Origin of the sequence: Methyloceanibacter sp. (assembly GCF_035650995.1) — a bacterium.
In the GTDB taxonomy this organism is placed as follows: domain Bacteria; phylum Pseudomonadota; class Alphaproteobacteria; order Rhizobiales; family Methyloligellaceae; genus Methyloceanibacter.
Genome location: NZ_DASRGO010000091.1, coordinates 1 through 56,026 on the forward strand (window position 1 = coordinate 1; position 56,026 = coordinate 56,026).

At 65.6% G+C, this 56,026-nt stretch carries 49 protein-coding genes, 1 tRNA gene and 1 pseudogene; 30 read left to right on the top strand and 21 right to left on the bottom strand.

Annotated elements, in window-relative coordinates; genetic code table 11:
* Positions 1–507 precede the first annotated feature (507 nt).
* Both VFB18_RS07100 and VFB18_RS07105 read right to left on the bottom strand, forming a co-directional pair.
* A tRNA-Arg gene (locus tag VFB18_RS07100) sits at positions 508–584 on the bottom strand.
* Positions 585–728: 144 nt separating this feature from the next.
* A complete protein-coding gene (locus VFB18_RS07105) occupies positions 729–1,010 on the bottom strand; it encodes a hypothetical protein (RefSeq protein WP_324972784.1) in 282 nt (93 codons plus the stop codon).
* A 320-nt stretch (positions 1,011–1,330) separates the two neighbouring features.
* Between VFB18_RS07105 and VFB18_RS07110 the strand changes: the two genes are divergently transcribed.
* The 4 genes from VFB18_RS07110 (at position 1,331) to VFB18_RS07125 (ending at position 6,119) form a co-directional block, all read left to right on the top strand.
* The gene (locus tag VFB18_RS07110; protein WP_324972787.1) at positions 1,331–1,819 is read left to right on the top strand and encodes a cupin domain-containing protein; all 489 of its coding nucleotides are present in this window, start codon (positions 1,331–1,333) and stop codon (positions 1,817–1,819) included.
* 105 nt (positions 1,820–1,924) lie between these two features.
* Positions 1,925–3,517, top strand: coding sequence for a M48 family metalloprotease (locus tag VFB18_RS07115; RefSeq protein ID WP_324972795.1), 1,593 nt, complete (start codon positions 1,925–1,927; stop codon positions 3,515–3,517).
* Positions 3,518–3,530: 13 nt separating this feature from the next.
* Complete coding sequence (locus VFB18_RS07120) at positions 3,531–4,358, top strand: thermonuclease family protein (protein ID WP_324972798.1); 828 nt, start codon at positions 3,531–3,533, stop codon at positions 4,356–4,358.
* A gap of 48 nt (positions 4,359–4,406) precedes the next feature.
* Positions 4,407–6,119 carry a tetratricopeptide repeat protein gene (locus tag VFB18_RS07125; protein ID WP_324972802.1) on the top strand — a complete coding sequence of 571 codons (1,713 nt, stop codon included), beginning with the start codon at positions 4,407–4,409 and terminating at the stop codon, positions 6,117–6,119.
* Between the two features lie 47 nt (positions 6,120–6,166).
* Here VFB18_RS07125 and VFB18_RS07130 read toward each other — a convergent pair.
* Positions 6,167–6,727, bottom strand: a pseudogene (locus tag VFB18_RS07130) (CarD family transcriptional regulator); the annotation flags it as partial.
* Between the two features lie 374 nt (positions 6,728–7,101).
* Positions 7,102–7,440 (bottom strand): ferredoxin FdxA, encoded by a 339-nt coding sequence (fdxA, locus tag VFB18_RS07135; protein ID WP_324972805.1) that lies wholly within the window; start codon positions 7,438–7,440, stop codon positions 7,102–7,104.
* Between the two features lie 288 nt (positions 7,441–7,728).
* Here fdxA and VFB18_RS07140 point away from each other — a divergent pair, with 288 nt between their 5' ends.
* Positions 7,729–10,170: a bifunctional diguanylate cyclase/phosphodiesterase gene (locus tag VFB18_RS07140; protein ID WP_324972808.1), complete on the top strand. Its 2,442-nt coding sequence runs from the start codon at positions 7,729–7,731 to the stop codon at positions 10,168–10,170.
* Between the two features lie 17 nt (positions 10,171–10,187).
* Here VFB18_RS07140 and VFB18_RS07145 read toward each other — a convergent pair whose 3' ends face one another.
* The 3 genes from VFB18_RS07145 to VFB18_RS07155 all read right to left on the bottom strand — a co-directional run bounded on the left by VFB18_RS07145 (position 10,188) and on the right by VFB18_RS07155 (position 14,581).
* Positions 10,188–10,565 (bottom strand): RNA-binding S4 domain-containing protein, encoded by a 378-nt coding sequence (locus VFB18_RS07145; RefSeq protein ID WP_324972812.1) that lies wholly within the window; start codon positions 10,563–10,565, stop codon positions 10,188–10,190.
* A complete protein-coding gene (locus VFB18_RS07150) occupies positions 10,562–13,366 on the bottom strand; it encodes a DEAD/DEAH box helicase (RefSeq protein ID WP_324972815.1) in 2,805 nt (934 codons plus the stop codon). Before VFB18_RS07150 ends, VFB18_RS07145 begins: the two co-directional genes overlap by 4 nt.
* A 342-nt stretch (positions 13,367–13,708) precedes the next feature.
* Positions 13,709–14,581 (bottom strand): DUF3108 domain-containing protein, encoded by an 873-nt coding sequence (locus VFB18_RS07155; protein WP_324972817.1) that lies wholly within the window; start codon positions 14,579–14,581, stop codon positions 13,709–13,711.
* 227 nt (positions 14,582–14,808) lie between these two features.
* On the opposite strand from VFB18_RS07155, the gene rpmB reads away from it, so the two are divergent.
* Positions 14,809–15,111, top strand: a complete 303-nt coding sequence (rpmB, locus tag VFB18_RS07160; RefSeq protein ID WP_324972820.1) for a 50S ribosomal protein L28 — start codon at positions 14,809–14,811, stop codon at positions 15,109–15,111.
* Here rpmB and VFB18_RS07165 read toward each other — a convergent pair.
* The 4 genes from VFB18_RS07165 to VFB18_RS07180 all read right to left on the bottom strand — a co-directional run bounded on the left by VFB18_RS07165 (position 15,059) and on the right by VFB18_RS07180 (position 20,025).
* The gene (locus tag VFB18_RS07165) at positions 15,059–16,393 is read right to left on the bottom strand and encodes an esterase-like activity of phytase family protein (RefSeq protein ID WP_324972823.1); all 1,335 of its coding nucleotides are present in this window, start codon (positions 16,391–16,393) and stop codon (positions 15,059–15,061) included. The two genes, rpmB and VFB18_RS07165, sit on opposite strands and share 53 nt — an antisense overlap.
* A 27-nt stretch (positions 16,394–16,420) precedes the next feature.
* Entirely contained in the window at positions 16,421–18,319 is a 1,899-nt protein-coding gene (gene cobT, locus VFB18_RS07170) for a cobaltochelatase subunit CobT (protein WP_324972826.1), read from the bottom strand.
* Position 18,320: 1 nt separating this feature from the next.
* Positions 18,321–19,310 carry a cobaltochelatase subunit CobS gene (cobS, locus tag VFB18_RS07175; protein WP_324972829.1) on the bottom strand — a complete coding sequence of 330 codons (990 nt, stop codon included), beginning with the start codon at positions 19,308–19,310 and terminating at the stop codon, positions 18,321–18,323.
* 91 nt (positions 19,311–19,401) lie between these two features.
* On the bottom strand, positions 19,402–20,025 hold the full coding sequence (locus VFB18_RS07180; RefSeq protein ID WP_324972832.1) for a DnaJ domain-containing protein: 624 nt from the start codon (positions 20,023–20,025) through the stop codon (positions 19,402–19,404).
* A 130-nt stretch (positions 20,026–20,155) separates the two neighbouring features.
* On the opposite strand from VFB18_RS07180, the gene VFB18_RS07185 reads away from it, so the two are divergent.
* Positions 20,156–20,449, top strand: a complete 294-nt coding sequence (locus tag VFB18_RS07185) for a BolA family protein (RefSeq protein ID WP_324972835.1) — start codon at positions 20,156–20,158, stop codon at positions 20,447–20,449.
* Here VFB18_RS07185 and VFB18_RS07190 read toward each other — a convergent pair.
* From VFB18_RS07190 to VFB18_RS07200, 3 genes are read right to left on the bottom strand one after another with little or no spacing between them, the layout of a single operon-like run.
* A complete protein-coding gene (locus tag VFB18_RS07190) occupies positions 20,446–21,753 on the bottom strand; it encodes an HlyC/CorC family transporter (RefSeq protein ID WP_324972839.1) in 1,308 nt (435 codons plus the stop codon). The two genes, VFB18_RS07185 and VFB18_RS07190, sit on opposite strands and share 4 nt — an antisense overlap.
* The gene (gene aroB / locus VFB18_RS07195) at positions 21,750–22,901 is read right to left on the bottom strand and encodes a 3-dehydroquinate synthase (protein ID WP_324972842.1); all 1,152 of its coding nucleotides are present in this window, start codon (positions 22,899–22,901) and stop codon (positions 21,750–21,752) included. The genes VFB18_RS07190 and aroB overlap by 4 nt, the downstream gene beginning before the upstream one ends.
* Before the next feature lie 2 nt (positions 22,902–22,903).
* Positions 22,904–23,533 carry a shikimate kinase gene (locus VFB18_RS07200; protein ID WP_324972843.1) on the bottom strand — a complete coding sequence of 210 codons (630 nt, stop codon included), beginning with the start codon at positions 23,531–23,533 and terminating at the stop codon, positions 22,904–22,906.
* A 204-nt stretch (positions 23,534–23,737) separates the two neighbouring features.
* Here VFB18_RS07200 and VFB18_RS07205 point away from each other — a divergent pair, with 204 nt between their 5' ends.
* From VFB18_RS07205 to VFB18_RS07225, 5 genes are all read left to right on the top strand, one after another.
* Positions 23,738–24,013, top strand: coding sequence for a hypothetical protein (locus VFB18_RS07205; RefSeq protein ID WP_324972846.1), 276 nt, complete (start codon positions 23,738–23,740; stop codon positions 24,011–24,013).
* Positions 24,014–24,054: 41 nt separating this feature from the next.
* Positions 24,055–25,029, top strand: coding sequence for a site-specific tyrosine recombinase XerD (xerD, locus tag VFB18_RS07210; protein ID WP_324972849.1), 975 nt, complete (start codon positions 24,055–24,057; stop codon positions 25,027–25,029).
* A 140-nt stretch (positions 25,030–25,169) separates the two neighbouring features.
* Positions 25,170–26,123 (top strand): acetyl-CoA carboxylase carboxyltransferase subunit alpha, encoded by a 954-nt coding sequence (locus tag VFB18_RS07215; protein WP_324972852.1) that lies wholly within the window; start codon positions 25,170–25,172, stop codon positions 26,121–26,123.
* A 177-nt stretch (positions 26,124–26,300) separates the two neighbouring features.
* Positions 26,301–27,287: a hypothetical protein gene (locus tag VFB18_RS07220; RefSeq protein ID WP_324972855.1), complete on the top strand. Its 987-nt coding sequence runs from the start codon at positions 26,301–26,303 to the stop codon at positions 27,285–27,287.
* Positions 27,288–27,380: 93 nt separating this feature from the next.
* Positions 27,381–28,217 (top strand): murein L,D-transpeptidase family protein, encoded by an 837-nt coding sequence (locus VFB18_RS07225; protein ID WP_324972858.1) that lies wholly within the window; start codon positions 27,381–27,383, stop codon positions 28,215–28,217.
* A 3-nt stretch (positions 28,218–28,220) separates the two neighbouring features.
* Here VFB18_RS07225 and VFB18_RS07230 read toward each other — a convergent pair whose 3' ends face one another.
* Positions 28,221–29,990 (bottom strand): SLC13 family permease, encoded by a 1,770-nt coding sequence (locus tag VFB18_RS07230; protein WP_324972862.1) that lies wholly within the window; start codon positions 29,988–29,990, stop codon positions 28,221–28,223.
* 356 nt (positions 29,991–30,346) lie between these two features.
* On the opposite strand from VFB18_RS07230, the gene VFB18_RS07235 reads away from it, so the two are divergent.
* Positions 30,347–30,634 carry a hypothetical protein gene (locus tag VFB18_RS07235; RefSeq protein ID WP_324972866.1) on the top strand — a complete coding sequence of 96 codons (288 nt, stop codon included), beginning with the start codon at positions 30,347–30,349 and terminating at the stop codon, positions 30,632–30,634.
* 64 nt (positions 30,635–30,698) lie between these two features.
* Here the strand turns inward: VFB18_RS07235 and secA are convergent, their stop codons facing one another.
* A complete protein-coding gene (secA, locus tag VFB18_RS07240; protein ID WP_324972868.1) occupies positions 30,699–33,482 on the bottom strand; it encodes a preprotein translocase subunit SecA in 2,784 nt (927 codons plus the stop codon).
* 271 nt (positions 33,483–33,753) lie between these two features.
* Between secA and VFB18_RS07245 the strand changes: the two genes are divergently transcribed.
* Both VFB18_RS07245 and VFB18_RS07250 read left to right on the top strand, forming a co-directional pair.
* A complete protein-coding gene (locus VFB18_RS07245; protein WP_324972871.1) occupies positions 33,754–34,623 on the top strand; it encodes a DUF4344 domain-containing metallopeptidase in 870 nt (289 codons plus the stop codon).
* A 68-nt stretch (positions 34,624–34,691) separates the two neighbouring features.
* Positions 34,692–35,537 carry a DUF4344 domain-containing metallopeptidase gene (locus VFB18_RS07250; protein WP_324972874.1) on the top strand — a complete coding sequence of 282 codons (846 nt, stop codon included), beginning with the start codon at positions 34,692–34,694 and terminating at the stop codon, positions 35,535–35,537.
* 22 nt (positions 35,538–35,559) lie between these two features.
* On the opposite strand, the gene VFB18_RS07255 is transcribed toward VFB18_RS07250, so the two are convergent.
* Both VFB18_RS07255 and VFB18_RS07260 read right to left on the bottom strand, forming a co-directional pair.
* Positions 35,560–36,090, bottom strand: coding sequence for an arsenate reductase ArsC (locus VFB18_RS07255; protein WP_324972878.1), 531 nt, complete (start codon positions 36,088–36,090; stop codon positions 35,560–35,562).
* A gap of 12 nt (positions 36,091–36,102) precedes the next feature.
* Positions 36,103–36,468 (bottom strand): metalloregulator ArsR/SmtB family transcription factor, encoded by a 366-nt coding sequence (locus tag VFB18_RS07260; protein WP_324972880.1) that lies wholly within the window; start codon positions 36,466–36,468, stop codon positions 36,103–36,105.
* 189 nt (positions 36,469–36,657) lie between these two features.
* On the opposite strand from VFB18_RS07260, the gene VFB18_RS07265 reads away from it, so the two are divergent.
* The 4 genes from VFB18_RS07265 (at position 36,658) to VFB18_RS07280 (ending at position 39,486) form a co-directional block, all read left to right on the top strand.
* Positions 36,658–37,542: a peptidylprolyl isomerase gene (locus tag VFB18_RS07265; protein WP_324972882.1), complete on the top strand. Its 885-nt coding sequence runs from the start codon at positions 36,658–36,660 to the stop codon at positions 37,540–37,542.
* Positions 37,543–37,571: 29 nt separating this feature from the next.
* Positions 37,572–38,810 carry a bifunctional glutamate N-acetyltransferase/amino-acid acetyltransferase ArgJ gene (argJ, locus tag VFB18_RS07270; protein WP_324972886.1) on the top strand — a complete coding sequence of 413 codons (1,239 nt, stop codon included), beginning with the start codon at positions 37,572–37,574 and terminating at the stop codon, positions 38,808–38,810.
* Between the two features lie 65 nt (positions 38,811–38,875).
* Positions 38,876–39,268, top strand: coding sequence for an 8-oxo-dGTP diphosphatase MutT (gene mutT / locus VFB18_RS07275; protein WP_324972933.1), 393 nt, complete (start codon positions 38,876–38,878; stop codon positions 39,266–39,268).
* Positions 39,259–39,486: a hypothetical protein gene (locus VFB18_RS07280; protein ID WP_324972890.1), complete on the top strand. Its 228-nt coding sequence runs from the start codon at positions 39,259–39,261 to the stop codon at positions 39,484–39,486. Before mutT ends, VFB18_RS07280 begins: the two co-directional genes overlap by 10 nt.
* Here VFB18_RS07280 and VFB18_RS07285 read toward each other — a convergent pair.
* Entirely contained in the window at positions 39,483–40,415 is a 933-nt protein-coding gene (locus tag VFB18_RS07285; RefSeq protein ID WP_324972893.1) for a class I SAM-dependent methyltransferase, read from the bottom strand. The genes VFB18_RS07280 and VFB18_RS07285 overlap by 4 nt on opposite strands.
* Positions 40,416–40,658: 243 nt before the next feature.
* On the opposite strand from VFB18_RS07285, the gene VFB18_RS07290 reads away from it, so the two are divergent.
* The 5 genes from VFB18_RS07290 to VFB18_RS07310 all read left to right on the top strand — a co-directional run bounded on the left by VFB18_RS07290 (position 40,659) and on the right by VFB18_RS07310 (position 44,331).
* The gene (locus VFB18_RS07290; protein WP_324972896.1) at positions 40,659–41,453 is read left to right on the top strand and encodes a ComF family protein; all 795 of its coding nucleotides are present in this window, start codon (positions 40,659–40,661) and stop codon (positions 41,451–41,453) included.
* Between the two features lie 54 nt (positions 41,454–41,507).
* The gene (grxC, locus tag VFB18_RS07295; protein ID WP_324972899.1) at positions 41,508–41,828 is read left to right on the top strand and encodes a glutaredoxin 3; all 321 of its coding nucleotides are present in this window, start codon (positions 41,508–41,510) and stop codon (positions 41,826–41,828) included.
* On the top strand, positions 41,825–42,694 hold the full coding sequence (locus VFB18_RS07300) for a carbon-nitrogen hydrolase family protein (protein ID WP_324972902.1): 870 nt from the start codon (positions 41,825–41,827) through the stop codon (positions 42,692–42,694). The genes grxC and VFB18_RS07300 overlap by 4 nt, the downstream gene beginning before the upstream one ends.
* Complete coding sequence (locus tag VFB18_RS07305) at positions 42,691–43,107, top strand: DUF1178 family protein (RefSeq protein WP_324972905.1); 417 nt, start codon at positions 42,691–42,693, stop codon at positions 43,105–43,107. Before VFB18_RS07300 ends, VFB18_RS07305 begins: the two co-directional genes overlap by 4 nt.
* Positions 43,108–43,455: 348 nt before the next feature.
* Positions 43,456–44,331: a L,D-transpeptidase gene (locus VFB18_RS07310; protein ID WP_324972907.1), complete on the top strand. Its 876-nt coding sequence runs from the start codon at positions 43,456–43,458 to the stop codon at positions 44,329–44,331.
* A gap of 23 nt (positions 44,332–44,354) precedes the next feature.
* Here VFB18_RS07310 and ubiG read toward each other — a convergent pair whose 3' ends face one another.
* Positions 44,355–45,104, bottom strand: coding sequence for a bifunctional 2-polyprenyl-6-hydroxyphenol methylase/3-demethylubiquinol 3-O-methyltransferase UbiG (gene ubiG, locus VFB18_RS07315; RefSeq protein WP_324972910.1), 750 nt, complete (start codon positions 45,102–45,104; stop codon positions 44,355–44,357).
* Positions 45,105–45,247: 143 nt separating this feature from the next.
* Between ubiG and VFB18_RS07320 the strand changes: the two genes are divergently transcribed.
* The 6 genes from VFB18_RS07320 to VFB18_RS15780 all read left to right on the top strand — a co-directional run bounded on the left by VFB18_RS07320 (position 45,248) and on the right by VFB18_RS15780 (position 53,404).
* Positions 45,248–46,552 (top strand): aspartate kinase, encoded by a 1,305-nt coding sequence (locus VFB18_RS07320; protein WP_324972913.1) that lies wholly within the window; start codon positions 45,248–45,250, stop codon positions 46,550–46,552.
* Positions 46,553–46,626: 74 nt separating this feature from the next.
* On the top strand, positions 46,627–48,891 hold the full coding sequence (gene ptsP, locus VFB18_RS07325) for a phosphoenolpyruvate--protein phosphotransferase (RefSeq protein ID WP_324972916.1): 2,265 nt from the start codon (positions 46,627–46,629) through the stop codon (positions 48,889–48,891).
* A gap of 203 nt (positions 48,892–49,094) precedes the next feature.
* Positions 49,095–50,243: a hypothetical protein gene (locus VFB18_RS07330; protein WP_324972919.1), complete on the top strand. Its 1,149-nt coding sequence runs from the start codon at positions 49,095–49,097 to the stop codon at positions 50,241–50,243.
* 56 nt (positions 50,244–50,299) lie between these two features.
* Positions 50,300–51,394: a peptide chain release factor 1 gene (gene prfA / locus VFB18_RS07335; protein WP_324972922.1), complete on the top strand. Its 1,095-nt coding sequence runs from the start codon at positions 50,300–50,302 to the stop codon at positions 51,392–51,394.
* Positions 51,395–51,491: 97 nt separating this feature from the next.
* On the top strand, positions 51,492–52,403 hold the full coding sequence (prmC, locus tag VFB18_RS07340; protein ID WP_414675663.1) for a peptide chain release factor N(5)-glutamine methyltransferase: 912 nt from the start codon (positions 51,492–51,494) through the stop codon (positions 52,401–52,403).
* A 425-nt stretch (positions 52,404–52,828) separates the two neighbouring features.
* Positions 52,829–53,404, top strand: coding sequence for a DUF4167 domain-containing protein (locus VFB18_RS15780; protein ID WP_414675664.1), 576 nt, complete (start codon positions 52,829–52,831; stop codon positions 53,402–53,404).
* Between the two features lie 70 nt (positions 53,405–53,474).
* Here VFB18_RS15780 and VFB18_RS07350 read toward each other — a convergent pair whose 3' ends face one another.
* Positions 53,475–55,835, bottom strand: coding sequence for a tetratricopeptide repeat protein (locus VFB18_RS07350; RefSeq protein ID WP_324972928.1), 2,361 nt, complete (start codon positions 55,833–55,835; stop codon positions 53,475–53,477).
* Positions 55,836–56,026: the final 191 nt, after the last annotated feature.

The window sequence follows — 56,026 nt, forward strand, 5'->3', positions numbered from 1 at the left end:
ACGGCAGCGTGACTGTTGTTGAGAGGAACCAGAACAAGGCCGCCACGAGCGCCGACGCGGCGATGAAGAAGTTCAGCATGAGATATGCGCCTTGTTTGGAGAAGGGCCGCCCAGTTTCCCGAGCGGCCCACCTGTAAGTTCACCCGAGAAGGGAAAGACTAGCGGCCTTTTGGTTTCGGCTCACGTCGGTCGATCCCGTATCCGGGTTTCGGGACTCGGTCCACCGTGGTGGTCTTGGGCCTGCTCTCGGCTTCTTTCACCGGGATGAAGCGCCCACTTCCAGAGTCCCTTCCACGGTCAACGGTTTTTCGGTCACTCATAATGTTTTGCTCCTTGTTGCGCGCCCAGAGGGCGCAGGGAGCCAAATACTGATGCGATTCCGTTGGAACGTAGCGTGAACTTTTCTTAATGATGTTCGAGCGACCAATAACCAGCCAAACATTGGCTAGGACATTGGCTAGCTGCTCCTAGCCAGTTGCTCCAATAACCCGCAAGCCTTGAGGAGATTGGTGACCCCGACAGGATTCGAACCTGTGACCCTCAGATTAGGAATCTGATGCTCTATCCTACTGAGCTACGGGGTCTTCGCCCGCACCATAGGGGTGCGCGCTTTCCGCCCCATTACTAAAGCGCCACGCGCGCGCGATGCAAGCCAAGCGCTTGGCGACCCTGAAGGCTTTAGCCGGGGTCCGCCCCTCGTCCGTCCTCGGGCGAGGCCTAATGGCCGCTCAGCAGCCGTAGCCGAGCGTCACGATGCACCAGACGCCCTTGCCGGTCTTCTTGGCGACGGTGGCGGTGCCTTGCGCCACGCCGACCGTGGCCTCGCCCGCGCCTTTCGCCACGGTGGCGGTGCCTTGCACCACGCCCTTTCCGGCCTGAGCCGTGCCCTGGACGGCGCCCTGGCCCACCTCTTTCGTGCCCTGCACCACGCCCTGGACCGGGCCTTCGGCGAATGTAGGCAAGGTCGCGGCAGCGAGGAAAAGCGCCGCCAAACCCAATGTCCGCATCATCGTCTTCCCTCCGCCTTCCTTGAGGCTTTGCGCCGTCCGTCGGGAACGAATCGGCCAACTCCCCCGGAAAAAAGCCCAATAATTGGGCTCAAGTAAGACGGGCCGACCGCGGCCGATCCGGGCTTCCGCGATGGCGTGGGGATGGCCGGGCGTTACACCGGCAGCTATCTCGACCGATCAGACGGCTGGCGCGCCGCGGCGATCCTGGCTGATATCGGGTCGAGCTTCACTCGGCGTCCGCATCCCCAACAATGATTATGTCCTCGCCACAGGCTGCGGCAACCCCGCCGAAGGACGAAGGTCAGCGAAAGGAGACTCCCATGCGACCCACCGTTTTCCTCACTCTCGCCGCTTGTTGCGTCCTGTTGGGACAGGCATTTGCCGAGCCGGTCATCATCGGCGAGCGCGACGGCAAAGATGTGGTGACCGTGCGCGGCGCCGATATTTCGGAATCGAAGCAGAAACTGCCAGTCTTCCCTGGCATCTCCGGCAAGACGGCCGGCGCGAAAGGCCTCTCGCTGCTGAAGGTGATCATTCCGCCTGGCGGCTCGGCCAAGCCTCATGTGCACAAGGGGTTCGAATCGGCCATCTATCTCATTCAAGGCCGGGTCGAGACGCGCTACGGCGAGGGGCTCAAGAAGAGCGTGATCAACGAGGCCGGCGACTTCATCTTCATTCCGCCTGACGTGCCGCATCAGCCCGTCAATCTCAGCAGCACCGAGCCCGCCATCGCCATCGTGGCGCGCAACGATCCCGAGGAGCAGGAGCACGTGATCCTTGTGCCGGGCGAAACGCCGCCGAACGAGTGACGCGCCATCTGGGCGCACGGCTGGCGTCGCGAGACGCATTTCGCGGGTTTTCCGGCGACGCCCATAGGGTAAGCTCGGCTCCCGCCTGCCGCATGGGGGTTATCAGTGGCCCGCCTCGTTTTCGCTTCCCTCGTCACCTTCGGCATTCTCATCGGCATGGTGGCCGGCTGCGTTCTCGCCGCCATGGTCTTTCTCGGCGAGGTCGATTTCGGCCTGGCCATCGTGCTCACGGTGATCATCAACCTTGCGATCTGGCTCATCAGCCCGTGGCTCTCCGACCTCACGCTCCGCTGGTTCAACAGCCTCGAGTTTCTCGGCGACGCAGCGGTGAGAGAGCGCTATCCCGGCGTGCATCAACTCATCCATCAAGTCGCCGACGAGTATCGCTTCAAGGCGCCGCGGATCGGCTTCATCCCCGACCGCAACCCGACGGCTTTCACCTACGGTCTGCTGCGCTCCAACGCGCGCATCGTGGTGACCCAGGGCATCTTCGAGTTTCTCAGCGAGGAGGAGCAGCGCGCCGTGGTCGGGCACGAGCTCGGCCATATCGTCAACCGCGACTTCATCCTCATGACCATGGCCGGGATGCTGGTGCAGATCCTTTACCAGATCTACGCCGTGTTGGCGCGGTCGAGCAAAAGCTCGAGCGACAAGAAGGGCAACGCGGCGCTGGTCGGGCTCGCCGCGCTCGTCGCCTACTATATCGGCATCTACCTCCTGCTCTATCTCAGCCGCACGCGCGAATATCTCGCCGATGCTTTCTCGGCGCGATGGGTCGCGCCCAAGGAGCTTGCGAGCGCTCTCATCAAGATCGCCTACGGCATCGTCGCCGTCGAGGACACCGAGGCGACACAGAATTTGCTGCGGAGCACGCGGCATCTCGGCGTGGTCGACGTCAAGAATGCGCGCTACACGGGGCTGCTCGCGCAGAGCGCGGCAGAGCGCCCCGGCAGCGCCGCAGAGGCGATGCTGTTCGATTGCTACAATCCCTGGGCCGCCCTCATCCAGATCAACTCGACGCATCCTTTGACAGGACGGCGCATCCTGAGGCTCGCCGAGATCGCCAAGGCAAAAGGACAGGGCTTCGGGTCGTACGATATCGAGGCGGCGGCCGAGCGCGCCCACGTCAGCCGCGGCAAGCTGCGCGGGCGGTTTCTGTTCGAGCTGATGATCTTCGCGGTGCCGGTCCTGCTTGGCGTCGGGGCGGCCATGGTGGGCGCCTGGCAGCTTGCGCCCGCGGCGATCGCGGCTGGCGTTCTGCTCACTCTTGCCGTGCGCTATCCGTTCGGGGCACCGCGGGCCACGACAGTGATGGCGCTGATGAGCGATCCCGCGGCCTCGCCTGTGTGCGGCCGCAGCGTCAGCCTCGAGGGCAAGGCGATCGGCCGGGTCGCGGCGGGCTTCGTCGCCGGAGAGGACGTCGTCTTTCAGGACCAGACCGGGCTGATGGCGGTCGATTTCCGCTCCATGCTCGGGGCGATCGGCGACCTCTTCGCCGGCTGGAAGCGGGTGCCGCAGCATCTCGACAAGCCGGGCAAGGTCACCGGCTGGTTCAAGCGAAGCATGGGCGGCTATCTCGTTCTAACGGAGCTCGCCACCACCGCGGGGGTGCTGCGCGCCAAGCCCCTGTTTTGGCAGGTGTTCCTCTCGTGCGCCGTGATCGCCGGGAATATTGTCGTTCTCGTTCTCATGGGGTGATCGGGGGAGGGGTATGCGCGCCACAGGCGCATGGCTCGCAACGCTAGGCTGGTGTCTCGGGCTCATCCTTCTGCCCGTTCCGGTGTTGGCCTGCGATCTCTCCGAACCCGAGACCGGCAGGGTCGCCTCGATCATCGACGGCGAGACGTTGAAGCTTACCGACGGCAGAACGGTGCGGCTGATCGGCGCCAAGGCGCCGATGCCGCCGCTCGGCTACCGCGCCGACGATCCCTGGCCCTTCGTCGAGGAGGCGAAAGAGGCCCTGACCCGGATTGCCGCAGGCAAGGAGGTCGAACTTCGCTACGGCGGGACGAAGACCGACCGGCATGGCTACGCGCTCGCGCACGTGTTCGTGGTGGAGGGCGACAAGCGCCTCTGGCTCCAGCAAGAGATGATCAGGCAAGGCCTCGCGCGGGTCTATTCCTTCCCCGACAACCGCGCTTGCGTGAAGGAACTTCTCGCCGCGGAAGCCGGTGCGCGCGAGAAGGCGCTCGGGCTCTGGGCCTCGTCCCTCTATCGCGTCGAGAGCGCCGAAAACGTCGAGCGCCTCGGGCGGCTCACCAATTCATATCAGCTTGTCGAAGGGAGAGTGGCGAGCGCGGGCGAGGGCGGGACCCGGGTCTATCTCAACTTCGCCCGCGACTGGAAAAGCGACTTCACCGTCTCGGTCGCGCGCAAGGACGTGGGCGCGTTCATCGCGGAGGGCGTCGATCTCGAAGAACTTGCCGGCAAGAGAATCCGGGTGCGCGGCTGGATCATCTGGCGCAACGGACCGATGATCGAGGCCACCCATCCCGAGCAGATCGAGGTTCTCGCCGATGTCTCGAAAGGGGACATGTAAGGCGCCCCCTCGCAGCAAGAGCCTGGACCGGCCGGCGCTTTATGGGCGATGGTGGACATCGCGGCATCCTTTAGCCCGGTGACCGGGGGATTCATGCAGGTCCTCGCCGAGATTTCCGCACCCTCGAATTGGACGGCGCTGCAAAACCTGTTCGCCGCCGTCCTCGTGCTCATCGTGCTCGGCGCGATTGGAACGTTTCTCCTCGGCAAGGTCCTGCGCAAGGACGAGGAGCAGAGCAGGATCGACGCCGAGCAGATCGCCGTGATGATCGCGGGCAAGATGGTCGCGCGGTCGCCGGAAGACGGAGACCGGCTCTCGCTGAAGGAGCGCAACAGCATCAAGGCGCTGATCGGCGAAGCCGTGGTCGCGCTCCGCGAGCACACGGGCTGGACGGGACGGCGCGCGATCGAGAAGCTGAAGGCGGGCGACACGGCGCTTGCGATCGACCTCTTCGCCGAGCGCGCCGAAGAGAAGCGGCGAGTGGCCGGCAAGGCGGCGCGCGAGGCCTCGGCCGCCCTTCGCCATCAGGCGGCGCTCACCCTGCCCGACGACGCCCGCGCAGCGCTTGCGCTGTTCCAGCAGGCATTCGAACTCGATCCGCATGACGCCGAAAACCTGCTCGGACTCGCAGTGGTTCAGTTCAGGCTCGGCGACATCCCGAGCGTCGAAGGGTTGATCGGGGAGGCACGCAGCCTCGCACAAGGGAGCCGCGAGGACATCATCGGTCTGATCGACATGTTCGCCGGCGTGCTCAACGTGCGCAGCGGGAAGCTCGAGGCGGCGATCGAGAAGTTCGAGAACGCCAAGCGCATCTTCGAGGCGGTCGACGAGCCGCGCGCTCTGGTCGATGCACTGATGGCGCTCGCCAGCGCGCAGATGAAGGCCGGCAATCTCGACGGCGCGCTCGCCAATTACGGCGCGGCGCAGGCGCTATGCACCAAGAACGACTATCAGCTCGGGCTTGCTCAGCTTCACGCCGATCTCGGCCTCCTGCTGCAGGGCCTTGGACGCTTTGCCGACGCCGAAGCGATGCTGCAGAAGAGCTTCTCGATCGCCGAGCAGCAGGGCGAAATCGCGATCGCGGCGGTGGCCGCCGCCAATCTCGCGCTGCTCTACCGCGAGACGCACGATCTCGATCGGGCCGAGGAGACCATCCGCCAGGCGCTTGCGATCGAGACGCGCCTCAAGCACAAGGATGGCATGGCGCGCGGCAGCCTCAATCTCGGGACGATCCTGTTCGAGAAGGGGCGCTTCGCCGAGGCCGCGTCCAGCTTTCAGAAGTCGCTCGACCTTTACGAGGAGCTCGAGCTTCACACGCTTGCCGCCAACGCCGTCTACAATCTCGGTAATGCGCAGAGGGCGCTCAACGACGATGCGGGCGCCGAGCGGTGCTACCGCAAGGCGCTCGACCTGTTCATGGCCGGGGGCGACGCCGCGGGCGTGGCGCGCGCGGCCGGCAATCTCGGCGCCGTCTCGCTCGATGCCGAGCGCTTCGCCGACGCCGAGCAGGAATTCCTGCTCGCGCTCGATGCGGCAAAGGACTCGGGAGACCCGCGCGCGATCGCAATGCAGATGCGCAATCTCGCGGTGCTCGCGCATAAGCGGGGCGAGGAGAGCGAAGCTTGCGCCAGGCTGAAGGAGTCGCTCGAGATTTGCCGCGCCGCCAAGGCCGAGACCGAGGCGTTGGAGCTCAAGGTGCTGATGGGACAGTTCGGCTGCGAGCCGGCCGAGATCGACGGCGAGGAAAAGCAAAGAGCCTGACCCTGGCGCGCGGCGCCCGAGGATCAGGCTCTTGCGATAAAGCGGGTTTAGGCCGCGCGGGTGCGCGCCTCGCTCTCGGCGGCGAGCTTGGCGTGGCGCGCCGTCTTGGCCAGAACCTCGTCGATCTTGGCTACCGCGCTCGCCTCGTCGAGCTTCTCGACGGCGGCGATTTCACGGGCCATGCGGTCGAGTGCCGCCTCGTAGAGCTGGCGCTCGGAGTAGGACTGCTCGGGCTGGGCCTCGGAGCGGTAGAGGTCGCGAACCACCTCGGCGATGGAGACGAGATCGCCGGAGTTGATCTTCGCCTCGTATTCCTGCGCGCGGCGGGACCACATGGTGCGCTTCACACGCGCCTTGCCCTTGAGCGTGCCGAGCGCCTTCTTGACGATCTTTTCCTCGGACAGCTTGCGCATGCCGACGGCGGCAAGCTTCGAAGTCGGCACCCTGAGCGTCATCTTGTCCTTCTCGAAATTGATGACGAAGAGCTCAAGCGTGGCACCGGCAATTTCTTGCTCTTCGATGCTCACGATCCGGCCAACACCGTGAGCGGGATAGACGATATACTCGTTGGTGCGAAAACCGTGTCTTTGCTGGGGCTTCTTCTTCTCAGTCATACTCTCATCTCACTGTTTGCAATTCTTTGGCGAGCGCTTATGCCGAAGTTCCGAAATCTTTCCCTTGTCTAACTTACCGGTCCTGTTCGACCGGAATGACGCCAACACGGCGAGCGACGGGCACAAATTTAGGTGTCCGATCAGGGGTCTGATCGCGCCACCCTCCCTCAGTTGAGAAAAAAAAGCGCGCCCGAGCAGGGACGCCTCTTTTGATGCTTCGCGCGCCGGCAGTTTGCGCCATTTCGTCAGTAAGATAACATAATCTTAGTGAATCGGGAAGCCGTTCCGTGCCGCAACACGGCCCTTTTTGCGCCGCAACATGCGACATTTTCGCCCTAGGGTTAACGGTTCGACCCCCTCGAGAGGGTCTAGTCGCCTTCTCCCGGCTTCGTCGAGAAGTACTTGTTAAACTTGTCGGGCTCGGAAACGAAAGCATCCGCATCGGCGGGTGCCGGTTTTTTTGTCGTAATATTCGGCCAAGTCTCGGAATATTGGCGGTTCAACTCAAGCCACTTCTCTAAATTGGGTTCCGTATCCGGCTTGATGGCGTCGACCGGGCACTCCGGCTCGCAGACGCCGCAGTCGATACACTCGTCGGGATGAATGACGAGCATGTTCTCACCTTCGTAGAAGCAGTCCACGGGGCAGACTTCCACGCAATCGGTGTACTTGCACTTGATGCAAACTTCAGTGACGACGTAGGTCATTGCTCCCACAAATATCCACTTCTCAGCCGGAGTGGCCGGATTCCTTGGCCCTCGCGGGGCCACGAGAGTCGCCCGAGGAAGAGCCCTCACCTATAGCAATCCCGAAGTCAGCACAAGGCGGGGAGTCAGTCCCAACTGTCGTCGCAACAACGAGAGACTCAGGCACTACTTCTGGTTGCTAGGCCGCGGACTTAATAATTTTGCATCAATCAATTTGTGGCAACGCTGGTGCACCTGCGCGCCAATAAGCCAAGCATAAGCAGGAGCTTAGGGAGCCTCGTCCCGGGAATGCCCGACCTGCCCGACGTGAGGAGGAGGTGGCAGTCGATCGGCCGATCATGGCCGATTGTCGCCGCCGCTTCATTTGGCCTCGTTTCGGCCATCGTGGCGTGGCTGGCCGTCTCGGCCTGGGAGGAACGGCTGGCCAAGGCGAAGTTCTACAACATCGCCGGCGACTATGCCCAAACCCTCCAGAATGGCCTCGACGACTATCTCCGCAAGCTCCTCGCCGTGCGCGCTCTGTACGAAGCGTCCATCGACATCGACGCCAACGAGTTTGCGGTGTTCACCGACCAAATTCTTGCCGGCCAGACCGAAAAGATGCGGGTGATCTGGTGTCCTTACGTCACCCGCGCAGAACGCGCGGCTTTCGAGCGCGAGCAGATCGAGGCGGGTCTTGCCGACTATGCCATTAAAAGCTGGAGAGCGAGCGGCACGCCGCCGCTTTCGCCGGAGCGAGACGAGTATTTTCCCGTGCTCTATTCGACCTTCGCGTCTAAGGCCACGGCGACATTCGGCATGGATCTCAATTCGGAGCCGGTGAGGAGCCGAGCGATCCAGTACGCGCGCGACAACGATGTGGTCGCAACGGCGCAAGACGTTATGCTTCGCAACCCCATCGCCGGAAGCCGGTTGGGCTTCATCTACATCGCCCCGGTCTACCGCGTTGGTGTGCCGCTAGATACCCAAGAGCAGCGCCACGACAATATTCGCGGCGTCCTCGTAGCTTCGTTTCAAACGAAGGCGGTGATCGATTCGATTCTGGCCAAGGCAGCGTTGCCGCAATCCGTGTCAATCTACGTCTATCGCAGTGATGACGGCGCCCATGCGATGCCGATTTATTGGCGTGCGGCGGTCGGCGCCGATCAGCCCGTCGCTGCCAAATCGCTCGCCGAGCTCGCAGGGCTGAACTATTGGTCGGGGCCGGTAAAGGCTGGAAACGCCAACTGGAAACTGGTCGTGGTCCCGGAGCAAGAGGGGCTCATCAGCTATTACCGGGCTTGGCTTGCGTTTTTCGCCGTCCTGTTCGTTTTCAGCGCCGTGGTGGCTTATATGTGGGCCTCGCTCCGCCATGCGCTCAGATTGGAATCCGCCAACAGCAGGATTCTCACGCTTGCACAAACGGACCTGCTCACCGATCTTGCCAACCGTCGCGCCTTCATGAAGCGGCTCACCGCGGCATTCAACGCGAGCGCGCGCGGCGCGCCGCCGTTCGCCGTGCTTTATCTCGACATCGACGACTTCAAAGACGTGAACGACACGCTCGGCCACGCCATGGGCGACCTCCTGCTCAAGCAGGTGGTTGAGAGGCTCAAGACCCTGGTCGGGTCCGGGCATTTCGTGGCGCGCTTCGGCGGCGACGAGTTCGCCATCCTCGTATGCGATGTACGCGATCCGCACGTCGTCGGCGAGCTTGCCGCGAGGATCCGCAAGAGCCTCGGCGAGCCCTTCACCATAGATCATCACCGGCTCCGCATCACTTCGAGCATCGGCATCTCGGTGTATTCATCCGATCTCTCAGGACCCGAGGACATGCTGGTGCAGGCCGACCTCGCGCTCTATGGCGCCAAGGACGAGGGGCGCAACTGCTACCGCTTCCACAGCCGCGACCTCGACCGCAAAGTGCACGAGCGCGTGCGCGTCGCCGACGAGCTTCGTGCCGCCCTGGAACATCGCGAACTCGAGCTCTACTATCAGCCGCAAGTGGCGCTCGCGACCGGCCGCATCATGGGCCTCGAAGCGCTGATCAGATGGAATCACAAGACGCGTGGCCTATTGACGCCGGCGGCCTTCATTCCGATCGCCGAGCGGACCGGAGCCGCTCTTGCGATCGGAAGTTGGGTGTTCGAGGAAGCGTGCCGGCAGCTCAAGCTGTGGCATGTCGAGGGAATCGCGCCGCAGGTGCTTGCGGTCAATGTGTCAGGGGTCCAGCTCAAGGGCAGCGCCGAGCTCGAGCGCGAAGTGGCCGGCGCTTTGACGCGCTTCGGCATCGACCCCGGCAGGCTCGAGCTCGAATTGACCGAGTCGGTGTTGATGGAGGCCACGCAGCGGCACAAGACTACGCTGGAGAACCTCCGCCAGCTCGGCACCAAGATCGCCATCGACGATTTCGGCACCGGCTACTCGTCGCTCAAATATCTGACCACCTATCCCGTCAACCGGCTGAAGCTCGCGCAGGAATTCGTATTTCGCGTGACGGTCGATTATCGCAACGCCGCCGTGGTGCGCGCCGCCATCCGGCTCGCTCACGAACTCGGACTCGAAGTCATCGCCGAGGGAGTCGAAACCGAGGCGCAGATGCGCTTTCTGATTGGTGCGGGTTGCGAGCACGCGCAAGGCTACTATTTCAGCCGCCCGGTGACGGCCGAGCGCACGACCGAGCTGTTGCGCGAGGGCGTCATCAGGCCCGAGGCAGGGGAGCTCAGGCGCACAAAGACCAACGTGGCCTGATCGGCAAGAGCGGGCAGTCAGGACTCGGAGGGTTTGGCGTGCAAGGCGTCGAGCCGCCTGCGGTCGCGTTTGGTCGGGCGTGGGCCGCGCTCTTGCACGGGCGCTCCGTCGCCGGGCTCCGCACCTGGCAGCGCTTTCGGGGTGAGGTCGTCATAGAGCGCGAGCGCCGCGCTCGCCGGCCCCCGTCGCTCGGCGGTTCCGACCACACGCAACACCGAGAGCCGCCCGAGCGCCATGGCGGTGATCACGTCGCCGTGGTGGACGGGGCGGCTCGCTTTGAGCGCGCGCACGCCGTTGATGCGGACCTTGCCCTCGACGATGAGCCTAACCGCAGCGGCGCGCGTCTTCACCACCCGCGCGCACCATAGCCATTTGTCGAGGCGCTGGCCGATCATGAGCGCGGCGGACGGCTGCTGCGCTCCTGCTGGCGCACCGCGAGCGTCTGTCTCAGCTCCTTCAAGGCGGCGAACGGCGAATGCTCGTTCGGCTGCTTGGACCGCTCGCGCTTTTGCTCGATCGGCTTGCGCGCGCGGTCGTGCTCGCGCTTGCCGCCGTGCGCGCGGTGTTCGCGCCGCGGCTGTTTGCCACTGCGCTTGGCGTGACGCACTTCGTTCCGCTTGCCGGGACGCCAGATCTCCTCGAAGGCCTCGGGCGCGGGCGGCGAAGCTTCGCTTGGCGAAGCCGCGCCATCGGTTGCCGACGCCTCGGATGGAAGAGCCTCCACCGGAAGCTTGCGCCGTTCGCGCCTGAAGCCGAGCGCCTTCAGGATCGAGGCGAACTCCTCGCCCGAGCAGCCCACCATCGACATCAGGTCGGGCACCACGCGGAAGCCGCCGTCGCCGGTCGCTCCCGAAGGCTCGGCCTCGCCGCCCTCGACCTTGCGCCAAGCGACGCGAGCGCGGATGAGGTCTGACAGGCGCTCGAGCATGTCGATGCGGACGGCGCGGGCTCCGGCGACATGAAAGCCGGCGATGCGCCAATAGGCTTCGGGCAGATCCCTGCCCACCGGAACCGAGGTGAGGCCCTGTTGCGGCCGGGGCGGAAGGGTGTCGGTATCGAAGCCGTGCTCGCGGCCGGAGTGGAGCACCCACAGCAGAAGCAGCAGGTCGGCCGCGGCCGGCTTGAGCAGGGCCGGGATGTAGACGTTAAAAGCGCCGAAGCGCACGCCGTATTTGCGAAGCTCGGCGCGGGCCGGCTGATCGAGCGCCTTGATCTCATCGGAGGCCGTCTCGCGGCGGAGCACGCCGAGATTCTCCGACAACCGAAAGGCAAGCCCGCGGGCAAGACCGGTCAAGTCGGTGGCCTCGCTGAGCGCCATCAGCGGAGCGAGCTTCGCCCTGAGCTCGGCGTCGAGCCGCGCCTCCAGCCGCTTCAGCACGAGCTCGCGGTCGGAGCCAGCGAGATGCTCATCGGCATAGAGACTGAGCCGCGGCTTGAGCGCGGTCTCGCCGCGCTCGAGGCCGGCGACTTCCGAGCCCGCCCAGACCATGCGTCCGTTGGGTTTGAGCGTAATCGCCTCGTCGGGAGCCGCGGCGAGCGCAGCCGCGCGCGAGGCGAGCTCTCCGGCCAGCACTTTCACCGCGGCGTGGCGCGCGGCCTTGCCGTGAATGCCGTCGCTCGCCGCATCGGGCGTGAAGCGGAAACCGTCGAGACGGCCCACATAGTGGTTCTCGACCAGGATATGCCCGTCGGCGCCGATCTCCGCCACGATCTCCTCCTTGTCGCGCAAGCGCCGCATCAACACGCTGGTGCGGCGATCGACGAAACGCTGCGTCAGACGCTCGTGTAGCGCGTCGGACAGGGTATCCTCAATGGCGCGCGTGCGCTCCTGCCAATGTTCGGGGTCGTCGAGCCATTGGGTCCGGTGCGACACGAAAGTCCAGGTGCGGATCTGGGCGAGGCGGTTCGACAGCGTGTCGAGATCGCCGTCGGTGCGATCGGCCTGCGCCACCTGGTTGGCGAACCAGTCGGCCGGGATGCGGCCCTGGTCGCTCATCACGAAGCGATAGAGCGTCGCGACAAGCTCGGCGTGGCTCGCCGCGGAGATTTTGCGGTAGTCGGGGATCTGGCACATCTCCCACAGAAGCGCCACCGACGCGGGCGCGACAGCCGCGCCGCGCACCCAGTCGTCCCGGCTCACGTTCTCGAGCGCGATCACATCGTCGACCATGCGCGAGCGGGAGAGGCGCGGGTGGTCCGGCGTCTCGCGCAGGCTGTCCTTGAGGCGGTCGAGCGAACCGAAGTCGAGGTTGCGGTTGCGCCATTGCAGCACGCCGACCGCGTCGAAGGAATGGTTTTCCAGCCGGTCCACCAGGTCCGATTCGAACGGCGCGACCTGTCCCGTCACCCCGAACGTGCCGTCGTTCATGTGACGGCCGGCGCGGCCGGCGATCTGCCCGAGCTCGGCGGCGCTGAGATTGCGGTGGTTCTGCCCGTCGAATTTACGGATGCCGGCGAAGGCGACGTGATCGAGGTCGAGGTTGAGCCCCATGCCAATCGCGTCGGTGGCGACGAGAAAATCGACGTCGCCGTTCTGATAAAGCGCGACCTGGGCGTTGCGCGTGCGCGGGGACAGCGCCCCGAGCACGACAGCGGCGCCGCCCCTCTGCCGGCGCACCAGCTCGGCGATGGCATAGACGTCGTTGGCCGAGAAAGCGACGATGGCGCTGCGCCTGGGGAGCCGGGTGATCTTCTTGTCGCCGGCATAGGTGAGGGAGGAGAGCCGCGGGCGCGAGACGAGATTGGCGCCGGGCAGCAGCTCACGGATCGTGTCGCGCATGGTCGCGGCGCCGAGGAGCAGGGTTTCGTTGAGGCCGCGCGCATGGAACAGCCGGTCGGTAAAGACATGACCGCGCTCGCCGTCGGCGGCGAGCTGGATCTCGTCGATGGCGACGAATTCGGCTTCGAGGTCGAGCGGCATCGCCTCGACGGTGCAGACATAGAAGCGGGGCCGCGGCGGCTTGATCTTCTCTTCTCCGGTGATGAGCGCGACCTGGGTTGCGCCGACGCGGGCCACAATCTTGTCGTAGACTTCGCGGGCCAGCAGTCTGAGCGGAAGACCGATGATGCCGACCTCGTGCGCCAGCATGCGCTCGATGGCGAGGTGGGTTTTGCCGGTGTTGGTCGGCCCGAGCACCGCGGTGACGCCGCGTCCGCGCTGGAAGCCTGTGGAATGAGTGGATAACGGCCGGCTCATCTTGTTTGTCCTTGAACTTCGCTGGTTCGCGTTTCGGAACGGGGCCGGAACGAATCCTGTCCGAATCGCTGACTCGGCTCATTCGGATTTCGTTCCGCAGTCGGAAATGGGAAAGTCGTGCTTCGCTGAGCGCATCCCGATGAGGAACGCCATCGCGCCGGCGATGACTAGATGTTGTTTATGCCGCCTGCCGCTTCCTTACAAAAGCGAAGAAAGAGCAGGAACGGAACATGAGCGAATCAGGGGAGCGTTAATTTTCGGCATCCGTTCCCCACAACATATTGGGTTTTGGTCTAGTCACGTTAACCCTGTAGGGCGCGCCTCGCCCCGGGGCTTGTTGTCTCAAGGCGCGGCATCGGCGCGTCGCGCGCCGTCAACCGCGATCGAGGTCACCACCGCCGTGCCGTAGCCCACCGGCGTCGGAAGCACGATCCGGTAGGGCACGTACATGAACGTGCCCCTGACCGGGATCAGCCAGACCTCGATCTCGTCCGTCTCGGTCATGAGCTTGATGCCGGGATTGTCAGGCTGATAGCCGGCGATGGGGATGAACTTGACGCGGCAGATCACCGCCGGTCCGGTATAGGCGCTCGTCGCCGAGCGCTGCACGTTGACGGCGCGCTTCGGCGTGAGCACGAGATCGAAGCGCTGCCTGCCGTCGAACACGGGAAGCGTCTGGTTGCACACTTTGAGATCGCCGTTCGGGTTCTCCGAATGCGCGGTCAAGAACGCGCCGCTCATCGGATCGACCACGCCTTCGAGCTGCGCCTTGGTCACCGGGATGTCGCGGGGATTGGGCAGCTTGTAGGGGACGATCTGCACGTCGGTGACCGCGCCCGCGCCGAAGGTCATGCGCAGCTGCTCGGTCCGCTTGCCGCCCTCGGAAAAGCTGAGCGCGTACATCGCGGGCTCGGGCCCTGCGCTCGTCACGCGGCCGGCGCTCGCAGTGGTGCCGTACCACTGATAGAGGATGCCCTGGAGAACGGAGAAGCGGGCCTCGCCGCGCATCTCGTAGTCGTCGCCGCGGAACACAGTGGTGAGGTTGAAATTGCCGAGATTGAAGCCGGCGAGATCGACGCGATAAACGGCGGTGATACGGCTCGCCGCGGCGAGGGGGTTTTCGGCAAGAGCGGGGCGGGATGGGAAATGACCCCCGAGCCACAGAGTCAGGGCGGCGACAGCCAGAAGGCTAACGCAGTGTCGGGCTTGCTGCATGGGCTCCCACCCCTAGCAGAAACCGCTTCAGCTGCTAGGTTGTTCCAGAGAATTTCGGGTTATTCGCCCCATTCGTCAATTCTAACCTTGGGCGAAGTTTGTGGCGGCGCCTTGACCGGGCCGGGTGCTTCCTTCTATATGCTGCCCACCGGTGGCACGGTCTGGAGGATGCTAGTCTCCACCCGCCCCGGTTTTCCGTTTTCTACGAAGCAGGAAGGATCAGGACCATGGCCCGTCGTTGCGAGCTGTCCGGCAAAGCCGTGCTCACCGGCAACAATGTGAGCCATGCCAAGCGGAGGACCAAGCGCCGCTTCCTCCCCAACCTGTGCAGCGTCACGCTCGAGAGCGAGGCGCTCAAGAAGCGCGTCAGGTTCACCGTCAGCGCCAATGCGCTCCGCTCGGTCGAGCATCGCGGCGGGCTCGACGCCTACCTGCTCAAGGCCGATGATGACGAGCTCTCGCTCAAGGCGCGCCGTCTCAAGCGCCAGATCGAGAAGCGCCACGACGCCGAGGCTTCGGCCTCCCACTAGCTCCGGCTGTTTCCCCATACTTCCCTTCGCGGGCAGGTCCGACCTCGCCAGCGCCGAAGTCGGTGTGGGATGGTTCGCAAATCCCTGTGCCCCCACCGCAGCGTTCCAGCTTGCCATGAACGGCTTCGCTCGGAGAGGTTGTGGCGGCGGCTCGGTGCTCGGGGGTGCGATCCTCGTTGGCGGCCGGCGCGCTGGCGGCGGCCGCGGTCGCGTCGGGCAGCGTGAATTGCATGATCAGCGTCCGCTGCAGCGGGCTGAAATTGTCGTCGGACATGAGCGTCAGCACGGTCTCGCCCGAAGCACGGCGATGCACGGCGATCGCCTCCATGTTGTCGATGTTGAGGCTGTCGGTCGCCTCGAGCAGAACCTCGCCGGTGATGACCGCGCCCGGTTTCAGCTCGGCGGGGGAGACGCGGCGGATGCGCATCTTGATGCCTTCGCTATAGCGGAAGCGCCGTTCGAGGATGACGATCCCGCCGTCGGGCAGCGCCGCGGCGTCGGTAATGTCGAAGCCCTCGATCGGCTTGAGCGCGATGGTCCCTGGCGAGGGGCCGCCGATGAGCCAGCCGGTCAAGTTACCGTTCTTGTCGGGGAGGCGCTCGGGGAAGGCGACGAGCGTTCCCTTAAGACGCCCCGCCGTGATCATGGCGAGCGCCTCGATGCCGCGGTTGGCCTCCATGCGCTTGGCTCCGGGCGGCAAGGGAATTGTTCCTGAGGGCGGACCGAACTGGTCGGCGGTGAAGGGATAGCGCGCTATCCTGTGCTTGCGCTCGAAGGAGATGAAGGCCGTGCCCGCTTCCGGCGTGCCCGAGGCAAGCGCCATGCCTTCCGAATCGCGCTCCTGATCGGCAAGGAGCGGCTTCCCGTTCTGGCCGAGGAGGGGCCCGAGCGTCACGTTGCCGAGGCCTTTCAGTTCGCGGCCATTATAGTCGAGGTCGGCCTTCATCCAGCTGCCGGCGTCGGAGATGGCGAGCAGCTTGGTGCCGGTCGGGTCGAGAGCGAGCGCCGAGTAGCCGCCGAAATAGATCGACTTGGCGAAAAGGTTGAGCCCGCCCCTGAAGATGAGCTTGCCGAACTCCTTGCGCTCGGGGTGCTCGCGGTCGAAATCGATGGGGATGGCGCTGACCGTGGTCGAGATAGTCTTGTCGAGAGCGGTCTCTGGCTTGTCGGCAAGCGCCGGCACCACGATGAGCGTCGCAACGACGGCAAGCGATGCGGCGGCAAGGATGCGCGTCGCTCCGCGAGAGATGGCGAGGAGGGTCGGGGGCAGCCAGAGCCTCAACAATCCGCTTCCCCCGTGATTGTCACGCTAGTGCAGCTTGCGGTGCTTGGCGCGCGCGGCCGCGGGCACGGTGCGGTGGAGCTGCCGCCAGGCAAGGTCCTCGTCGAACAGCTCGGCGAGCTTCTCGGTCATGACGCCGGCAAGCTCCTCGGCGTCGGTCACCGTGACGGCGCGGCGGTAATAGCGGGTGACATCGTGGCCGATGCCGATGGCGAGCAGTTCGACCGGCGATCTCGTCTCGATCTCGTTGATCACCTGGCGAAGATGCCGCTCCAAATATGACCCGGAATTGACGGAAAGCGTGGAATCGTCGACCGGCGCGCCGTCCGAAATCATCATCAGGATGCGGCGCTGCTCGGGACGCGCCAGCAGCCGGCCATGGGCCCAGGCGAGCGCCTCGCCGTCGATATTCTCCTTGAGCAGGCCCTCGCGCATCATCAGCCCGAGATTGCGGCGCGACCGCCGCCAGGGTGCGTCGGCCGATTTGTAGACGATATGCCGCAGGTCGTTGAGGCGGCCGGGCAGGGCCGGCTTCAGCGCGTTCAGCCACGCCTCGCGGCTGTGGCCGCCCTTCCAGGCGCGGGTGGTGAAGCCCAAGATTTCGACCTTGACGCCACAGCGCTCGAGGGTGCGGGCGAGAATATCGGCGCAGCAGGCGGCGACCATGATCGGGCGGCCGCGCATCGAGCCCGAATTGTCGAGCAGAAGCGTCACCACCGTGTCGCGGAAGGAGGTCTCGCGCTCCTGCTTGAAGCTCAGGGGATGCATCGGATCGACCACGACGCGGGCGAGCCGCGCGGCATCGATCAGACCCTCGTCGAGATCGAAGTCCCAGCCGCGGTTCTGCTGCGCGAGCAGCCGGCGCTGGAGCCGGTTAGCAAGGCGCGAGACGGCGCCATGCAGCGCGACGAGCTGCTTGTCGAGGAAGGCGCGCAACCGATCGAGCTCGTCCGCGTCGCAGAGCTCCTCGGCGTTGACGATCTCGTCATAGGCGCGGGTGAAGACCTTGTAGCCGAACGCCTCCGGATCATCGAGCACCGACAGGTTCGGGCGCCAGGGCTCCGAGCGGCGCGGCAAGTCCGCGGCGTCGGTCTCTCGGTCGAGACGCTCGCTCGCTCCATCCTCGTTGTCCTCGAGCGTCTGCTCGGCCAGGCTTTCCTGATCGGCGCGGGCCTCGGCCGCAAGCTCGGAACGCTGCTCGCCGTCGGCGCTCTCGTCGTCGGCTTGCGACGAATTCGGATCGTTCTCGCTCTCCTGCTCGGAATCCTCGTCCTCGCGCTGGTCGAGCTGGTCGGCGAGATTGAGCGCGGCCAATAGCTCGCGCGTCAACCGCCCGAACGCCTCCTGGTCGAGGAGGGTGTCGGGCATGCGGTCGAGGACGGTCCTGGCCCGGCCCTCGATCCACTGGCGCCATAGGTTCACGACGGCGCGGGCCTTGGCCGGGGGGGCCTGGCCGGTCAGCTTCTCGCGCACGAGAAGGCCGAGCGCATCGGGAAGGGGCGCATCGGCGCGATCGGTCACCTCGGCGAACCGGCTCCGCTCGTAGCGCTGCTCCATGCGTGCGGCGAGATTGGCGGCGACGCCTTGCATGCGCTGGGCGCCGATCGCCTCGACGCGCGCCTGCTCGATCGCCTCGAATACGGCGCGGGCCTCTCCGCCGCCTGGTGCCAGAGCCTCGTGCAGGACGGCGTCGTGGCAGGCGATGGCAAGCGCCGCGGCGTCGGCATGGCCGCGGATCACGGCAATCTCCGCCTTTGAGGGAATGCGCGAAGGCTCGGGCAGGCGCGCGGTCTTGCCGGACAGCCCCGGCGGCTCGGTCGAGAACACCACCTCGACCGCGTTGTCGGCGGCGATTGCACGGGTGGTTTGGCTCACGGCGCGCTTGAACGGGTCGAGCGGCGCCTCTTTTCGCCGCGTCATCGTCATCTCAGCTCAAGGCCACGTTGGCGGTCGATTGCGGCAGGTCCTCGCCGAAGCAGCGCTGGTAGAACTCGGCGATCAGGCCGCGCTCGAGTTCGTCGCATTTGTTGAGGAAGGACAGCGCAAAGGCCGTGCCGATATCGCCGAAGATCTCGGCGTTCTCCGCCCAGGTGATGACCGTGCGCGGGCTCATGACGGTGGACAGGTCGCCGTTCATGAAGGCGTTCCGCGTCAGCTCGGCGACGCGCACCATGTTCGACACGACTTTCCGCCCGGCCTCGGTGTTCCACGCCTTGGCCTTGGCGAGCACGATGTTCACCTCATCGTCGTGCGGCAGGTAGTTGAGCGTCACCACGATCGACCAGCGGTCCATCTGGCCCTGGTTGATCTGCTGGGTGCCGTGATAGAGGCCGCTCGTGTCGCCGAGCCCGATGGTGTTGGTGGTGGCGAACAGGCGGAAGGCGGGGTGCGGCCTGATCACCTTGGACTGGTCGAGCAGGGTGAGCTTGCCCGAGACCTCGAGCACGCGCTGGATCACGAACATCACGTCGGGGCGCCCGGCGTCGTATTCGTCGAAGCACAGCGCGGTATTGGTCTGGAGCGCGTAGGGGAGGATGCCCTCGCGGAACTCGGTCACCTGCATTCCGTCGCGGATTACGATGGCGTCCTTGCCGACAAGGTCGATGCGGCTCACGTGGCTGTCGAGGTTGATGCGCATGCACGGCCAGTTGAGGCGCGCGGCGACCTGCTCGACATGGGTCGATTTGCCGGTGCCGTGATAGCCCTGGATCATGACGCGCCGGTTGTGCTTGAAGCCGGCGAGGATGGCGAGGGTCACGTCGCGGTTGAAGAGATAGTCCGGGTCGACGTCGGGGACGTGCTCGTCGGGCCGCGAATAGGCCGGAACTTCGAGGTCGGTGTCGATGCCGAACACTTGGCGCACGGAGACGGTCATGTCCGGCAGGCCGGCGCCGCGCTCAGCAGTTTGCAAGGTCATGGGGTGTGAAAGCCTGTTCGTCGCGCTGCAAGGAGGTTCGGGCGAGCCGCGAACCTCGGATTTCCAGGGATTTGGGGCTGCCCAGCGACTGTCACGCAAGCCCCGCCTGCTTCAGATAGTTATAGGCTTGGATCACTTCGCGCAACTTGTCCTCTGAGCTGCGGTCGCCCCGGTTGTGGTCGGGGTGGAGCCGCTTAACCAACTCCTTGAAGCGCGCCCTGATATCGGCCTTGGTGGCGGTGTCCTCGAGATTGAGCTGGCGTAGGCACTTCCGCTCGGCGCGCTGGAGCGGCCGGGCCGGGGGGCTTCCGGGCTTGGCCTTGTCCTCCCGGTCGGGGAACAGCGCGAAGGGATCGTCGGTGGTGAATCGATGGGCAAAGCCGTTGCGGCGGCCCCGCCCCGTCTTCCGGCCGCGCGACCAGGCGTTGACGCCGATGAACCAGGTCGGGCGGTGGCCGATCGTGTCGTCCTTCTGGTGCTTGATGACGTCCTCGTCGGAAAGGCCCGAGAAGTAGTTGTAGGACTTGTTGTACTCGCGCACGTGGTCGAGGCAGAAGCGGTGGTACTGGCCCTCGAAGCCGCGGCCCTTGGGCGCAGGGTAGAGGCCGGGTTCCTCGCAGCCTGCGCGCTCGCATTTCGGACAGGCGTTGCGCAGCAGACGGTTCTCGTCAGGCTTGACGCGGAGGCGGTCGAAGAATTTGGAGTCGAGCTTCATGGAATCGGCATTATGCGAAGCAGATGCAGTCACAACAAGAATGGCCCTCGGCCGGCGAACTAGGATAGAGTGATCGGTTAAGGGTCTCGTGACGAGACCGCTCGAAAAACGACCCGGCGGACCCGAAGCGATGCGCGTCGAAGACGAAATCAGACGGAAGCTCAGCCAAGCGTTCGCGCCGGAAGCGCTCGAGGTCGTCAACGACTCTCACCGCCACGCCGGCCATGCCGGCTCGCCCGGAACCGGCGAGAGCCATTTCACCGTCAAAGTGGTGTCGGGAGCTTTCGAGGGCAAGTCCCGCATCGAGCGCCACCGCATGGTCAATCAGGTGCTTGCCGAGGAGCTTGCCGGCAGGATCCACGCGCTCGCGGTGAGCGCGCTCACGCCTGAAGAGCGCGCCCGCGCCTCATCCAGCGCCGCCTAGGAGGCCTGGCTCGCCTTCTTCTTCTTCGTCGCGCGCTTCTTGGCGAGGGGCGTGACGCGGAGCGTGGTGATGCGGTTCCGCTGGCGGCGCAAGACCTCGAAGCGGAAGCCATGGAAGGTGAACGCCTGGCCCGCGTCGGGAATGGTCTGCGCCTCGTGGATGACGAGGCCGGCAACGGTCGTCGCCTCCTCGTCCGGGATGTCCCAATCCATCAGGCGGTTCACGTCGCGGATCGCCACCATGCCGTCGACGATGAGCGAGCCGTCGGCTTGCGGCTTGGCGAGGGAGGCGGCGACGTCGGTCTCGTCGGTGATGTCGCCCACGATCTCCTCAATGATGTCCTCGAGCGTGACGAGGCCCATGACCTCGCCGTACTCGTCGACGACGACGGCGAAGTGCGCCTTGCGCTTGAGGAACGCGCTGAGCTGATCCTTCAGCGTCGTGGTGTCGGGCACGAACCAGGGCGGCGCGGCAAGGGCGAGAATATCGATCTTGCTCAAATCGCCCTTCGAATTGCGCAGCGCCTTGAGCAGCGTCTTGGCATGGAGGACGCCGACAATCTCCTCGCGCTCCCCGCGCCACAGAGGCAGCCGCGTGTGTGAACTCTTCAGCGCCGCATCGACGATCGCCTCGTTGGGAAGGTCGGCGTTGATCGCGTCCATCTTGGTCCGATGCACCATGATGTCGGACACGGTCAGCTCGCGGAGATCGAGCACGCCGCCCAGCATGTCGCGGTCCAGCTTCACCACGCCGCCTTCCTTATGGATGAGCTCGATCGTTCCCCTCAGCTCCTCGTGCGCCGAAAGAACGTCGGCCTCGTCGCTGATCGAGGTGCCGAGCAGGCGCAGAGTATGGCGGACAATCCATTGCATGGCGTAGGTAACGGGCGCCAGCACGGCCACGACGATATTGACCGCCGGCGCAAGCGCGAGCGCCATGCGATCGGCGTTGAGGATGGCGTAGGTCTTGGGCAGCACCTCGACGAACAGCACCACGATGACCGTCATCACCACCGTCGCGTAGACCACGCCCTCTTCGCCGAACAGGGTAAGGAACAGGCTGGTGGTGAGCGCGGAAGCGGCGACGTTGGCGAGCGTATTGCCGAGCAGGATGGCGCCGATGAACCGCTCGCGCACCGAGAGCAGATAGTTCACCACGCGGGCGTGCCGGTTCCCATCCTGCTCGAGCGCGTGCATCTTGGCGGGCGAGGCACCGGTGAGCGCCGTCTCCGATCCCGAGAAGAAGGCCGAGGCAAACAGGAGACCCAGGATCGCGCCGAGCGTAATTCCCAAGCCGATCGTCATCCCGCGGCACACTCCCGGGCCAAGAATTCAGTGAGGCGCGGCAAGGTCACGTCGCGTTCGACGAAGGCTTGGCCAATGCCGTGAACGAGGACGAAGGCGAGCTTGCCGCCCTTCACCTTCTTGTCTTGCGCCATGAGCGCAAGCAAGGCCTCCGGGGCGGGGGTGCCGCCCGGGATTGCGGCGATCTTGGTCGGCAGCCCCACGGCCGAGAGGTGCTTCTCGACGCGCGCCGCGTCGGCCGCGGAGCAAAGCCCGAACTCGGCCGAGAAGGTAAAGGCGAGCCGCATGCCGATCGCAATCGCTTCGCCGTGCAGCAGCCGGTCGGAATAGCCGGCGAAGGCTTCGAGCGCATGGCCGAAAGTATGGCCGAGATTGAGGAGGGCGCGCGTACCCTTCTCCTCCCTCTCGTCGGCCGCGACGATCTTAGCTTTGGCGCGGGCGCTCGTCTCGACGGCGTGGCGGCGTTCGGCGCCCGCCGCGGCAAAGACCTTCGGCCAATTGGCCTCGAGCCAGGCGAAGAAGGGGGCGTCGCCGAGCAGCCCGTATTTCACCACCTCGGCGTAGCCCGCGCGGAACTCGCGAGGGCTGAGTGTGGAGAGCACGGAGACGTCTGCCAGCACGAGGCTCGGCTGATGGAAGGTGCCGATCAGGTTCTTACCCTGCCTCGTATCGATACCGGTCTTGCCGCCGATCGCCGAATCGACCTGGGCAAGCAGGGTGGTCGGCATCTGCGCCACGCGCACGCCGCGTCTCAGGATGCTCGCGGCGAAGCCCGCGAGGTCGCCCACGACGCCGCCGCCGAGGGCAACGATGCAGTCGCCGCGCTCGACGCCGAGCTCAAGAAGGCTCTCGCATAGCGGCGCGAGCACGGCAAAGCTTTTGCTCGCTTCGCCCGGGCTCACCACCGCCTCGCCGAGGAACAGCCCGTGCCGGTCGAGGCTTGCCTTGAGCGGCGCCATATAGAGAGCAGCGACGTTGCGGTCGCTCACCACCGCGCAGCGCGCGCCGGGCACCGCTTGCGCAATCCATTGGCCGGCCGAAGACAGGAGTCGCTCGCCGAGCACGATCGGGTAGCTCCGGTCGCCGAGCGCCACCTTGATGACTGTTTCGCACTCGCCGTAAGCGAGCGTGTCCGCGCCGTCGCGCATCGTCACACCTTCTTGCCGCAAGAGGCCTTGGCGCCCTTCTCCCAGCAGCCGAGCTTGGCGGCAAGGGCGTCGATCACCGCGGCCACGATCACGTCGTGCGGCACGTCGCGGCTCTCGACCGTCACGTCGGCCTCGCCGTAGACCGGGTAGCGCTCGGCCATGAGCTTCTTCATCACCGTTTCGGGGTCGGAGCCCGCAAGCAGGGGCCGGTTGTCGCGCCGCCCCACGCGTTTCATCAGCACGCGCAGCTCGGCCTTGAGCCAGACCGAAAGCCCATGCTTCCTGATGTTGGCGCGGGTATCGGCATTCATATAGGCCCCGCCGCCGGTGGCAAGCACTTGCGGGCCGGCCTCGAGCAGCCGCGCGATAACCTTGCGCTCGCCCTGGCGGAAATAAGCCTCCCCGTGTTCGGCGAAGATCTCGCTGATCGACTGGCCTGCGGCCTCCTCGATTTCGGTGTCGGCGTCGACGAAAGGCAGGTCGAGGCGGTTCGCGAGCCTCCGGCCAACCGCGGTCTTGCCGGCGCCCATCAGCCCGATCAGCACGACGCTTCTCGGCCCCAGCGCCTCGCGAATAGCCGCCAACCGCTGATCACCGTCTTCTGTCTTATGTTCGGCCAGTCTGAGGCTCATCCATTCGTTTGTCGCAAGGGTCGATGCGGCCCGCTTCCGCTTGCGTGCCCCCCGCGACTCATAGGTCCGGCGCAATTTCCCATGCTGGCCGCGCCCTGTCGAATCGTCCATGATAGGGAAAGAAGGTTAAAGTGCCGAGCGGTTTTGGGTCATAATAGGGCCCTGTTCACGACCAATAAACGGTTAGGAGCACGAGCGCCCGCGATGCCGACACTATTCCGATTCCTGGTGATTCTCAGCCTGATCGTCGGTGTTGTTGCCGGAAGCCTCTACGTGCTCGCCGAGTACTTCCAGCCCGAGCCCAAGGAAATCTCCAAGGCCTTGCGCAACGTCAAGGCGCGGCTCCAGGAAGATACGGCCTCGACCCGGGCGCCCGACACCACCGGCTCGCCGGGTGCCACCCCCTCGCCAATCCCCGGCGCATCGCCTGCCTCGGCGCCGGTCGACAGTGCAAGCCAGGGCCCGAACCGTGCCCAATGAGCGTCGCGAGGGCCCGAGCTTAATGCAAAAGGCGTAAGCCTTTGGGCGCGGCGAAAGGGCGATCCCGCGGCGGAGACGGTTCCGATCTCCGGCTCTTCCTCGACATGCTGACCGCCGAGCGTGGCGCGGCGTCCCATACCGTCGATGCCTACGCGCGCGACCTATCCGAGTTTCTTGCCTTCCTCGCCGCCAAGGGCAAGACGGCCGGAAACGCCTCCGCCGAGCATTTGCGCGCCTTCCTCGCCGCGCTCGCCAAGAAGGGTCTCGCTCCGACCTCGCGCGCGCGAAAGCTTTCGGCCATCCGTCAGTTCTTCCGCTTCCTGCTCGCCGAGGGGATGCGCAGCGACGATCCGAGTTCGGCCATCGACAGCCCGAAGCTCGGCCGGCCGCTGCCCAAGATCCTCTCGCTCGAGGAGGTGGAGACGCTGCTCAAGACGGCGGAGGTTGCGGCGGCACGCGCCGCCGACGGCGCGGCGCGGCGGCGGGCGCTCAGGCTCTACGCGCTGCTCGAGACGCTTTACGCCACAGGCATGCGGGTGTCGGAGCTCCTATCGCTGCCGCGCGGGGTGCTGGCGGCCGACGACCGGGTCCTTACCATCAAGGGCAAAGGGGGGCGGGAGCGGCTCGTTCCGCTCAACGATGCGGCGCGGGAAGCGCTCGCGGCCCATCTCGCCGCGGTGCGCGAGGACGAAGCCGATGGCAAGGGCGTATCGGCTTGGCTCTTTCCGTCGTCCGGGGGCGAGCATCTGACGCGCCAGCGCTTCGGTCAGGAGCTAAAGGCGCTGGCGATCGCGGCGGGGATCGAGCCGTCGCGCGTCTCGCCGCACGTGTTGCGCCACGCCTTCGCCAGCCACTTGCTCGAGCGCGGCGCCGACTTGCGCACCGTGCAACAACTCTTGGGTCATGCCGACATCTCGACGACGCAGATCTACACCCACGTGATCGAAGAGCGCCTCAGGCGGCTTGTCGAGCAGCATCATCCCCTCGCCCAGGCGCGCTTAACCAAGCGGGGCTAAGCTTTTTGAAGCTTTAAGCCCGGCTCGCGGGTTGACAGCGTGCCGCGCCAAGGGCCACTTACAGGTCAATTCCCATTGCCTTATGTGTTTTGCCGTCATTGGCCGGGACGATAACGTCCTCAAGAGGCTTGCCAGACCGGATGCGGACCTATCTCGATTTCGAAAAGCCGATTGCCGAACTTGAAAGCAAGGTCGCCGAGCTGAAAGCGCTTGCCGCCGAGCAGCACTCCGTTCCGATCGAGGAGGAGCTTGCCAAGCTCGAGATCAAGGCGAAGGAGGCGCTCGAGGAGACCTACGCCGAGCTCACGCCTTGGCAGAAGACGCAAGTCGCCCGCCACCCCGAGCGCCCGCATTTCCGCCACTACGTCGAGGGGCTGGTGCAGGACTTCACTCCGCTCGCCGGCGACCGCGCCTTCGCCGAGGACCAGGCGATCATCGGCGGCATCGGCAGGCTGTCGGGGCGTTCGGTGATGCTCATCGGGCACGAGAAGGGCTCGGACACCGAAGGCCGCATCAAGCACAATTTCGGCATGGCGCGGCCGGAGGGCTATCGCAAGGCGGTTCGGCTGATGGAGATGGCCGATCGCTTCTCGCTTCCAGTGGTAAGCCTCGTCGATACGGCCGGCGCCTATCCCGGCATCGGGGCCGAAGAGCGGGGCCAGGCCGAGGCCATCGCCCGCTCGACCGACTGTTGCCTCGGCCTCGGGGTGCCGATCATCTCGGTGATCATCGGGGAAGGGGGCTCAGGCGGGGCGGTCGCCATCGCCACGGCGAACCGCATCTATATGCTCGAGCACGCGATCTATACGGTCGCCTCGCCAGAGGCCGCGGCCTCGATCCTGTGGCGCGACTCGAGCCGCGCGGTCGATGCCGCAACCAATATGAAGATCACTGCCCAGGATCTCCTAAGGCTCGGAATTATCGATGGAATCATCCCCGAGCCGACCGGCGGGGCGCATCGCGACGGACGCGAGGTGATCCGCGCCACGGGGGAAACGATCTTGGCCGCGATCGCCGAATTTGACGACATGCCGCCCGAGGAGATCAGGAAGCGCCGCCGGGAGAAGTTCCTGGCCATGGGCCGGGCAAGCTGACGCCCAAAATTCGCCCCAAAAAGCGACATTTTTTCCGTCCAAACAGGAACCGGGGCGGCCTATAATGGGCGGCCGAAAAGAGGGGGAAACCGAAGGAAAAGCGCGCAGGAGATGCGCTAACTTCGCCTTAACCTCGCAGACTCGATCTTGGCCGAGATGCGCAAGGGGCACTCGCGTATGCTTCGATCAAGGGTGGGCACGGCCGTTCTTGCGGCGGCCGCGGCGTTTCTGGTTGCCGCGCTCGGCGGCTGCGGCCAGTTTGCGCCCTCCTACATGAAGCCGCTTTCGCCCCAGACCCGCGCGCTGCTTGCCGAAAAGGGCATGACCGAGGATTCGCCGATCCTCATCCGCATCTTCAAGGCCGAATCGGAGCTCGAAGTGTGGAAGGCCAAGGACGACGGCCGGTTCCACTTCTTCAAGAGCTATCCGATCTGCTCCTACTCGGGCGGGCTCGGGCCCAAGATCAGCCAGGGCGACCGTCAAGCGCCGGAGGGGTTCTATCTCGTGTCGGAAGACCAGATGAACCCGCGGAGCAAATATCACCTGTCGTTCAATGTCGGGTTCCCCAACGCCTACGATCGCGCGCTCGGCCGCACCGGGCAGGACATCATGGTGCACGGCGACTGCACCTCTGCCGGCTGCTATGCCATGACCGACGGCGTGATCGAGGAGATCTACATCCTCGCGCGCGAGGCGCTCGAGGGCGGACAGCAGGCGTTCCAGATCCAGGCCTATCCCTTCCGCATGACGGCCGCCAACATGGCCGCGCACCAGAAGGACGAGTGGTACGACTTCTGGAAGAACCTGAAGGAAGGCTACGACTATTTCGAGGTCACCCACCTGCCGCCGCGCATCGCGGTGTGCGACAAGCACTATTTGATCAATGCCGCCTTCGTCGATCGTGGCGCGCGGCCCGATCCGGCCGGCCCCTGTCCGGCTTGGCAGAAGCTGCCGGTATCGCCCGCCCCGGCCGAGCAGGTCGCCTCGAAGAAGCCCAACGAAACGCCCCTCGCCAAGCCGCTGGCCATGGTCATGGGCTTGACCCTTGGCCCGCAAAAGCCTGTCTATCGCGCCTTCACGCTCGGTCCGGCGACACCAACGGTAGCGCCGCCGGCCAAGAGCGCAACGAAGAGCGCAACGAAGAGCGCGGCGAAGGGTAAGTGACATTCTGAAGTCAGAAACCGGAAATCAGACATTCGAAACCAGGAGGGCCCATTCTGACGTCCGCTTTCCGGCTTCAGGTTTCAGACGACCGACATGCGGCAGTTCTTGAGCCTAATTATCCTCGCATTCCTCATGGGCGCCGTCCTTTTCGCGCTCGCGCCGGAAGGGCGGCAGACGCTCGATCGCGTGCGCATCAACGCCATGCGCGCGGAGCACCAGGCACGCTGGCGCGCGGGCCAGCCTCTGCCGGGCACGCCCGATCTCGCCCACCTCGACGACAGGCTCGCCGCACAAGGCGTTAAGCTCGGCGACCCCGTGATGCTCAGGCTGTTCAAGCTTGAATCCCAACTCGAGCTTTGGGTGGAGAAGGACGGGCGCTTCGTGCGCTTCGCCACCTATCCGATCTGTCTGTGGTCGGGACGGCTCGGGCCGAAGCTCAAGGAGGGCGACCGCCAGGCTCCGGAGGGCTTCTATACGGTCTCGGCCGAGCAGCTCAATCCGAACAGCCGCTGGCACCGCGCCTTCAATCTCGGCTATCCCAACGCCTACGATAAGGCCAAGGGGCGCGAGGGCTCCCTCATCATGGTGCATGGCGGCTGCTCGTCGGTCGGCTGCTTCGCCATGACCGACCCGGTCGTCGACGAGCTTTGGCGCCTTGTCACCGCGGCACTCGAAGGCGGCGAGGGCAGGGTGCCGGTGCACGTGTTTCCTTTCCGTATGACCGACGCCAATCTTGCGTCTCGGCGCGGAGATCAATGGGCGGGGTTCTGGGCCGATCTGAAGAAGGGCCACGACCTGTTCGAGCGGACGCGGATTCCGCCGGTCGTGAGCGTGTGCAACGGCCGCTACGTCTTTGCGCCGGGAAGCTCCGCCTCGGTTGGGAGCGCGATCGAGGAGCGCTGCCCGCCGGAGGTCGCCGCCAACCCTTAAGCTCTAGATCGGCCAGAAGAAGGCGATCAGCGGCACGCCGACGATCAGCACGCTCAAGGATAGCGGCAGCCCGAGGCGCCAATAGTCGCCAAAGCGATAGCCGCCAGGCCCCATCACCAGCGTGTTGCATTGATGCCCGATTGGCGTGAGGAAGTCGCATGCCGCGCCGATGGCAACCGCCATGAGGAATGGGTCAGGGCTATAGCCCAAATTCTTGGCAAAGCCCGCGGCGATCGGCGCCATGACCAGCACAGTGGCAGCATTGTTGAGGAACGGTGTCACCGCCATGGCCGCGGCAAGCAGCAAAGCGAGCGCGCCCGTCGCCGGCAAGTTGGCCGAGGCATGGGACAGGCCGGCAGCGATCAGGTCGGTGCCCCCGGTGGTGCGAAGCGCATCGCTCACGGGGATCAGCGCGCCGAGCATGATCAGGATCGGCCATTCGATCGCGTCATAGGCGTCGCGCAAGGTCAGCGAGCCGGCGAGGAGCAGGATGACGGCGGCACCGAAAAAGGCGACCGCGACCGGTACGATGTCGAACGCCACGAGCACTACGGCGGCGGCGAGGACGGCAAGCGGAAAGAGACTCGCACGCCGGCCGATGCGGAGATCGCGCTCGGCGAGCGGGAGCAAGTGCAGCGCACCGAGCGTTTCCGGCATCGCGGCGAGATTGCCCCTGAGCACGATCACGTCGCCGGCCCTAAATCTCACCGCGCGCAAACGGCTGGCGATGCGCCGCCCCGTGCGGCTGACCGCGAGCAAATTGACGGCGTATCGGTGGAACAGCTTGAGCTGTCCGGCTGAGCTACCGACGAGCTCGGAGTCAGGGGTAATGACCGCCTCCGTTATCCCGATCTCGTCGCTCGGCGTGTCGATCTCGTGGGTCTTGCCTTCACGGGTCAACTGCAACTTCTCGAGCGCGACGATCCTCTCCAACGCAGCAGGCTCGCCCTGCAGGATGAGAATGTCGCGGGCCTTGATCACGATGTTGCCGGCGGGCTCGTAGCGCCGCGTCGTGCCTCTGAGCAGAGTTATGACTTCGACCTCGCCTTCGCCGAGGTCCTCCAGCGCCTTCACCGTCAACCCGGCGGCCGGGGAGTTTTCGGGCACCGTCACTTCCGTGGTGTAGCCTTCGAGATTGAAGGCCGCATCCATGGAGACCGCGCCCTTCCGATGTGGCAAGAGCCGCCAGCCGAAGCACAGGACGATGAAGCCGACGACGGCGATGCCGGCGCCGACCGGAGTGAAGTCGAACATGTTGTAGGGATGGCCGAGGAGCTGCTCGCGCACGCGGCTGACGATGATGTTGGGCGAGGTGCCGACCAGCGTGACGATGCCGCCGAGCAGAGCGCCAAACGACATCGGCATCAGCAATGACGAGGGCGACGTGTTGGTGCGGCGCGCGAGCTGGAAGGCGATCGGCATCAGCATGGCGAGCGCGCCGATATTCTTGACGAAGGCCGAGAGCAGCGTCACCGACCCGACGAGGGCCGTGATCTGGCGGTTGATGGTGGTGAGGTAGGGCCCGAACCAGCGCACCACGCGCTCGACGACTCCCGAACGCGCTACCGCCGCGCTCACCACAAGCGCGCTTCCGACGATGATGACAATATCGTCGCTGAAGCCTTTGAAGGCCTCGCTAGGCTTGACGATCCCGACGGCGACCGAGACCAGCAAGGCAAGCACGGCGACAAGATCGTAGCGCCATCGCCCCCACGCGAAGAGAGCCATCATGGCGACCACGATGGTGAAGGCGAGCCCTTGGTCGAGCGTCATCGCAGGCGCTCGGGCGGGCGCAAGGGTTTGGACGGCAGCAAGAACTCGGGATCTCCAGTGGGCCTTGGCGCGGCAAAGAAATTGCCGGATGCCGGGTGCGGTTCCCGCCCAAGTCAACTCTTTGGAGCGAGCCGGTTGTAAACAAGACGAACAAGACGACAAATGTCGCGGTAAGGCCCCAGCCCAAGGGGACGACGTGAACGGGTTCCCTCCATTCAATGCGGGTCATAGCGCCGCCGGAAGTGGCCTTCTGCTGCGAGAGGTCGCAGGCTGTCCCGCCTCGAGTGGATTACACTGCCGGAGCGGCCAGCTTCGATTCGCCCTAAGCGGTGCCGCCAGTTCAATTGGGGGGAAATATGCGCAATCGATCTTGTCTCGTCGTCGCGGCCGTCGCCACGGCGCTTCTTGCCATTTCGCTTACCGGCGCCTATGCCGGCGATGACGATGCCGGCTACAACACGAGCGACACCGACTCGGTGACGATCGGCTCGGACCCGAATACCGGGGGTGCGACGCAAGAAGACTCCGATGCGATGCAGGCGATCCAGCAAGGGATGCAGGATCTCAAGGACAGCCACGAAGCGGCGCCCGATGACTCTTCGCCCGACGATTCAAGCGAGGCCGACGACTCCTCCGGGCACTAGCGGCTCACGGTAAGGGGTAAGCGACGCGGCCGTCTCGGCAACAGGACCCGCACCACTTCGGAAGCTAGCTCCCGAAGGCGCCGTGGCAGTGCTTGTATTTCTTGCCCGAGCCGCATGGGCAGAGCGCGTTCCGCTGGACCTTGCCCCAGGTCGATGGGTCGGCCGGGTTGACCGCAGCTGAACTCGCGCCCGCAGTCTTGCGCGCGCGCTGCGGCTTGGCTGCGCCCCGGCCGTTGCCGCCGGCATTGGCGGTTTCGAGGGCGAACTCGTCCTCGCCTGTCGTGGCATCGACGTGATGCGCCTCCATCGGCGGAAGCTCGGTCGGCTCGAGCGGCGGCGCCACCTCGGGGGTGGCGAGTTCGACATGCATGAGCTGTCCGGTGACCGCCTCGCGCAAGCGCGCCAGCATGTGCTCGAACAGGGTGAAGCTCTCGTTCTTGTACTCGTTGAGCGGATCGCGCTGGCCGTAGCCGCGAAGCCCGATCACCTGGCGGAGATGCTCGAGGGTGACGAGGTGCTCGCGCCAGAGCCCGTCGAGCGTCTGCAGCAGGATGGCGCGCTCGATCTGGCGCATGACCTGCGGGCCGAAATCGGCGGCCTTCTTGGCGAAGCGCTCGTCGGCGGCCTTGACCAGCCGCTCGTGGATCTCGACCTCGCCGATGCCTTCCTCGGCGGCCCAGTCCTCGAGCGGAAGGTCGAGCGCGAAGATGTCGTGCATCGCCTGCTTCAAGGTCGCGATGTCCCACTGCTCGACATAGGACTTCTCCGGGATCGAGGCGGCGACGAGATCGTCGATCACCTGATGGCGCATCTCGGTGATGGTCTCGGACAGATCCGCGTCGCTCAAGAGCTCGCGGCGCTGCTCGAAGATCGCCTTGCGCTGATCGTTCATCACGTTGTCGTATTTGAGCAGGTTCTTGCGGATGTCGAAGTTGCGCGCCTCGACCTTGGCTTGCGCCTTCTCGAGCGCCTTGTTGATCCAGGGATGGACGATGGCCTCGTCCTCCTTCAAGCCGAGCGCCTGCAACATGCCGTCCATGCGCTGCGAGCCGAAAATGCGCATGAGGTCGTCCTCGAGCGAGAGGAAGAAGCGCGACCGGCCGGGGTCGCCCTGGCGCCCAGAGCGGCCTCTGAGCTGATTGTCGATGCGCCGGCTCTCGTGCCGCTCGGTACCGACGACGTAGAGCCCGCCGGCATCGAGCGCCTTCCTCTTCTTCTCGGCGACGTCGGCCATGATTTCCCTGCGCTTGGCGGCGATCGCCTCGGCGGCCGGCTCGTTGCCGTTCTCCTTCTCGGCCGCGAGCCAGTCCTCGAGCAGCATGTCGGGATTGCCGCCGAGCTGGATGTCGGTGCCGCGGCCGGCCATGTTGGTGGCGATGGTCACCGCACCCGGCACGCCGGCCTGGGCGATGATGTGGGCCTCCTGCTCGTGGTAGCGCGCATTCAGCACCTGGTGCGGCACCTTCTCCTTCTTGAGCAGCTCGGAAAGGATCTCGGATTTCTCGATCGACACGGTGCCGACCAGCATCGGCTGGCCGCGCTTTTGCGCATCCTTGATCAGGGCAATGATCGCCCGGTATTTCTCCTGCGCGGTCCGATAGACCTCGTCGTCCTCGTCCTCGCGGATCATGTCCATGTTGGTCGGCACCTCGATCACGTCGAGGCCGTAAATGTCCATGAACTCGTCGGCCTCGGTGGCGGCCGTGCCGGTCATGCCGGCGAGCTTCTGGTAGAGGCGGAAGTAATTCTGGAAGGTGATGGTGGCGAGCGTCTGGTTCTCGGGCTGGACCGCCACATGCTCCTTGGCCTCGAGCGCCTGATGCAGGCCCTCTGAATAGCGGCGTCCCTGCATCATGCGGCCGGTGAACTCGTCGATGATGATCACCTCGCCGTTCTTGACGATGTAGTCGCGGTCGCGCTGGAACAGGGTGTGGGCGCGCAGCGCCTGCTGCACGTGATGGACGACGGTCACGTTCTCGATGTCGTAAAGCGAGTCGCCCTTGAGCATGCCGGCGGCGGCGAGCAGGCGTTCGATCTTCTCGTTGCCCTGCTCGGTCAGGGTGACGATGCGCGTCTTCTCGTCGAGCTCGTAGTCGCCCTTCTCGAGCTTGGGGATGAAGGTATCGATGGTGTTGTAGAGTTCGGAGCGGTCGTCGAGCGGACCCGAGATGATGAGCGGCGTGCGCGCCTCGTCGATCAGAATCGAGTCGACCTCGTCGACGATGGCGAATGGGTGCCCCCGCTGCACCATCTCGGAGGCCGCGTACTTCATATTGTCGCGGAGATAATCGAAGCCGTACTCGTTGTTGGTGCCGTAGGTGACGTCGCAGCCATAGGCCTCGCGCCGCTGCTGGTCGTTCAGCTCATGCAGGATGCAGCCGACGCTGAGCCCCAGGAATTTATAGATCGCGCCCATCCAGGCGGCGTCGCGCTTGGCGAGATAGTCGTTGACGGTGACGACGTGGACGCCCTTGCCGGCGAGCGCGTTGAGATAGACGGGAAGGGTGGCGACGAGGGTCTTGCCTTCACCCGTCTTCATCTCGGCGATCTTGCCTTCATGCAGCACCATGCCGCCGATGAGCTGCACGTCGAAATGACGCTGACCGAGCGTGCGCTTGGCCGCCTCGCGAACCGTGGCAAAGGCTTCGGGGAGGAGGTCGTCGAGTTCGGCGCCGTCGGCCAGGCGCTTGCGGAAGGTCTCGGTGCGGCCGCGCAGCTCCTCGTCGGTGAGCTTAGCGGTCTCGGGCTCGAGCGCATTGATCTTGGCTACGGTCGGCCAATACTTCTTCAGTTTCCGGTCGTTGGCCGAACCGAAGACCTTGCTCGCAATGGCGCCCAGAGACAGCATCGATCAGGACCTCTCGAGATTGTGGGGAAGCTCCCAAGCCGTCCCCATCAACCCTAGGGAAAACGTCAAAAAAATGCCGGGAAGCGAAGTCGGTTGAGACATAAGAGGGGCGTCCATCCTTGTCAACGCGACCGCTGGCGGCCGCGCGACGTTCCGCACTTCGATTCACTGTCGCGAGATATCCCTGCCGTGCACGGCCGGAAGATGCAATAAATTCAGCCCTGGCGAAGTGCGGCAAGCTTTCGGCCCCGCCATCGACCGTGGGGAGCGCATGACTCGGTATTCGAGGGCTGTCTCATCGGGGCTTCTGGCCATCTGCCTCGCGGTCCTCCTCAGGCCCGCGGCTTGCCAAGCCGATGAGACCGACCAGATCGCCATTTCATATGTCGAGCCGGAGAGCGAGGAACTGAGGCCGGCCTATCTCGAGATCAGAAATCGCGAGGTTCTGGAGCAGCTCAGGACGTTTCTTTCGCCGCTCAGGCTACCGCGCCGGCTCTCCCTGCAGGCTAAGCAATGCGGCAGCGACAGCAAAGACTACCAGCCGGGCGGACCAGTGATCATTTGCTACGAGGAGGTAAGGCGGATCGCAGAGGTCCTGCCGGTGGAAAACGAGATCCTACTCGGGCCCGGCGCGACCACCGGAGAAAACCGGGGCCGCTTGCGCAAGGATGATCTGATCGTCGCTCCCATCGTCATGATCACGCTGCAGAAGGCGGCGCTTGCGATCTTCGACATCCTCGACGTGCCGGTGTGGGGGAACGCCGAGGAGGCCGCGAACCGGCTTGCAGGCTATCTCATGACGCAATTCGGCGATCAGGTGGCGTGGAAGGCCTTGATGGGCTCCGCGTGGTATCTGGCGCAGACCACGTCGAGCGGCGTGGGGACCGACTTCTACTACGTGCGCGATCCCGAAGCGCACCAGTTCTACGGCATCCTGTGCATGGCCTATGCGAGCGACCCGAAGAGCTTCGGCTTTCTCGTCAGAAACCTGGATATTCCGGGCACCCGCGTCGAGAAGTGCACGGAGGACTTCGTGCGGGTGCAGCAGGCCTTCGACGCCACGATCCTCCCCCATGTCGATCAGCTGTTGTTGCAGAAGGTGCGGGCGATGCCGTGGCTTCCCGACATCAAGCGCAAGTGACCGAAATGATCGGCAACCGCGGGCGCCAGATGCGAGGGACGACTCGCCAGAAAGGAAGAACGCCCGTCGTGCCCGCGCTCGGGGCCGCGCTCGCGCTTGCCGTTTCGGTCCTTCTCACCGGCCCGGCTTCGGCGGAGGAGTTTCGGCCGAACCGGGTCATAGTGGACTATATCGAGCCGCGGTCCGAGAGCCTGCAAGGCGTTTACGAGCGCATGAAGAAGAGCCGCGTGCTGGAGGAATTCGCGCAATTCCTTGCACCCGTACGATTGCCGACAACGCTCAGAATCTGGGGCGCCGAGTGCTACGCTTATGCCGACTGGCTGGCCTATTACTCGCCGGAGGAGCACGCCATCCACTTTTGCTACGAGTACGTGGACCGTCTGGAGAAGACCGGGGCCGCCGGCATGACCGAGGAAGGATTCGAGCCGGCCCAGGTGTTGATGGGCGCGATGGTCGGCATGCTGCTCCATGAAACCGGTCACGCCCTCATCGATCTGCTCAAGGTGCCGGTATTCGGGCGCGACGAGGATGCCGCCGATCAGATCGCCGAGTTCATTGCTCTGCAGTTCGACGAAGACCTTGCCGAAACCATCACCAAGGGATCGAGCTGGTTCTGGCTCACCGACGCCCGGACCATGCTGTACCTCAACGACTATGCCGACGTGCACTCGACCTCGATGGAGCGGTTCGTGACCTATCTATGCCTGGCCTACGGGGACGACCCCGACCGCTTCAAGGACCTTGCCGAGCAGTTCCTGAAGGCGCGCGCACCGCATTGCAAAGACGAATATCGGCAGGTCGAGAAGGCGTTCGCGAAGACCATCCTGCCCTACGTCGATCCGTCCGTGCTTGAGGAGGTGCGCGCAAGGCGCTGGTTTGCGCCAAGCATGTATGAAGCGGCGCCCCCGCCTTAGTCTGGGACGCCTATGAAACTCGCTAAGCCGGCTGCTTGGCCGAGGCCTTGGTCTTGCCGATGGCGTCGAGCTCCTTCTGCAAGGCGAGCTTGCTCAGCTTGTCGAACGGCAGGCTCACGAAGATGCCGATGCGCTGATTGAGCATGCGCATGGTGTCGGCAAAGGCGAGCATGCGTTCGGCATCTGATCCTTGCGCCTTGGCCGGGTCGGGCAGGCCCCAATGCGCGGTCATCGGCTGGCCAGGCCAGATCGGGCAGATCTCGTCGGCGGCGTCGTCGCAGACGGTGAACACGAAGTCGAGCTTCGGCGCATCGGGTGCGGCGAACTCGTCCCACGATTTCGAGCGAAGATGCGAAACGTCGTAATTCGACTTGCGCAGGAGCGTGATCGCCAGAGGATTGACCTTGCCGGTCGGGTGGCTCCCGGCGCTGAAGGCGCGGAATTTGCCCATGCCCAGCCGGTTCAAGATGCATTCGGCCATGACCGAGCGCGCCGAATTTCCTGTGCACAGGAAGAGCACGTTGAGCGGCTCTCTTTCGCTGACGACCTTCATTGCGACATCTCCTTACGTGCAGCACTCACTCGCGGCTTCCGAGGGGCAACAGCCGGCGAGCGCGGTTTCGATCAATTGGTCGCAAACGCTCCGTTCGGCGCGGCAGCAATCCTCGACCAGGAAGGAGAGCAGCGCGCGTGTGCCTGCGACGTCCATGGCGTAGATGACGGAGCGGCCCGCTTTGCGGGAGGCGACCAGCCCCGCCCGGGAGAGGATTGCAAGGTGGGTGGAGAGTGTGTTGGGAGGCACCGCAACCGCGCGGGCGATGTCGCCCGCCGCCATGCCTGCCGGACCCTGACGGACGAGCAGGCGGAAGACGCTGAGGCGGCTCTCTTGGGCGAGAGCGGCCAAGGCTTCGATGGCCTGAGATACTTCCATAGTTCCAGAATTATCGAAGTATATGCTCTCCGTCAATCGCCTGCATCGCCGCTCGGCGGTCGGGCGTTACTCCACTTGGCAATCCCGGGGGCCGGGTCTAAAACGCCGCCCGGGGAAGTGAACCCAACCCGCTCGCGGACTTAAAAGACTTTGGGGCAGGACCGGCGAGCCAGATAGAGGAATCATCTCGTGAAAACGTGGTCAGCCTTGCTGCTCGCCGCAGCCTTGATCGGTCTCGTGCCTGTGTCGGCAAGGGCCGACGACGCCGTGGTCGCGCGTGTCAATGGTGTGGATATCAAGCAGTCGGATCTCGATTTCGCCGCTTCAGAGGTGGGACCGCGCCTCGCCAACTATTCGCCCGAGGACCGCAGGAAGGTGCTCCTGCAATACGTCATCGAGAACGAGCTGATGGCGGAAGCCGGCCAGAAAGACGGCCTCGACAAGCAGGCGACCTTCCCCGCCAGGGTCAAGTATCACGACCGCCGCGCGCTGCGCGACGCCTTCTTCGACGTGAGCATTGTCGGCGCCGTGTCGGACGACAACGCCAAGAAGATCTACGACGAGAAGATCGCCACCATGAAGCCGCAGCAGGAGATCCATGCGCGGCATATCCTCGTGGCGACGGAGGAAGAAGCGAAGAAGGTGAAGGAGCGCCTCAAGAACGGCGAGGACTTCGCAACGGTCGCCAAGGAGGTGTCGAAGGATACCGGCGCCGAAGGCGGCGATCTCGGCTTCTTCACTCGCGGGCAGATGCTGAAGCCGTTCGAGGACGCGGCCTTCGCGCTCGACGTCGGCCAAATCTCCGATCCGGTGCAGACGCAATTCGGCTGGCACATCATCAAGGTGGAGGAAAAGCGCGACCAGCCGCTACCCACCTTCGACCAGGTCAAGGACGCCATCGTCGCCCAACTCGTGCAGCAAAAGGCGCAAGAAGTGGTCACGGGATTGCGCGACACGGCCAAGATCGAGGTGGTCGATCCCGCACTCAAGAAGGCGATGGACAACGACGCCGCCCAAAGCGCGCTGCCCGGCGCCGGCGAGGAGCAGCCGGGGGATGGCGGCGGCCAGCAATAGCTGAGAGCTCGAGAGCGTAGAGGGGCGCTTTGGGCAAGATCTCGCCGTTTGCACCGAAACATTTGCCGCATCTGCCGCCGATCGAGGGCGTGCGGATGGCGACGGCCGCGGCCGGCATTCGCTATCCCGGCCGCGTCGATCTCCTGTTCGCGCTGTTCGATCCTGGAACCAGCGTGGCCGGCGCGCTCACCACGTCGAAGACCGCATCGGCTCCGGTCGATTGGTGCCGCGAGCGGCTCGCGCACGGCATGGCGCGGGCGCTCGTGGTCAACTCCGGCAACGCCAACGCCTTCACCGGCAGGCGCGGCCGCGAGGCGGTGAAGCTCACCGCCGAAGCCGCCGCGGCCGCTGCGAACTGCCTCGAAGCCGACGTCTATGTCGCCTCGACGGGAGTGATCGGCGAGCCGCTCGATGCGAGCAAGATCGCGGCCAAACTCGGCGACCTCGCCGACCAGGCCAAACCCGACGCCTACGAGGCGGCCGCGCGCGCCATCATGACCACCGACACCTTCCCCAAGCTGGCTACGCGCAAGGCCGAGATCGACGGCGTCGAGGTCACCATCAACGGCATCGCCAAGGGCGCCGGCATGATTGCGCCGGACATGGCGACGATGCTCGCCTTCCTGTTCACCGACGCGGCGATCGAGCCTGGGGCGCTGCGCGATTGTCTGCACCCTGCGCTCGACGAAAGCTTTAACGCCATCACCATCGACGGCGACACTTCGACTAGCGACACGCTGCTCGTGTTCGCCACGGGGCGCGCGATTGCCCGCGGCGCGCCGCACATCGCCTATGGCGAGGACCCGCGGCTCGCCGCATTTCGCATCGCCGTCGCGCAGGTGATGCACGATCTTGCGCTTCAGGTGGTCAAGGACGGGGAGGGACTCACCAAGTTCGTCACTGTCAGGGTCACCGGAGCGGAGAGCAAAGAGGCGGCGCGGACCATAGCCAAGTCGATCGCCAATTCGCCGCTGGTGAAGACCGCGATCGCCGGCGAGGACCCGAACTGGGGACGGATCGTTGCCGCGGTCGGCAAGGCGGGAGAGCGGGCCGAGCGCGACCTGCTCGCCATCCGGCTCGGCGAGATTCTCGTCGCCAAGGACGGCGAGGTCGCTCCCGGCTACAGCGAGGCGCAAGGGGCGGCCTATATGAAAGGCAGCGAGATCGCCATCACCGTCGATGTCGGCGTCGGCAGCGGCGCGGCCACGGTTTGGACCTGCGATCTGACCAAAGAGTATATCGCCATTAACGCTGACTACCGGTCCTGACGGGTATCCCGACCAACATTTGTTAATCGCGGAGTGCGAGTGTGGGCGAGCGTCGGAAGGGCTCGATGGTGATCGTCGCGGCCTGCGTGCTGCTGAACGAAGCACGGGAGCTTCTGATTGCGAAGCGCCCGCCGGGGCGGCCTCTCGCAGGGCTTTGGGAGTTTCCCGGGGGCAAGGTCGAGCAGGGAGAGGAGCCCGAGGAAGCCTTGATTCGGGAACTCAAGGAAGAGTTGGGTATCGAGATCGCCAAGGCTGATCTCGAGCCGTTGACGTTCGCAAGCCACGCTTATCCCGATTTCCACCTGCTCATGCCGCTCTATCGCTGCTCGCGCTGGCGCGGGACGCTGGTCGCGCTCGAGGGCCAGGAGCTGCGCTGGGTGAGGCCCGAAGAGCTTGCCGGCGTGGAGATGCCGCCGGCGGACGAGCCGCTCAAGACGGCATTGCGCCAATGGCTATGACTTTGGAAAAGACCACGACCCGGACCGCGACGCAGGCGTTTCTTCGCCGCATCGGCGAAAATGCGCAGCGCTTTGCCTGCGACCGTACAGCCTCGAACGCGATCGAATATGCGCTCCTGACGTTCATCGCCGCCGCCATCATCCTTGCGGTGAGCCAGCTCGGCGACGCAGTCTCCGCCCTCTACGTGCAAGTGCAGAACGCGGTGAGCTCGTTCTAGCGGTCTTTGCGCTTGGGCGAGGATGGGAAGGCGGCCTTATCCCCCGCGGAATGTTCCCTCGTGTGCAGAGCGTCCGCGAGTCGCGCTGCGGCGCTGCCGGGCTTAAGCGGTTTCTGCTGGCTCGGGTCGGGCGCCCATCCCGAAAGATAAACGATCTCGAACGTGGCGCTCACGCCGCCCTCTTTCGTCGCATGGCGTTCGCGATAGATTGACTCGGCGCGGCCCAGCGTGCTGCGCGAGAGCGGAGTCTTGCTCCGCTCGGCGAGCACGTTGCCGCCGCCGAGCACGCGAATCTCACGCATCAGCTCGCGCGGAGACGGATAGGGCAGCGTCAGCACCTCGGCGTCGGCGACGGGCAGAGCAAAGCCCGCCCGCTGCAAGAGGGCACCGTAATCCCGTACGTCGCCGAACGGCGAGACGCGCGGACTTGCGCCGCCTTCCATTTCGGCCTCCGCCTCGATCAGCGACTGGCGAAGCTCGCTCAAGGAGCGCGCGCCGAGAACGCCCGCCATGAAGAGCCCGTCTGGGCAGAGCGCGCGCCTGATCTGGATCAGTGCGCCGGGGAGATCATTCACGCGGTGCAGCGCAAGACCCGAGACGATCAGGTTGAGGCTTGCCTCCTTGAGCGGCAGCACGTCCTCGTCGCAGACGAGCGCCGGGCGCGGACAAAGCGCCGCAAGCTCGAAGGCGCTCTCGGCATAGATCATGGCGCCGACCGAGGGCAGCTCGGCCACTTTCCGTCCGAGCAGGCCGCGATAGGCGCCAAGGTCGAGCGCGCACGGAAAGGAGCGCAGCATGAGCGAGATGCGCTCGGTAATCTCGCGCGCGACATGGGCGAGCAGGGATTCGTGCGCGCCGATTTCGGGTGCGAAGCGATCGCGCCGGGCGCGCAGGAGCTTGCGGTCGAACAGGAGATGCGGCTTGTTCATGGGCGCTCTCGCAGGCGGACGCCGCTTGCTCTTCTCTTCCCGCTTGTGGGGGAGGGATAGGGCGGGGGGTCCGAAACGAAGACTCGCGGCATACCCCCCTCCGCTCGCGCGAACATGCGCGAGCGTCCCCCACAAGGGGGGAGCGGGGTGCAAGAGACGGCTTTCTCCATGACGACGCCGTCGGGCGTCTTTTGATAAGATGACCGCGGTGGTCGTCGATACAAGTTAATGAGGGAAGGGGACATGGCCGCCGGAGTGCGAGAGCTTGCACCAACCTCCTCTGGTCGCCCATCGCTCGGCTCGCTGTTAGGGCCGCTTGCCGACCTCTTCTTGCCGCCGGTCTGCATCGTCTGCCGCACACGAGTCGGCGAGCGCGGGCTCATCTGCGGCGTCTGCTTCGCCAAAATCGATTTCATCACTCAACCTCTGTGCGACCGGCTCGGCGTGCCGCTCCCTTACGACGCGGGCGAGGGGAGGCAGCTTTCGGCCGCCGCGATCGCCAAGCCTCCAGTCTACGACCGGGCGCGAGCCGTGGCGCGCTATTCCTCGACCATGCGCGAGATGATCCAGAGCTTCAAATATCACGATCGGCACGAGGGCGTGCCCCTGTTCGGCCGTTGGCTTGCCAATGCGGGGAGGGAACTGCTGGCAGACGCTAATCTCATCGAGCCGGTGCCGCTTTACACATGGCGGCTGTGGTCGCGGCGCTTCAACCAGTCGGCCATGCTCGCCCACGCAGTCGGGCGGCTCGCAGCCGTGCCCGTCGATTGCTCGGCGCTTCAGCGCGTGCGGCGCACAGTAAGCCAGGTCGGGCTTTCGCCCGACCAGCGGCGCCGCAACGTGGCGGGCGCCTTCAAGGTGGCTAAGGACCGCAGGAACGCGGTCAGGGACAAGAAGATCGTCGTGATCGACGATGTGATCACCACGGGGGCCACGGCCGAGGCCTGCGCGCGGGCGTTGCGGCGGGCAGGGGCCGCGCGCGTGGATATTCTCGCGCTTGCCAGGGTAGTCGAGCCTGCGGCAAATACCCTTGCGTAGGGCGCGCCTTATGCCCAGTTATCAGTCGAAGGAGTTTTTTCGAGACCACGTTTCATGCCGAAAGTCCTCATCTACAGCTCACAATTTTGCGGGTATTGCCGGGCGGCGAAGAATTTGCTCAGAGCCAAGGGTCTCGACTACGTGGAGATCGACGTCGGCCTCGATCCGGCCAGGCGCCACGAGATGGTCGAGCGCGCCGGCGGTCTCCGCACGGTGCCGCAGATCTTCATCCACGGGCGCCATGTCGGCGGCTACGACGAGCTTGCCGCGCTCGAGCGCGAGGGCAAGCTCAACGATTGGCTCGCCGACGCGCTCAAGACCTATGCGGCGGGTGCGAGCGGATCGGAGGCTTTCGCCGGCGCCGATGAGAGATGATCGGAGTCACAAAGTTTCGTGCGGGACTCGTGCAGCTTCGCTCGGGGCGACGGGTCGTCGAGAATCTCGCTAAGGCCGAGAGCCTGATCAGGCGCGCCGCCGAGGGCGGCGCCATCTACGTGCAGACGCCGGAGAACACCGGGCTCATGGAGCTCAAGCCGGAACTCGTGCTCGCGGCGGCCGAGACCGAGGAGAGGAGCGCCCCGCTCGCTCACTTCCGCGCGCTCGCGGGCGAACTCGGCATCGTCCTCCATATCGGCTCGCTTGCCATCAAGCTCGATCAGGAGCGCGTCGCCAATCGCTCCTACCTGATCGGTCCAGAAGGGACGATCGTCGCGCGCTACGACAAGCTGCATATGTTCGACGTCGATCTCCCGGGCGGTGAGAGCTACCGTGAGTCGCAATATTTCCGTCCCGGCAGCAAGGCCGTAGTCGCCGATCTGCCCTTCGGCCGGCTCGGCTTCAGCATCTGCTACGATCTCCGCTTCCCGGCACTTTATCGCGCGCTCGCTGCCGCAGGCGCGGAACTGATCGCCGTTCCCTCGGCCTTCACCAGGCAGACGGGGGAGGCGCATTGGCGCGTGCTGGTGCGGGCGCGGGCGATCGAGACCGGCGCCTTCGTGCTCGCCGCGACGCAAGGCGGGCTGCACGAGAACGGCCGCGCCACCTATGGCCACAGCATCGTCGTGTCACCCTGGGGCGAGGTGCTGGCGGAAGGCGGCGAGGAGCCGGGCGTCGTGTTCGCCGATATCGACCTTGCCGCGTCGCAGGAGGCGCGTGCCCGCATCCCCGCGCTCAAGCACGGGCGGAGCTTCGAGGTCGAGGTCGCATCAGCGCAGCCGAGTGAAGTCAAAGAAGCATCATGATCCGCTACGCTCTCACTTGCGGCAGGGGTCACGACTTCGAGGCTTGGTTCTCCTCGAGCAGCGACTACGACATTCAAGTCGAGGCGCATGCCGTCACCTGCCCGAGTTGCGGCAGCGTCGACGTCAAGAAGGCGCCGATGGCGCCCGCGGTGAAGCGCCGGCGGACCGGAGCGGAGGAGCCGGCCGCGACGCGCCGGCAGACCTATGCGTTCCTCAAGAACTTGCGCGCGCATCTCAAGGAAAACGCCGAGCATGTCGGGCCGGCCTTCCCCGAGGAGGCGCGCAAGATGCATTACGGCGAGACCGAGCCGAGGAGCATCTACGGAGAGGCCACGCGCGAAGAGGCGGAGGCGCTTCTTGAGGAGGGGATTCCCGCCGTGCCGCTGCCGCTCCTGCCCGAGGACCACAATTGACTTGGCGAAATCCGGCAACTTCGTAGCCTGAAGGGGGCGCCCTTGCGCGCAGTAACCTCTTATTGGGAGGCTTCGGGTAAAAAACTTATTCGTCAGTCGCCCTGGTAAAGTCCCGAACGATCCCTAATATTGTCATCTGCCGGGCGTTGGTTTCTGCGCAACCAGGGTCAAAGCATGGCTTCCTCAACTCTCCTCCGACATGTGAACCTCCCCTTCGGCCTTCTCGCCGTCCCGTTTGTCGTCCTTGCGCTCGCGGGACCAGCAGGCGCGGAGACCAAGAGCCAGCCCGCGGCGACCGCCGGTACGCCTAGCACCCAAAGCGGCGCTCCTTCGGCTCAGAAGCTGAAGTTGGACACCGATACCGCGCAGCCAGGTCCAAGCCAGGGTGCGGCCCCGTCCGGCTCGAGTCAGGGCACAGCCCAGTCCGGGGCGGGCCAAGGCGCTGCTCAGTCCGGCCCGGGCGCTGCTCAGTCCGGCCAGGGCGCTGCTCAGTCCGGGAACGGCCAGAGCGCGGCGCAGCCCGGCGCCAATGGGGCGCAGGCCGGAACCAAGTCTGCCGAGGACAAGAAGGCGAGTCAGCCGGCTGAGGAAGGCGCGGAGCCGCTGTCCGACAATCCCAAGCAGATCGTCGTCAATATCGACAAATCGACCCAGGAGATGACCGTCTTCATCGACGGTGTCGAAACCTACAATTGGAAGGTTTCGACCGGCAGGCCGGGATTTGCGACGCCGTCTGGCACCTACACCGCCACGTCCATGAACAAGATCTGGTACAGCAAGGAGTGGGACAACGCCCCCATGCCGCATGCCGTCTTTTTCATGAAGGACGGGCACGCCATTCACGGCACCACCGAAGTGAAGAATCTCGGCAAGCCTGCCTCGCACGGCTGCGTACGGCTCGCGCCCGAGAACGCGGCGATCCTCTACGATCTCGTCAAGGAGAACGGCCTCAAGAACACCCAGGTCGTTCTGAACGGCGAGACCCCCGGCGGCGACTACCAGGGCGGCATCGCCTCGGCCCGGCCGCAATACCAGTATCCGCAGTATCCATACGGTTATGGCCGGCCTGTTCCGCCGCCGTGGTTCTACCCGAACCAGGAGGCGCAGGTTCAGCCCGACCAGCAGCCCCGGCCGCGCCGCCGTGGCCTGTTCCGCTGGTTCCAGCAGAACCAGGGCTATTACGTCGCGCCGCCCCGCTACTACCAGCGCGGCTACGGCTACTGACGGGCCTTATCTAGCGAATTGCGTTACGACCTGACTGCGGCGGCAAAGTAGTTCACGTCGGTGTCGCGCGACAGGCTGAACTCGTCTGACAGCGGGTTATAGACGAGGCCGGTGGTGTCGATCGGCGTGAGGCCGCCGGCGCGAAGGGCCGCGCGAAGCTCCTCGGGCGTCACGAAACGCTGCCATTGGTGGGTCCCGGCCGGCACCCAACGCAGGATGAGCTCGGCCGCGATGATCATGAAGGCATAGGCCTTATAGGTGCGGTTCAGGGTCGAAAGCAGCATGATCCCGCCCGGCTTCACGAGCGGGGTGACGGCCTTGATGAAGGCCGGAACATCCGGCACGTGCTCGACCACCTCGAGCAGCAGCACGGCGTCATAGGCGGCGCCGGTCGCGGCGATCTCCTCGGCGGTCGCCACGCGATAGTCGATCCCGCTGATCCCCATGCCCGAGGCATGGGCCTTGGCGGCCGCGATGTTCTCGGGCCCGGGATCGATGCCGGTAACCGCTGCCCCGAGCCGCGCCAAGGGCTCCGCGACAAGCCCGCCGCCGCAGCCGATGTCGAGGATTGATAGCCCTTTGAGACATTGCGCCTCCCGCTTGTCGCGCCCGAAGCGCTGGCAGAGTTGGTCGCGAATATAAGTCAGGCGCTCGCGGGTGATGCGGTGGAGCGGCTTGAAGGGGCCGTTCGCGTCCCACCAGCGCGCCGCATCCTTGGCGAATCTCTCGACTTCCGCGCGGTCGAGCGTGGCTGAATTTTGGGCTTCTGCCATGGCCGCATTGGCCGCCGCAGCCGAGCCCCTGTCAAGGCAAGGGGCGAAACCATTGCGGGCGGACGCCTCAATCAGTATGAAAGACGCGCTTTTCCGGCCGGCCCTGTCAGAGGGCCGGCCCTTCTGTTGGTGGAGGGGGCCGCATGGCCCTGCTGGTGCTCAAATTCGGCGGGACGTCGGTTGCCGACATCGACCGCATCAGGAACGTCGCGGCGCATGTGAAGCGCGAGGTCGACGCCGGCCACGCCGTTGCCGTGGTGGTGTCGGCGATGGCCGGGCACACCAATCAGCTCGTGGCCCTTGTCGAGCAGGCCTGGGGCTACAAGGAGCGCAAGAATAACGGCCAAGACCCCGAAGGCCAGTCGGCCCATTATGACGAGCGCGAATATGACGCCGTCGTTTCATCGGGCGAGCAGGTGACCTCTGGCCTGCTTGCGCTCGTGCTGCAATCGCTGGGCTTGAAGGCGCGGTCCTGGCAGGGCTGGCAGATCCCGCTCCATACCGATTCGGCCCACCGCAAGGCGCGCATCACCGGCCTCGACGTCGCCGAGCTCAAGGAGCGCATGAAGGGCGGGGAGGTCGCCGTGGTGGCGGGTTTCCAGGGCATTGCGCCCGGCAACCGCATCTCGACGCTCGGCCGCGGCGGCTCGGATACGAGCGCGGTGGCGCTCGCCGCGGCGCTTTCGGCCGACCGGTGCGATATCTATACCGACGTCGACGGGGTCTACACCACCGACCCGCGCATCGTGCCCAAGGCGCACCGGCTTGACCGCATCTCCTACGAGGAGATGCTGGAAATGGCCTCACAAGGGGCCAAAGTGCTACAGACCCGGTCGGTCGAGCTTGCCATGCAGAGGGGCGTCCGCGTGCTCGTGCGCTCGAGCTTCGATCCGCCGGACCTCCGCGGCCGGAGCACGGATGACGCGCTTTCGCTTGGAACACTCGTTTGCCATGAGGATGAGATCGTGGAGCAAAACGTCGTCAGTGGAATTGCCTACGCCAGGGACGAGGCCAAGGTGACGCTGCTCAAGATCGCCGACAAGCCGGGCGTGGCGGCGCAGGTCTTCGGGCCGCTCGCCGCCGCCAATATCAATGTCGACATGATCGTGCAGAACGTTTCCGAGGACGGCAAATATACCGACTTGACCTTCACGGTGCAGGCGGCCGACCTCGACCGCACCCTCGAAGTCCTGCGCAAAGCCAAGGACAAGATCGGTTATTTCGACTTGCGCGGTTCGACCGACATCGCCAAGGTGTCGGCGATAGGCGTCGGGATGCGGAGCCACGCCGGCGTGGCAGCGCAGATGTTCAGCGCACTGGCCGAAAAAGGCATCAATATCGAGGCGATCTCGACCTCCGAGATCAAGATCAGCGTATTGATCGATGCGGCCTACGCCGAACTTGCGGTGCGGACGCTACACTCCCTATTCGGATTGGACAGCCGCTAGCGACGTGCGGCAAACCTGACGGCCCTTTCGACGCCCATCTGGCCGCTTTTGCCGGCGGGCGAGGACTTATGGCTATGCCTACTTCATCTGTTGGCGCCCCGAGGCAATTGCTCCGACGTCTGCGCGAGGTGATGGCGCAACGCGAGAGCGCGCAGGCCCGGCTCGACAAGGTGGTGGTGCTGATCGCCTCGAACATGGTGGCCGAGGTGTGCTCGCTCTATCTCTGCCGCCGCGACGGCTCGCTCGAGCTGTTCGCTACCGAGGGCTTGAACCCCGAGGCGGTGCACAACACCCATCTGAAGCCGGGCGAGGGCCTGGTCGGCTTGATCGCCGAGCAGGCCGAACCGATGCAGTTCCCCGATGCTCAGCATCACCCGGCCTTCTCCTACCGGCCGGAGACGGGCGAGGAGATCTACCACTCGTTCTGCGGCGTGCCGATCCTGCGCGGCGGCCATACCATCGGCGTGCTCACGGTGCAGAACCGAACCCAGCGCCACTACAGCGACGAAGAGATCGAGGCGCTCCAGACCACGGCCATGGTCCTCGCCGAGATGATCGCCTCGGGCGGTTTCGGCGTCACCGACGAAGTCAGCGCCGAGCCCCGCCGCGAGCTTGGAGCGAGCTTCACCGGTCTCTCGATCTCCGAAGGCGTGGCGCTCGGCCACGTGGTGCTGCACGAGCCGCGCATCGTCGTCACCCGCCTCATCGCCGAAGACGTCGAGCTCGAGCGCCGGCGTCTGTCGCAAGCGATCGAGGATCTCACCGGATCTATCGACAACATGCTCGAGCGCGGCGATCTCGCGCGTGCCGGCGAGCATCGCGAGGTGCTGGAGGCGTTCCGCATGTTCGCTCACGATCACGGCTGGCGGCGGCGGCTCGACGAGGCGCTGCTTACCGGTCTCACCGCCGAGGCGGCCGTGCAGCGCGTGCGCAACGATACGCGCGCGCGCATGCTGCGCCAGATCGATCCGCACGCGCGCGAGCGCCTGCACGACATCGACGATCTGTCGAACCGCCTGCTCAGGCTCCTGTCGGGCGGCGCGGTGACCGCAGCAGCGAGCAACCTGCCGCAGGACACCATTCTCGTTGCCCGCACCATGGGTCCGGCCGAACTGCTCGACTACGACCGGCAGCGCTTGCGCGGCCTCGTGCTCGAGGAGGGCGGACGGGCGAGCCATGTCGCGATCGTAGCACGCGCGCTCGGCATCGCCGCCATCAGCCAGGTGAAGGGCGTGCTCGAATCGGTCGAGCCCGGGGACGCCGCCATCGTCGATGCCGATGGCGGCGAGCTGCACATCCGGCCCACGCAAGAGGTGGTCTCGGCCTATGCCGACAAGGTGCGCTTCAGGGCGCGGCGCCAGGCGCAATATGCCGCGCTCAGGACCATCCCCGCGCTCACGCTCGACGGCGAGCGCGTCGCGCTCCACATCAACGCCGGACTCCTGTTCGACCTGCCGCATCTCGATCAGTCGGGCGCCGACGGCATCGGCCTGTTCCGCACCGAGCTTCAATTCATGATCTCGGCGACCTTCCCGCGGCTCGAGCAGCAGACGCGGCTCTACAAGGCGATCCTCGACGCCGCCGGGGACCGGCCCGTGGTGTTCCGTTCGCTCGACGTCGGCGGCGACAAGGTACTGCCCTTCTTCCGTGCCGGCGAGGAGGAGAACCCGGCCATCGGCTGGCGGGCCATCCGCATGGCGCTCGACCGGCCGGCATTGTTCCGCACTCAGATCAGGGCGCTGCTCCGGGCCGCGCAAGGGCGGGAGCTGCGCATCATGCTGCCGATGATTTCCGACGTGTCCGAACTTCAGGCGGCGCGCGCGCTCATCGACCGCGAAGTGACCATCCTGAAGCGGCACGGCCGGCCCGAGCCGAAGCGGCTGATGATCGGGGCGATGATCGAGGTGCCGGCGCTGCTCTGGCAGCTCGACCGGCTGCTGCCGCTCGCCGATTTCGCCTCGGTGGGATCGAACGACCTCATGCAGTTCCTATTTGCCGCCGACCGCGGGAACATGCGGGTCGCCGAGCGGTTCGATTCACTCAACCCGGCCGCGCTCAAGGCGCTTCGGGTCATCGTCGAGGCGGCCGAGAAGCACGGCGTGCCGCTCACGCTGTGCGGCGAGATGGCGGGGCGCCCGATCGAGGCCATGACGCTCGTCGCCCTCGGTTTTCGGTCGATTTCCATGGCGCCGGCCTCGATCGGCCCGGTGAAAGCCATGATTTTGTCCCTTGATGCCGGGGCCTTGCGCGAAAGATTGAACGAATGGCTCGAAACCAAGACCACGTCCTTGCGCGAGGATCTCAAGCGGTTTGCCGCCGAAAAAGGCGTGCAGATCTGAGACGATGAGAGCCCTTAAATATGAGCGCCGATATGCTAGTCTCGGCTTTACTTGCAAACCCGAAGCCGTTGGGATTGTGTTGACGGAGAAGAGCAGGACATGCGACCGGCCTTGCGCTGCCGACCTTGCCGGGTCACGTGCCGGTGAGCGCTTCGCCCGACTCCGCCGCGCGGCAACGCCTGCTCATTCACGGGATTAACGAGATGCCGGCCGGGTACGACACCGAGGTGGCTGAGCTGTTCCGGGACTTGCGCTCGGCGAGCAGCCTGTCCGAGTCCGATCTTGCCGCGCGGCTCTCGACGCGGGTCGAGGTGGTGCAGGCGCTCGAGCAGGGCGCGCTCTATGCGCTGCCGCCCTGGGCCGAGACCTGCCGGGTGGTCAACGGCTACGGCGCGATGCTCAATCTCGACGTCCGACCGTTGCTCCGCCGCATCTATGCGCAGCTCGAGGCGGGGATCGTCGAGCTTAAACCGAAGCCGATCCCCGAAGTCCCGACCATGGCGCCGTCCGAACCCTTCGATTTCGGCGCCGGATCGAACGGACTCGGTGGAGGCGGGTTCGAGCAGACCAAGTTCGAGCCCAAATACGACGTGAACAACTTCGAGCAGAAGCCATTCGAGTCCGGCACGTCCTCCATGGAAACGCCGGACTGGCCCGACAATCCCTTTGCCAAGGCGAAGCCCGCAGAGCCGCAGGCGCCGCAACAGCAGAAGCAGCCGCAATGGCCGCAAGCTCAACCCCCTCAGCCCGCGCAACAGACCCCGTTCGCGGCCGGTCAGCGTTCGCCGTTGCAGACGAACTGGCCGAACGCCAAGCTGCCGGCGCAAGGACGGCCCGCCCAGCAGCCGCCTCGTCCCAACGGGCCCGCGCAGCCTCAGCCGCAAAAGCCGCAAGCCCCATGGACGGCAAGCGCCGCTCAGCAGCGCCCGCCGGCTTCGCAGCAGCAGCCGCAAGGGCAGCGTCAGGCGCAACCGCAACCTCAGCGTCCTCAGCCTCGCCCGGCCCAAGCCCAGACCCAGCCGCCGCCTCAGAGGCCGCAGCCGCATCCAAAGCCCGTATCGCAGGCCGAGCTTCAGGCCGCCTGGCAGCAGCCATCGACCCAGACCGACACACAGCGGCGCTCACAGCCGGCGCCTCAGCCCGCCCAGCCCGAGGAGGAAAAGCCAAGCCGGAAGCGCGGACTTCTCAAGTGGGGCCTCGTGCTTCTGCTCCTGGCGATCATGGCGGGAGGCGGCTATTTCGTGCTCGCTCATCTCAAGGGCCAGGCGGGATTGCAGTCCTCGACGCCAGCGACTGCCGATCCCGACGATCCGCGGAGCCACAAGGCCGACAAGCTGCAAGGCCCGTCCTAGCGGCGCCTCAGGCTTGAGCCCTTCCCTGCCGCCCGGTTTCCTGCTTCACCTCCACCATGACCACGATTCCCGCCGAGAGACTCGATAGACTCGTCGCACGCTGGCAGACGGTGCAGAGCGCGCTTGCCGCCGGCGCCGACCAGGAGAGCTATGTCCGGCTCTCACGCGAGTTCGCCGAGCTCGATCCGATCGTTGCCACCATCAACGAACTCAAACGCGCCCAGAACGAGCGCGAGGATCTTCAAGCCTTGGTCGACGATCCGGCGTCCGACGCCGAGATGGCCGAGCTTGCCAAAGCTGAGCTCGGCGAGATCGACCCGAGGATCGAGGCGCTCGAACACCAGCTCAAAGTTCAGCTCCTGCCCAAAGACGCCGCCGACGAGAAGAGCGCGATTCTCGAAGTGCGCGCCGGCACCGGCGGCGAGGAGGCAGCGCTGTTCGCGGGCGATCTCTTCCGGATGTATCAGCGCTATGCCGACCGCATGGGCTGGAAGGTCGCCATCCTCTCGGCGAGCGAGTCGGCGACCGGCGGCTACAAGGAGATCATCGCCAACATCACCGGCAAGGGCGTGTTCGCGCGGCTCAAGTTCGAGTCGGGCGTGCATCGCGTGCAGCGCGTGCCGGCGACCGAGGCGCAAGGGCGCATCCATACCTCGGCGGCCACGGTCGCCGTGCTGCCGGAGGCCGAGGAGGTCGACATCAAGATCGACGACAAGGACCTGCGCATCGACGTGTTCCGCGCGAGCGGGCCAGGCGGGCAGTCGGTCAACACCACCGACAGCGCGGTCAGGATCACGCATCTGCCGACAGGGCTCGTGGTCAGCCAGCAGGACGAAAAATCGCAGCACAAGAACAAGGCGAAAGCGATGAAGGTGCTGCGCGCGCGGCTTTACGAACTCGAGCGGTCCAAGCTCGACGCGGAGCGGGCGCAGAATCGCCGCAGCCAGATCGGCACCGGCGACCGCTCCGAGCGCATCCGCACCTACAATTTCCCGCAAGGTCGCGTGACCGACCACCGGATCGGCTTCACCACGCATCAGCTCCCTTACGTGCTCGAAGGGGGGCCCGCGCTCGACGAGATCATCGATGCGCTGATCACCGATTATCAGACGAGCCAGCTCGCCGCCATGCAGGAAGAGGCCCATGTCTGACCGGGGCCGGCGTTTTGTCTCGAGCAATGCTTCGAGCTCCCCGCTCACCCCTTGTGGGGGAGCACGTTCGCGCTTCAGCGCGAATGGAGGGGGGGCGGTGCGCCATTCAACCCCCTCCCCAGGGGGAGGGGAGAACAAGCGGCCGGCGCCTCAAACTCTACGGGAAGCTTTTGTCTCGGCAGCCGATCAATTGCGGGAGGCGGGGATCGAGGCGCCCGAGCTCGACGCGCGGCTTCTTTTGTGTCACGCGGCGGGCTTGGCGCATGAGGACTTCGTCGCCCGCGCGGGCGAAGTTTTGCCGCCGCGGGCCTTCGACCGTCTGCAAGCCCATATCGAGCGGCGGGCCGCTCGCGAGCCGGTCTCGCGCATCACCGGGGTCCGCGAGTTCTACGGGCGGCACTTTCTCATCGAGGGAAGCGTGCTCGACCCGAGGCCCGATACCGAGACGGTGGTCGAGGCCGCGCTCGATCTGATCGAGACGCGGCGAGGGCGGGGGGCGTCCCTTCGTCTCATCGACCTCGGCACGGGCAGCGGGTGCATCCTGCTTACGCTTCTCGCCGAGTTGCCCAACGCGCGCGGGCTCGGCACCGATCTCAGCCGGGACGCGCTTCGCGTCGCCCACGCCAATGCCGAGCGCCTCGGCGTCGCCGATCGCGCAAGCTTCACCGTCTCGGACTGGCTCGACGCCGTGTCCGGCGAATTCGACCTCGTCCTGTCCAACCCGCCTTACATTGCGCGCGGCGAGATTGGCGGGCTTGCTGCGGAGGTCGCCCGCTACGATCCGCACATCGCTCTCGATGGGGGCGGGGACGGGCTTGACGCCTACCGGCGCATCGCGAGCGGCGCGGCCAAGGTCCTGGCGCCCGGTGGGCACATTCTCCTCGAGATCGGCGCCACGCAGGCCGACGCCGTGACGAGCCTCCTTTGCCAGGGCGGCTTTCTCGCCGAGAAAATTAACCACCGCCGGGACCTCGCGGGGCGGCCGCGCGTTATTGTTGCAGAGATGTGACTGAGGTGTGGACCGCCCGCGGGTGGACAAAAAAGGGCTTGGAAATTCCTGATGTTCGGGTTAGGTTCATGCCCAGCAAATGAAGATTTCGGCCAGCGGCGTTGCGGAAGCCCGGCCGGTTGCAACGGCAACAGAATCGGATTTCTCGTGAAGCTCGATTGAAAGGCTCCCTGCCTCTCGGGACGTTCATGAGACGCTCGACCGCTCATCAAGATTGAGGTTGGCAGGCGCTTGCTCGGTGATTCTACGGACGCTTGGCGCCGGAGATCGTTTCAAAAACAAGGCAGCAAAAAACCGCCGAGTGGATCTGCATGAGCCCAATCCGGCTTGCCGGACGGCTAAGCCCCGTCGGGGTTGAATGCGGATCGTGAGTAGCAGGGAGACAGGTCGCGGCAACAGCCCGCAAAGCAGGTGAATAGAAGCCCATGAGGCAAGGACAGCAGAATCGCAGGGGCCGCGGCCGTGGCCGCAAGCCCCAGAATCCCTTAGCGCGGAACTACGAATCGAACGGCCCCGACGTGAAGATCAGGGGCACCGCGGCGCATATCGCCGAGAAGTATATGTCGCTGGCGCGCGACGCGCTCGCCTCCGGCGACATGGTGACGGCGGAGAGCTATCTCCAGCACGCCGAGCACTACAACCGCATCATCATGGCGGCGCAGGCGCAATTCGGCGGGCAGCAGCAGGGCGGCCAGCATCCGGGCGAAGGCCCGAACGGCGGCTTCAGGCAGCCGCGCTGGAATCCCGATGGCCCCGGAGAGGACGGCGACGAGTTCGATCCCGAGACCGGCGGCGACATCAGGGCCGGCGGCGTGGAGATGCGCGGCTCCCAGGATCGCGAGCGCCATGAGGGCAATCGCGAGCACCACGGCGGCGGACGCCGCGAGCACGGTCGCCACGGCGGCAACGGCAGCGAGGGCACGCGCGAGCGCGAGGCCAACGGCGCCGATCAGCCCGAGGCGCAGTCGAGCGACGAGACGGCTCCCGACCAGGTGAGCTAGGGCCTATTCGTAGGACACGGCTGGTTATGGCATCCCTCCCCCTTGCGGGGAGGCAGGACCCGACACGCCGTCACTGCGCGGCTTGGGCCGGTGCGGCCGGAGGCGCGAGCTTCGCGATCTCGGCATCGAACCAGGCGAGGTCCTGGGCGAGCGAGGCGTTATCGGGAAAGCGCTCCTTCAGCCGCGCGATGATCTCGCGGCCCGCGTTCAACGCGGCGAGCGCCTCCTCGGTCTTTCCCTGCTTGCCGAGCACCACGCCGACCATGCCGTAGCTCACGGCAAGATCGTGCGCCCAGGAAAGGTTGGTCGCATCGAGCGACATAAGCCGCCGGCGAATGGCGAGGCTCTGGCGGTAGGCGTCGAGCGCCTCGTCGAGCTTGCCTTGCGCGAGAAAGACGTCGCCCACCCGGTCGTAGGTCACCGAGAGGTCGTGCTGCCACTCGGCATTGTTGGGGTCCTTGACGGCGAGCCGGCTCGCGATGGCGAGGTCGGCCTGATAGGCGGCGAGCGCGCCGGCGGGGTCGCCTTGCGCCACCAGCACGTCGCCGATCTTGTCGTAGGCGACCGACAAATCGCGCTGCCATGCGGCGTTGTCGGGATCGGCCCTGACCAGGCGCTGATCGATGTCGCGCTTCGCCTCATAGGCGGCGAGCGCGCCCGCAAGCTCGCCCTTCTCCTTCAGCACGTCGCCGATCCGCTCGTGGCTGATGCCGAGATCGTACTGCCATGAGGCGTTGCCGGGATCGGTCGTGGCGAGGTGGGAGCGGATGACGAGCCCGTCGCGGTAGGAGGCGAGCGCCTCGTCGAGCTTGCCTTGCGCTTTCAGCGCATCGCCCACCTTGTTGTGCGAGACGGAGAGATCGCGCTGCCACTCGGCATTGCTCGGGTCGGCGGCGGCGAGGCGCGCGGTGATGGCGAGGTCCTCGCGATAGGAGGCGAGCGCCTCGGAAAAGTCGCCCTGAGCCAGCAGCACGTCGCCGATCTTGCTGTAGGACACGGCGAGGTCGCGCTGCCGTGAGGCGTTGCTCGCGTCGTCCTTGGCCAGGCGCTGCATGATGGCGAGGCTCTCGCGATAGGAGCCGAGCGCCTCGGCGAGGCTTCCTTTCAGCACCAGCACGTCGCCGATCTTGTTGAGCGTGATCGAAACGAAGTGCTGGAGGCTCGCATCCCCCGGATCGGCGTCGCGGAAGGGCGTCATGCGGGCAAGACTCGCGCGGTATTGCGCGAGCGCCGCGTCGAGATCGCCTTGCGCCTTCAGCACGTCGCCGATCCGCTCGTTGGCCACCGACAGGTCGCGCTGCACGTGCACGTTGCCGGGATCGGCGGCGGCGAGGCGCTCGGCGATGGCATATCCGTCGCGATAGGATTTCAGCGCCTCGGCGAGATTGCCTTGCGCCATGAGCACGTCGCCCACCTCGTTGTCGGCGGTGAGCAAACCGCGCCGATAGCGCACCTCGTCCGGGTAGCCGCTCACCAGCGCGGAGCAGATGGCTTGCGCCTCGAGCGCGCGCGCCTTCCATTTGCCGGTGTCGCCGAGCGCGGCATAGTTGCGCGCGAACTGGATCAGCATCCAAGCCTTCTGATAGTCGAGCTCGGGGGTCGGGCGGCCGAGCGCCGCCATGTTGGCGAACAGGGCTTCGGCCTTGGTGAGAAGCGCGAGCGTCGCGGTGCGCGGCACGCCGAAGGTCTCGGCCTGCGCCACCGCCGCATCGACGATCTCGGTCGCGGTCTCGAGCGTCGCGGTGAGGAAGGCCTCGTTGGTCTTGAGCTCGCGCCAGGCATAGACGGCGCTTCCGCTCGCGGCGATTGCCAGCACGGCGAGCGTGGCGATGATCGCGTTGCGCACGCGCCCCTTTCGCCGCCGCTCGCGCTCGGCGCGGCGGAAGATGTCGTCGGGCGTGACACCGATCAGTCCCGCGACCACCTTGGCGAGAGCGAGCGGCTTGCCGTCGCCCGTCTCGCGCATATCGGCCGCGAGCAGCTCCACTTTCCGCTTGCCGACCCGGCCCTTGGCGTCGAGCTTGAACTTCAGCGCGGGCGCGAAGCATTCGAGGCCTGGATCATCCGGCTTGCCGGAGACGATGAGCGGGATGACGGGCCGTCCCGGGTGGCGCGACTTGAACAGGCGCACCTCCTCGTTGACGTAAGGGCTCTTGCCCGCGGCCTCCGAGCAGATGACGATGAGCGCGGCCGAGGCGTCGAGCGCGGCGCGCGTCTGCTCGGTCAGGCTGTGGCCGGCAGTGAACTCGTCGCGGTCGCGGAAGACGGGGCGGAGCGAGGCGGGCACGGGACCTGCCGCCGTCTCGCGCCCGGCGAGGTCCTTGTCGATGCGGAAGGTTTCGAGCGCGCGATGCAGCCACTTGGCGTGAGCCGTGTCGGCGTGGCTATAGGAGATGAAGGCGCGGTACCTGAACGCGATCGGCTCTGCCATGGCCTCTTGGACCATCCGTCGAACGACACCGCTCCTTGGCCTGATTATCGGCGAGCCGCGCGGCCCCCGCAACTCAAGCTTCGGTAACGCCACGGGACCGATAGGGCCATGCGTGAGTTTGCGTGCGCTCCGAGTTCAGCCCCTTTTTCCGGTCTCTTGGCGGCGCTATATGTCCGTTAACAAGCCTGCGT

What these genes read in the sequence shown, in the direction of transcription:
- VFB18_RS07200 (WP_324972843.1), bottom strand. Translation starts at nt 23,533, where the DNA reads ATGAGCCTCAGACTGGCCGAACATAAGACAGAAGACGGTGATCAGCGG.
- aroB (WP_324972842.1), bottom strand. Translation starts at nt 22,901, where the DNA reads ATGCGCGACGGCGCGGACACGCTCGCTTACGGCGAGTGCGAAACAGTC.
- VFB18_RS07155 (WP_324972817.1), bottom strand. Translation starts at nt 14,581, where the DNA reads ATGCAGCAAGCCCGACACTGCGTTAGCCTTCTGGCTGTCGCCGCCCTG.
- grxC (WP_324972899.1), top strand. Translation starts at nt 41,508, where the DNA reads ATGCCGAAAGTCCTCATCTACAGCTCACAATTTTGCGGGTATTGCCGG.
- VFB18_RS07280 (WP_324972890.1), top strand. Translation starts at nt 39,259, where the DNA reads ATGGCTATGACTTTGGAAAAGACCACGACCCGGACCGCGACGCAGGCG.
- VFB18_RS07190 (WP_324972839.1), bottom strand. Translation starts at nt 21,753, where the DNA reads ATGACGATCGGCTTGGGAATTACGCTCGGCGCGATCCTGGGTCTCCTG.
- VFB18_RS07320 (WP_324972913.1), top strand. Translation starts at nt 45,248, where the DNA reads ATGGCCCTGCTGGTGCTCAAATTCGGCGGGACGTCGGTTGCCGACATC.
- VFB18_RS15780 (WP_414675664.1), top strand. Translation starts at nt 52,829, where the DNA reads ATGAGGCAAGGACAGCAGAATCGCAGGGGCCGCGGCCGTGGCCGCAAG.
- mutT (WP_324972933.1), top strand. Translation starts at nt 38,876, where the DNA reads ATGGTGATCGTCGCGGCCTGCGTGCTGCTGAACGAAGCACGGGAGCTT.
- VFB18_RS07245 (WP_324972871.1), top strand. Translation starts at nt 33,754, where the DNA reads ATGACTCGGTATTCGAGGGCTGTCTCATCGGGGCTTCTGGCCATCTGC.
- ubiG (WP_324972910.1), bottom strand. Translation starts at nt 45,104, where the DNA reads ATGGCAGAAGCCCAAAATTCAGCCACGCTCGACCGCGCGGAAGTCGAG.
- VFB18_RS07285 (WP_324972893.1), bottom strand. Translation starts at nt 40,415, where the DNA reads ATGAACAAGCCGCATCTCCTGTTCGACCGCAAGCTCCTGCGCGCCCGG.
- VFB18_RS07220 (WP_324972855.1), top strand. Translation starts at nt 26,301, where the DNA reads ATGCTTCGATCAAGGGTGGGCACGGCCGTTCTTGCGGCGGCCGCGGCG.
- prfA (WP_324972922.1), top strand. Translation starts at nt 50,300, where the DNA reads ATGACCACGATTCCCGCCGAGAGACTCGATAGACTCGTCGCACGCTGG.
- VFB18_RS07290 (WP_324972896.1), top strand. Translation starts at nt 40,659, where the DNA reads ATGGCCGCCGGAGTGCGAGAGCTTGCACCAACCTCCTCTGGTCGCCCA.
- VFB18_RS07225 (WP_324972858.1), top strand. Translation starts at nt 27,381, where the DNA reads ATGCGGCAGTTCTTGAGCCTAATTATCCTCGCATTCCTCATGGGCGCC.
- ptsP (WP_324972916.1), top strand. Translation starts at nt 46,627, where the DNA reads ATGCCTACTTCATCTGTTGGCGCCCCGAGGCAATTGCTCCGACGTCTG.
- VFB18_RS07330 (WP_324972919.1), top strand. Translation starts at nt 49,095, where the DNA reads ATGCCGGCCGGGTACGACACCGAGGTGGCTGAGCTGTTCCGGGACTTG.
- fdxA (WP_324972805.1), bottom strand. Translation starts at nt 7,440, where the DNA reads ATGACCTACGTCGTCACTGAAGTTTGCATCAAGTGCAAGTACACCGAT.
- secA (WP_324972868.1), bottom strand. Translation starts at nt 33,482, where the DNA reads ATGCTGTCTCTGGGCGCCATTGCGAGCAAGGTCTTCGGTTCGGCCAAC.
- VFB18_RS07350 (WP_324972928.1), bottom strand. Translation starts at nt 55,835, where the DNA reads ATGGCAGAGCCGATCGCGTTCAGGTACCGCGCCTTCATCTCCTATAGC.
- VFB18_RS07120 (WP_324972798.1), top strand. Translation starts at nt 3,531, where the DNA reads ATGCGCGCCACAGGCGCATGGCTCGCAACGCTAGGCTGGTGTCTCGGG.
- VFB18_RS07180 (WP_324972832.1), bottom strand. Translation starts at nt 20,025, where the DNA reads ATGAAGCTCGACTCCAAATTCTTCGACCGCCTCCGCGTCAAGCCTGAC.
- VFB18_RS07105 (WP_324972784.1), bottom strand. Translation starts at nt 1,010, where the DNA reads ATGATGCGGACATTGGGTTTGGCGGCGCTTTTCCTCGCTGCCGCGACC.
- VFB18_RS07235 (WP_324972866.1), top strand. Translation starts at nt 30,347, where the DNA reads ATGCGCAATCGATCTTGTCTCGTCGTCGCGGCCGTCGCCACGGCGCTT.
- VFB18_RS07140 (WP_324972808.1), top strand. Translation starts at nt 7,729, where the DNA reads ATGCCCGACCTGCCCGACGTGAGGAGGAGGTGGCAGTCGATCGGCCGA.
- VFB18_RS07185 (WP_324972835.1), top strand. Translation starts at nt 20,156, where the DNA reads ATGCGCGTCGAAGACGAAATCAGACGGAAGCTCAGCCAAGCGTTCGCG.
- cobT (WP_324972826.1), bottom strand. Translation starts at nt 18,319, where the DNA reads ATGACGATGACGCGGCGAAAAGAGGCGCCGCTCGACCCGTTCAAGCGC.
- VFB18_RS07125 (WP_324972802.1), top strand. Translation starts at nt 4,407, where the DNA reads ATGGTGGACATCGCGGCATCCTTTAGCCCGGTGACCGGGGGATTCATG.
- VFB18_RS07110 (WP_324972787.1), top strand. Translation starts at nt 1,331, where the DNA reads ATGCGACCCACCGTTTTCCTCACTCTCGCCGCTTGTTGCGTCCTGTTG.
- VFB18_RS07305 (WP_324972905.1), top strand. Translation starts at nt 42,691, where the DNA reads ATGATCCGCTACGCTCTCACTTGCGGCAGGGGTCACGACTTCGAGGCT.
- VFB18_RS07230 (WP_324972862.1), bottom strand. Translation starts at nt 29,990, where the DNA reads ATGACGCTCGACCAAGGGCTCGCCTTCACCATCGTGGTCGCCATGATG.
- VFB18_RS07145 (WP_324972812.1), bottom strand. Translation starts at nt 10,565, where the DNA reads ATGATCGGCCAGCGCCTCGACAAATGGCTATGGTGCGCGCGGGTGGTG.
- VFB18_RS07300 (WP_324972902.1), top strand. Translation starts at nt 41,825, where the DNA reads ATGATCGGAGTCACAAAGTTTCGTGCGGGACTCGTGCAGCTTCGCTCG.
- cobS (WP_324972829.1), bottom strand. Translation starts at nt 19,310, where the DNA reads ATGACCTTGCAAACTGCTGAGCGCGGCGCCGGCCTGCCGGACATGACC.
- VFB18_RS07215 (WP_324972852.1), top strand. Translation starts at nt 25,170, where the DNA reads ATGCGGACCTATCTCGATTTCGAAAAGCCGATTGCCGAACTTGAAAGC.
- VFB18_RS07255 (WP_324972878.1), bottom strand. Translation starts at nt 36,090, where the DNA reads ATGAAGGTCGTCAGCGAAAGAGAGCCGCTCAACGTGCTCTTCCTGTGC.
- VFB18_RS07260 (WP_324972880.1), bottom strand. Translation starts at nt 36,468, where the DNA reads ATGGAAGTATCTCAGGCCATCGAAGCCTTGGCCGCTCTCGCCCAAGAG.
- VFB18_RS07205 (WP_324972846.1), top strand. Translation starts at nt 23,738, where the DNA reads ATGCCGACACTATTCCGATTCCTGGTGATTCTCAGCCTGATCGTCGGT.
- VFB18_RS07150 (WP_324972815.1), bottom strand. Translation starts at nt 13,366, where the DNA reads ATGAGCCGGCCGTTATCCACTCATTCCACAGGCTTCCAGCGCGGACGC.
- rpmB (WP_324972820.1), top strand. Translation starts at nt 14,809, where the DNA reads ATGGCCCGTCGTTGCGAGCTGTCCGGCAAAGCCGTGCTCACCGGCAAC.